Here is a 42,879-nt window from a genome sequence, read left to right as displayed (position 1 = left end):
CTGTGTGGAACCACTTCTACAACTGGCACCGCCCGCACCACGGCATCAATCTCGTGGCCCCCGTCTCGCGTCTCTCGATGTCTCGCAAGAACCTCTTGACACTTCACAACTAGCGCGGCTGCGATGGTCTGCCTGGACCGATGGCCGGCAGCACAGTCCCCCGGCTCTCGCCGAAACCGATGCGCGTAGCGCCCGGCTTCTCGCACCAGCCGCGCAGCAGCACCGCATCGCCGTCTTCCAGAAAACCGCGCTGCTCGCCATTGGCCAGCGCCACCGGGCTCTGGCCCGCGCGTGCCAGCTCGATGATCGCGCCCGCCTCCCCAGGCCCCGGGCCCGAGATCGTGCCGCTGCCGAACAGGTCGCCGGAGTTCAGCTTGCAGCCGCCCATCGTGTGGTGCGCCACCATCTGCGCCACGCTCCAGTACTGGTGCCTGAAGCTCGTGCCCGACAGGCGCGACGGCCCGCTCTTGTTCTCGCGTGCCTTGTCGCTTTCGAGCCAGACCTCCAGGCTGATGTCTATCGCGCCGCTGTCGCGGTTCGCCTGGCTTTCCAGGTAGTCGAGCGGCTGGGGCTCGTTGGCCGGCCGGGTCCAGGCCTGGCGGTAGGGCGCGAGCGCTTCCATCGTCACGATCCATGGCGAGATGGTGGTCGCGAAGTTCTTCGCAAGAAATGGCCCGAGCGGTGCCATCTCCCAGAACTGGATGTCGCGCGCCGACCAGTCGTTGAGCAGGCAGATGCCGAAGATGTGTTCCTCCGCGCGCTCCAGCGGAATCGGTTCGCCGGCCGCATTGCCTTCGCCGATCCACACGCCGAGCTCGAGCTCGTAATCGAGCCGTGCACACGCGTGGTACGTGGGCGCCTTGGCGCCTGGCGCCAGGGTCTGGCCCATCGGCCGGTGAAAGCGCTGGCCGCTGACGCCAATGGTCGACACGCGCCCGTGGTACGCCGTCGGAATCCAGCGGAAGTTCGGCGTCACGTCGCCTTCGGGGTTGAACAGTCGCGTGATGTTCAGCGCATGGTCGATCGATGTGTAGAAGTCGGTGTAGTCGCCGATGCGCGCGGGCACGGTGTATTCGACCTCGGCCTGGGACACGAGGCACTTGCGCAGGTTCTGCACCGTGGCTGCCGGCACATCGCTTTGCAGCAGCGCGAAGACTGCATGGCGCAGCGCCTGCCATGCGGAAGTGCCGAGCGCGAAGAAGTCGTTCAGCGCCGGCAGTGCGGCTGCGCGTGCCGCATCGAGTGCGAGTCCGTCGACATGCGAGCCCGCGGCCAGCGCCGCCAGGTCGAGCACCTGGTCGCCGATGGCCACGCCGCCGCGAAACGGCTCGGGGCTTCCGATGCGGCGGAACATCGCATACGGCAGGTTCTGGATCGGAAAATCGGTGCCCGCGGCGTTGGCCGTTTCGACCCAGCTGCGGGTGCTGGCGTCGTGCGTGTGATTGAGCGCGATCATGGTTTGCTTGGTCCTTGGCTGTTCGTTCAGACCGACGCCGTCAGCGCGTCGTCGAAGATCGCGACCGCGCGCGTCCAGCCCGCCGACGCACCGCGGATCTTGTGCGGAAAGCAGCTGATGAAGAACCCCGTGGGCGGCAGCACTTCGAGGTTGTGCAGCTTCTCGATGTGGCAGTAGCCGATGTCGCGGCCGGCCTTGTGGCCTTCCCAGATCAGCGAGGCGTCTTGCGTTTCGCCGTACTTCTTGGCGGTGTGCACGAAAGGCGCATCCCAGCTCCAGGCGTCGGTGCCCGTGAGGCGTACGCCGCGCTCCAGCAGGTACATGGTGGCTTCGTAGCCCATGCCGGCGCCGGCCGACACGTAGTCGTTGTTGCCGTAGCGCGAGCCGGCGCGCGTGTTGATGATCACGATCTCCAACGGGCTCAGTGTGTGACCGATGCGCTTCAGCTCGGCTTCGACGTCATCGGCCGTGACGACGTAGCCATCGGCGAAATGGCGAAAGTCCAGCTTCACGCCCGGCTGGAAGCACCATTCGAGCGGCACGTCGTGGATGGCGATGGCGGGCTTCTTCTCGCCCAGCGCCTTGTCCATGGTCGAGTGGAAGTGGTAGGGCGCATCGAGGTGCGTGCCGTTATGGGTCGACAGCTGCACCAACTCCACGGCCCAGCCTTCGCCGTCGGGCAGGTCTTCTTTTTTCAGGCCCGGAAAGAAGGGCTCGATCTGCTCGTAGGTCTGCTCGTGCGTGAAGTACTGGATCTTCGGCGCGAAGGCCGGCGGATCGGACAGCACATCGTTTTCCAGAAAGATCGAGAGGTCGACAAACTTGCGTGGCATGGCGGGGCTCCTTGTGGGATGTGTTGGTGTTGGCGTGAAGGAAAGAAAGGACAAGGCGGAGAGAGCGGGGAGGTCAGGGCTGCTGCCAGCGCAGCAGGCGTTTCTCTGCAAAGGCCAGCAGGGCATTGCTCGCGAAGCCGATGAGCCCGAGCAGCACGATGCCGGCGAAGAGATCGCTGGCGCGGAAGGCACGCGCCGCCAGAAGAATGGCTTGGCCCAGGCCGTTTTGCGAGGCGATCATTTCGCCGACCACGGCGACGATCAGCGCGATGGTCAGGGCCAGCCGCATGCCGGCCAGGATGTCGGGCATGGCATTGGGCAGGCCCATCTTCCAGATGTACGCGGCGCGCGACATCTGCAGGCAGCGTGCCACTTCCGACAGCCGCGGCTCCACGGCGGCGAAGCCGTGCACAGTGGCCAGCAGCACCGGCCACATCGCGCCGAAGGCCACCACGAACAGCACCATGCCGGGGTTCAACCCAAAGATCGAAATGGCGAGCGGCAGCAGCGCCGATGCAGGCAATGGGCGAATGAATTCGAGCGTGGGCTGTATCCACGCGCGCACTGCCGGCGACACGCCGATGGCAGCGCCCAGCACCACGCCGAACAGCGAAGCCAGCAGCCAGCCTTCGACCATGCGGCCGACCGTCGCCTGTGTGAAGGCGAGCAACTCGCCGTTGCCCGAATCGCCGGAAAGGTTGAGCCCTTCGAGCAGGCTGGCGAAAGTGGCTTGCGGCGTGGGCAGGAACACGCGGCTGACCCAGCCGGCATTGCTCGCAACCCACCAGAGCGCAATCAATGCGCACAGCACGGCGAGCGAGCCGAGCCAGTTCATGCCGGCGCGGCTGCGGTCGTTGCCGTTCATGGCATCACCCCCATGCGCCGCGAGACCACGCGCTGCAGCTGCACCATGCCCGCGTTGACCGCAAAACCGACCACGCCGATCCAGCCCAGCCACGCAAGCATCAGCGCGGGGTCGAAGCTCTGCTGCGCAATCATCATCGCGTAGCCCATGCCGTTGGGGTTGGCCGCGATCTCCACCGTGACAGCCACCACAAGCGCCACCGCCACGCCGAGCCGCAGCGCGACGAACAGACGCGGCACGATGGCCGGCAGCACGATCTTGAAGGCCCGCTCGCGCGCCGACAAACCCAGCACGCGGCTGACTTCGAGCAGCCGAGGCTCGATCTGCTGCACGGCCGACTGCACCAGCACCAGCAATGGCCAGAAGGTGGCGAAGGCGACGATGGCCAGTTCCATGCGTACGCCAAAACCGAAGCCCAGCATCGCGAGTGGAATCAGCGCGACGGAGGGCACGGGACGCAGCACTTCGATCGACATCGAGCCAAGTTGTGCCGCGCGACGCGAGAGGCCGAGCAGCAACCCCAGCGCGATGCCGAGCACCGCGCCCAGCAGCAGGCCGAGCGCCGCCGTGCCGAGCGTGAAGCCCGTCGCCTGCCACAGCGAGCCGTCCATCGCTGCACCGACGAAAGCCTTGGACGCCGCACTCGGCGGTGCAATCGCATCGCTGCCCAATGCAGCCGCGCGCCGCGCGTACCACTCGAAGGCGCCGACCAGCAGGGCCGGGAACACCCATGGCCGCAGCCAGCGCATGAGGCGGCGCTCAGTCATGGCCCTGCTCGATGAAAGCAAACAGCTCACGCCGCAACTGCAGGTATTCCGGATGCTCCTTAGTCGTGAGCTGGTCGCGCGGGCGCGGGATCTTCACGTCGATCATTCGCGCCAGGCTGGGTCGGCCGGGGCCGGGGTTGGCCTGCAGCGTGATCACGCGGTCGCCGAGGTAGATGGCTTCTTCCAGGTCATGCGTGACGAACAGCACCGTGAGCCCGGTCTCGTGCACCAGCCGGGCCAGTTCGTCCTGCAGGCTCTGGCGCGTGAGCGCATCGAGCGCGCCGAAGGGTTCGTCCATCATCATCAGTTCGGGCTGTTGCGCGAGGCAGCGGGCGATCTGCACACGCTGCTGCATGCCGCCGGACAGCTGCACCGGAAACTTCTGCGCATGTTTGGCAAGGCCGACCTTGCCGAGCACAGCGGCGATGCGCGGCGCGCGTTCTGCCGCAGGCACGCCGGCGGCTTCGAGCGCCAGGCTCACATTGCCTTCCACCGTGCGCCAGGGCAGCAGTGCACGGCCGTAGTCCTGGAACACGAAGGCCACTTCGCGCGAGGGCTCGGTCATCTTCACGCCGTTGCGCCGCACCTCGCCCGCGCTGGCCGTGACGAGGCCGCTGGCCGCGCGCAGCAGCGTGGTCTTGCCACAGCCGCTGGGGCCGACGATGCAGACGAACTCGCCGCGCGCCACGTCGAAGGAAGTGGGCGACAGAATCTCGCGACCGCCCAGGCGGATGGTCACGCCGTCGAAGCGCAGGAAGGGTGTGGCTTGCATCGTGGGACTTGTCGGCGAACGTGCAGCGCTCGCGGAAAGCGCGGCGCGCGCGGTGATCGGGGCGGGTAAGGAAATCACTTGGCGATCAACTTCGCGACGTCGATGTTCGTCTTGAGCATGTCCTGCTCCTTCATCAGCCCGGTCCAGTAGCCGAGCTGCTTTTCGCTGACCGTGGGACCGGGCGGCGAGATCTGCACCTTCGCCAGCACCTCGGGCGGCAGCTTGATGTATTTGCCGATGCTTGCGCGCACCTTCGCGTCGTTCTTCGGCTGCTGCATGAAGGCAGCCGATTCGACCAGCGACTCGCGGAAGGCGCGCGCCGTCGCCGGGTTCTTCGCCACCCATTCGCGTTTGGCCGCGTGCACGATGGTCTGGTTGTGCTCGGGCAGGAAGGTTGAGTAGTACGAAGCCACGTAGCCCGCGCCGCTCTCAGTGATGCGGCTCATGAACGGGTCGGCGGACACCACCGCGTCGACCGAGCCACCTCGCAGCAGGTCGGCATGTTGCGGGAACGCAGCTTCGACGAAGTTGACCTTGCGGTAGTCCACGCCGCTGTCCTTGAGCCATGCGCGGAAGGTCACGTGCAGGAAGGCGCCCAGGCCCGGCACGCCGATCTTCTTGCCGATGCAATCCTGCGGGCCCTTGATGCCCGAGCCCGCGCGCGCCACCAGGCCGAAGCCGGTGATCGTCTTTGAAGTGAGTCCGCCGCCGGCCACCAGCACCAGGTCGAGGCCGCCATCCACCGCCTGCAGGAAGACCGAAGGCGTGGGCCCGCCGATCTGCAGCGAGTCGGATTGCAGCGCCGCCGGGATCGTGGAGTTGAGCGGAATGAACTTGAGCTCGACGTCGAGGTTGCGCTTCTTGAAATAGCCCTCTTCGGCCGCCACGAAGACTGAGGCGAAGTCCGTCACCGCCGTGTAGCCGAACACGATCTTCGGGTTCGACTGTTGCGCGTGCGAAGGCAGCGCGGCGGTAGCCGATGCCGCTGCCAGCGCAGACAGCAGGGTGCGTCGATTCATCATGGCTTTTGTCTCCTGGGGGTGGTTTTGTTCGTGCGTGGGGTCTTGGGCCGTGGCAGCGCGGCGCGCAGGCCGCCGACGATGAAGTTCACCAGCATCGGTGCCACGGCGGGGTCGGCGCGCCTGTTCTCGCCGCGCGAGAGCCGTTCGATGCGGCTGTCGTTCAGGTGGTGCAGCAGCGAGCCCAGTGCGAACTGATAGCCCCAGGCGGCCTGGCCGCGCGTGGCGTGCGGCAGCGCGATGTGCAGCGCGTCGATGTACGCCTCGGCCAGCGGGTCGAAGTAGGCGCGCAGCACGCGGTCGGCTTCTTCTGTGGCGTGGTACAGCTCGCGGGCCACCAGCAGTGCGTAGTACTCGCCCTCGGAACTTGCGCGCAGAGCCAGCACGGGCGCGGTGAAGGCTTCGATGATGCGCGGCAGCGTGCGCGTGTCGTCGGGGTCGATGCTCACCGCCGCCAGCCCCGCGAGCCGCGCCTCGATGGAGTGCGCCCAGTGCTCGAAGATCGCGTGAAACAGCTCGTGCTTCTGGCCGTAGTAGTAGCCCACCAGTGCCAGCGGCACGCCAGCCTCTTCAGCGATCTGGCGGATCGTCACCACGTGGTAGCCGTGCTGCGCGAAGAGTTTCTCGGCCGCCAGCAGGATGGCCTGCTTGCGATCGGGCCGCGTGGCCTCGGCGGTGATGGCGGCAGCCCTTGGGGCGCTGCGTTTGACGGACGGAATGCGGGCGTTCATGGAAGCGTATTGAACGCTTGTACAAAAATGTTGAACACGCGTACAAACCCTGAGGTCAACCCCGATTGAGCACGGTCGTTCGCAGCGCTACGCTTGGGGCATGCCCGCTCCCAATATTCCCCAGATCCGTCTCTATCAAAACTGGCTGCGCGAGACGCGCGGCCTCTCGTTCGACAGCTACGACGCGCTGTGGCGCTGGTCCACCACCGAGCTTGATGCCTTCTGGCAGAGCATCTGGGACTACGCCGGCATGCGCTCGCCCACGCCCTACAGCGCGGTGCTGGCCGAGCACCGCATGCCCGGCGCGGTCTGGTTCCCGGGCGCGCAGGTCAACTACGCACGCGAAGTGCTGCGCCACGTCGACGCGGCCCATGCGGCCGGCATGCCCGCCATCGTGAGCGACGACGAGCGCGGCCAGGTGCGCGAGATGAGCTGGCCCGAGCTGCGGCGCCAGGTCGCCTCGACGGCGCTCAGCTTGCGCGCGCTGGGCGTGCGGCGCGGCGACCGCGTCGCGGCCTACCTGCCCAACATCCCCGAGACCATGGTCGCCTTCCTGGCCTGCACCAGCATCGGTGCGGTGTGGAGCGTGTGCGCGCCCGACATGGGCACGGCCGCGGTGGTCGACCGCTTCCGCCAGATCGAACCCACGCTGCTGATCGCGGCCGACGGCGTGCACTACGGCGGCAAGGCGCTGGACCGCAGCGCGATCGTGCAGGCGCTGCGCGGCCAGCTGCCCAGCGTGCGCAAGCTGCTGCTGCTGCGCACCCCCTTCGCGACGACGCAGATCGAGGCCGACGCCGACTGGACCGAGGCCACCGCGCGCGACGACGCCGAGGTCGCGGCCTTCGAGCCCGAGTGGCTGCCCTTCGACCATCCGATCTGGATCGTCTACTCGAGCGGCACCACCGGCCTGCCCAAGCCCATCGTGCACGGGCAGGGCGGCATCATCATGACCATGTACGCCTGCGGGCTGCACAACGACTTCGGCGCCAGCTACGGCGCCAACAACTTCGGTGAACGTTTCCACTGGTACAGCTCGACCGGCTGGGTCATGTGGAACTGCCAGCTCGCAGGCCTGGCCGCGGGCACCACCATCGTGCTCTACGACGGCAACCCGGCCGGCAGCAAGGAGAAGCCCGACTGGAGCGTGCTCTGGCGCTTCGTCGCCAGGCACCGCGTGACCTTCTTCGGCGCTGGCGCGGCCTACTTCACGCACTGCATGAAGGCCGGCGTCGAGGCCTCGGCCTGCGGCGACCTGTCGCGCGTGCGCGTGCTGGGCAGCACCGGGTCGCCGTTGTCGGAAGAGGTGCAGCGCTGGGGCAGCGCGCAGTTCCGGGACGCCGGCTCGAAGGACATCTGGTGGTGCAACATCTCGGGCGGCACCGACTTCTGCGGCGCCTTCGTCGGCGGCAACCGCGAGCTGCCCGAAGTGCCGGGCCAGATGCAGTGCCGCCAGGTCGGCCACGCGGTCGAGGCCTGGAACGAGCAGGGCCAGCCGGTGATCGGGGAGGTCGGCGAACTGGTCTGCGTGCAGCCCATCCCCTCGATGCCGCTGTACTTCTGGGGCGACGAGCCGATCGTGCAGCCCCCGGGCGGCGAAGCCGCCCACCCCCCGAGGGGGTCCGGCTCCGACTTGGGGCGGCCCGGCGTCGAGCCGGGGCCGCGCTACCTCTCGAGCTACTTCGACACCTACCCCGGCGTCTGGCGCCACGGCGACTGGCTCAAGGTGGGCGAGGACGGCGGCTGCATCATCTACGGCCGCAGCGACGCCACCATCAACCGCCAGGGCCTGCGCATGGGCACCAGCGAGATCTACAGCGCGGTCGAGGGCCTGCCCGAGGTGCTCGATTCGATGGTGGTCGACCTCGAGTACCTGGGCCGCGACAGCTACATGCCGCTGTTCGTGGTGCTGCGCCCGGGCGTCGCGCTCGACGACGCGATGCGCGCCAAGCTCAACGACGCGATCAAGACCGCGCTGTCACCGCGCTTCCTGCCCAACGACATCTTCCAGGTGGCCGAGATCCCGCGCACGCTCTCGGGCAAGAAGCAGGAGCTGCCGATCAAGAAGCTGCTGCTGGGCCAGCCGATCGAGAAGGTGGTCAACCGCGAGGCGATGGCCAACCCGGGCAGCCTGGATTGGTATGTGGCGCTGGCGGCGCAGCGGGCCGAGGCACCCTAGCTTGCGCCACGTCAAACCGCTGGGGAGCGCGCACCGATAGCCTGAGGTTTTCCGCACAAGGAGAGCCGCATGGCTGCATTGCAATGGTCCGAGTCGCTGTCGCTGGACCTGCCCCCGATGGACCAGACGCACCAGGAATTCGTCGCGCTGCTCGCGCAGGTCGAGGGTGCCGACGACGCGCAACTGGTGCCGGCCTGGCGCGCGTTGATCGATCACACGGTCGATCATTTCGGCACCGAGGACGCGTGGATGCGCAGCACCGGCTTCTCGTCGACCAACTGCCACACGGTGCAGCATCGCGTGGTGCTGGAGGTGATGCGCGAGGGCCTGGTGCAGGGCCTCAAGAACCAGACCGATGCCATCCGCCGGATGGCCCGCGAACTGGCCGTGTGGTTCGTGCAGCACGCCCAGACCATGGACGCCGCGCTGGCGCTGCACCTGCGCAGCGTGGGCTTCGACGCGGCCACGCCGCAGGTGCGCATGCCGCAGGGGCTGCCGGCGGTGCCGCTGACGGGCTGCGGCTCGGCCGCCTGCGCGACGGCCTGAGGCGCGCTACAGCCAGGTGCCGTTGCTCGGCATCTGGATGTTGGTCGCCGGGTCGCTGCCGCCGACCATCGAACCGATGGCGATGCTCAGCAGCGAGATGAAGATGCTCGCGAAGAAGGCGGTCCAGAAGCCCGAAACCTTGAAGCCGCGCACCAGGGCCGAGACGAGCAGGATCATCAGCGCGTTGATCACCAGCAGGAACAGGCCGAAGGTCAGCAGGGTCAGCGGCAGCGTGAGCACGATCAGCAGCGGCTTGACCACCGCATTGGCAAAGCCCAGCAGCAGGGCAGACACCACCAGCGCCCCGGTGCTGTCGAACTTGAGACCCCGGAACAGGTAGCTGGCGATCCACAGCGACAGGCCGGTGATGGCCCAGTGGACCAGGAAGGGGGTCAGGTTCTGCAGCATGGACTTTTTTCTCTCTTGCTTGTGGGTTTGGTGAGAAGGCGGTGCATCGATTCTCGCCCGTCGCCGGCACGCGCCGCGGGCCCGTTCGCAATGGCATGGCGCCCCGCCGGACTTCGCCTGCACTGCGCGGGGCGATCGGCTATGGTGGCCGGATGTCGCAACTCCCCGTCAACCATTTCAAGCGCGCGCTGGCCGAAGGCCGGGCGCAGATCGGGCTGTGGTGCAGCCTGCCCGACCCCTACATCGCGGAGATCGTCGCCGGTGCCGGCTACGACTGGCTGCTGTTCGACACCGAGCACGCGCCCACCGACGTGCCGCGCATGCTCCAGCAGCTGCAGGGCGCGGCCTCGGCGGTGCCGGCCGGCGAGCGCGCATCGTCGGCCGTGGTGCGCCCCGCGTGGAACGACCCGGTGCTGATCAAGCGCTACCTCGACATCGGCGCCCAGACCTTGCTGCTGCCCTTCGTGCAGAACGCCGACGAGGCCCGCGCCGCGGTGCGCGCGATGCGCTATGCGCCTGACGGCATCCGCGGCATGGGCGGCTCGATGCGGGCCTCCAACTACGGCCGCACCCAGGGCTACGCACAGCATGCGCACGAGGAGCTGTGCCTGCTGGTGCAGGTCGAGACGCGCGAGGCGCTCGACCGGCTCGAGGAGATCGCCAGCGTCGACGGGGTCGACGGCGTGTTCATCGGCCCGGCCGACCTGTCGGCCAGCATGGGCCATCCGGGCAACGCCGGCCATCCGGAAGTGCGCGCGGCCATCGACGGCGCCATCGCCCGCATCCGCGCCTGCGGCAAGGCGCCGGGCATCCTGCTGGTGGACGAGGTGCGGGCGCGCGAGTGCCTGGACCTGGGCGCGCTGTTCGTCGCGGTCGCGATGGACCTGCAGATCCTCGCGCGCGGCGCCGAGGCCATCGCCATGCGCTTCGGCGCCGGGGGCGTCGCCCCGTCGACACCAGCCGCGAAGATCAGCTACTGAGCGCGGCGGCGCGCCCGGTCGCGCCCCGCGAGACGCGCCACAGCAGCGTCGCCGCGATCGACATGTTGAGCAGGTTCCAGGCGATGCCGTTGAGGAAGGCCGCGTGGTAGCTGCCGGTCAGGTCGAACACCTTGCCCGACATCCAGCCGCCCAGCGCCATGCCCAGCAGCGTGCACATCAGCACCGTGCCGACGCGCGCGCCGGCCTCGGCGGGCGGGAAATGCTCGCGCACGATGATCGCGTACGAGGGCACGATGCCGCCCTGGAACAGGCCGAACATCGCCGACACCACGAACAGCGGCACCAGCCCGTCGAAGGGCAGGAACAGCAGCAGTGCCACGCACTGCAGGCCCGAGCCCAGCAGCAGCGTGCGCAGGCCGCCGATGCGGTCGCAGATCGCGCCCGAGATCAGCCTGCTGGCGATGCCGCAGGCCAGCATCAGCGAGAGCATCTGGGCGCCGCGCGCCGCGCCGAAGCCCAGGTCGGTGCAGTAGGCCACGATGTGCACCTGCGGCATCGCCATCGCGACGCAGCAGGCCACGCCGGCCACGCACAGCAGGCCCTGGGCGGTGCCCAGGCTCAGGCCGAAGGGGCGCATGCCGGGCACCGGCCGGCCGGCGACAGGGGCCGGTGCCGCCATCGAGAGGGCCGGCGGCCGCGCGTGCATCAGCAGCGCCAGGCCGGCCATCGCGAGGCCGCAGAACAGGCCCATGCCGAGGTAGGTCTGGCGCCAGCCCACGGTCTCGACGAAGTGCTGGGCGATCGGCGGCCAGGCGGCGCCGGCGATGTAGTTGCCGCTGGCGCACACCGCCACTGCGATGCCGCGCCGTTTCACGAACCACAGCGAGGTGTCGGCCACCAGCGGCGCGAAGGCGGCGGAACTGCCGAGCAGCCCGACCAGCACCGCCTGCGCCGCGATGAAGACCACGATGTTCGGCGCCAGGCCGCAGGCCACGTAGCCCAGCCCGAGTGCGACCGCGCCGCCCAGCAAAGGCCACATCACGCCGAAGCGGTCGGCCACCTTGCCCATCAGCATGCCGCCCACGCCGAAGCCGATCATCAGCAGCGTGTAGGGCAGCGAAGCCTGCGCGCGGTCGATGCCGAAGTCGGCCTGCACCGCGGGGATCACGACCGAGACCACGTACATGCCGCTGCTGCCCACGGTCATGATCAGCAGCGTGATCAGCAGGCGCCAGAGGGCGTAGCGCGAATCGGGCAGGTGGGGCGGGGCGGCGGCGGTCGTCGTGGTCATGCGGGCTTGTCTCGGGCTTCGCCATCTGGTGTGGCTGGGGCGGCGGTGGCCGCTGCCGGCCCCGCCTTTGGCACGCATTGTGGCCGCGTCAGGCGAAGGGCAGCGCGAGCGTGGCGGCCAGCGGCACCTCGCCGATGCGCTCGCCGCTCGCGACGATGACGGCGCGGTCGCGCTCGGCCGCGATCTCGGCCAGGGTGCGCCACAGGCAGCGCATCGAGGCGGCATCGAGCCCGCCGGTCGGCTCGTCGAGCAGCGTGAGCGGGTGCTTCGAGGCCAGGGCCGCCGCGAGCCAGACCTTGCGCTTGGAGCCCGTGGAGAGCATGTACATCGCCTTATCGATGTGGGGCGCGAGCGAGAAGCCTTCGACCAGCGCGGCCCAGCGCGCTTCGTTGAACGGCAGGTCGGCGCGGCGCAGCGACAGCGCGCAGTCGCGGCCGCTCATGGCGTCGAAGGCCTCGGTGCCGGGCTCGATGAAGAACAGGTGGCGCCGGTAGGCCGCTGCGTCGCCGGGCAGCGATGCGCCGCACAGCGTCAGCGTGCCGGCGCTAGCGGGTACCGTGCCGGCGAGCACGCGCAGCAGCGTCGACTTGCCGCTGCCGGTGTCGCCGTGCAGCAGCGTCACGCCGGGGCCGATGGCGGCGGACCAGTCGGCCACCAGCGGCGGTTCGCCGGGGTAGGCGAAGCGCAGGCGGTCGATGGCGAGGGTGGGAAGGGTGGGAAGGGGAGAAGGGGCCGATGTCATGGCCCGCACCGTACCGCAACCTGGCGCCGGTTCACGCGATCGTCTCCAGCACCCAGCCCTTGGCGTCGAAGCGCAAGCTGTGGGTCGGTCCCAGCGCCTTGATAAAACGCGCATCGTGCGAGGCCACGACCAGCGCGCCCGGATAGTTTGCGAGCGCCTGCTCCATCGCCTCGACCGACGCCAGGTCGAGGTGGTTCGTGGGCTCGTCCAGCAGCAACAGCTGCGCCGGCTCGCCGGCCCACAGCGCGCAGGCCAGCGCGGCCTTCATGCGCTCGCCGCCGCTTAGCGCGCCCGAGGGCATGCCGACCTGCGCGGGCCCGAGGCCCAGCCAGGCCAGGTGGCTGCGCAGCACGCCCTCGGGCAGCGGCGTGTGCAGCGCCTGCAGGCGTTCCAGCACCGACTGGTGGCGTGGCAGCAGGCCGTCCGCGCACTGGTCCAGCCAGGCGTGAGGCACGCCGATGCGGCAATCGCCCGAGACGGGCGCGATCTCGCCGGCCAGCATCTTCAAGAGCGTGGTCTTGCCGCAGCCGTTGGGCCCCTGCACCGCCACGCGCAGCGGGCCGGCGAGCGCCAGCGACAGTGGCGCGGCGCCGGGCGGGAAGGGCGGCACCGCGTCGTCCAGCGTCAGCACGCGCTTGCCGGCCGCCACCGTGGTGGCCGGCAGCATCAGCGCGAGCGCCGGCGCCTGCTCGGTGCGCGCGAGCGCCTGCCGGACCGCACCCGCCAGCCGGTCGACGGTGTCGCTGCGGCGTGCGTTCGCCTTGCCGGCGCTGGCCTGCGCTGCGTCCTTCATGCGGCCCAGCACCAGCGCCGGCAGGTTGCGCGTCTTCGCGTCGCGCCGTTGGCGGGCCGTGCGCTGCTGCTGGGCATCGTGCTGCGCGCGCAGTGCGCGCAGGCCGGCCTTCTTCTCGGTGCGCGCGTGCTGCAGCGCGGCCTCCGCCGCGGCCGCCTGTTGCGCACGCTGCTGCGCATAGCGCGGGAAGCTGCCGCCATGGCGCGTGAGCCCGTCCGGGCCGAGTTCCAGGATCGCGTCCACGGTCTCGAGCAGTTCGCGGTCGTGGCTCACGACCACGGCCGCGCCAGGCCATGCGGCCAGCTTCGTGCGAAGCCAGCGTCGCGCGCCGGCATCGAGATGATTGGTCGGTTCGTCGAGCACCAGCGCATCGGCGCCGGACAGGAAGGCGCCGGCCAGCGCCACGCGGGTCCGCTCGCCGCCGCTGAGCCGGTCGGCAGGGTCCGAGGGCCGCAGCGGCGGCAGCCCACCCTCGGCCAGCGCCTGGGCGAAGGTGGCGGCGATGTCCCAACGGCCCTCGAGCAGCGCGAAGTCGGCGGGGTCGAGCCCGCCGGCCTCGATGCGCGCGAGCGCGTCGAACAGCGGCGCGAGGCCGGCGACCGCTGCCACGCATGTGCCCGCCGTGGCGCCGACCTCCTGCGGCACCCAGGCCACGCTGCCGCCGCGCACGACGCGGCCCGAACCGGGCGTCAGGCGATCGACCAACAGCCGGGCCAGCACGCTCTTGCCCGCACCGTTGCGGCCGACGAGGCCGATGCGTTCGGCGTGCAGCTCGGCGTTCAGGTCGTGGAACAGCGCGCGTCCGTCGGGCAGGGTGAAGCCCAGGTGGCGCAGCGAGAAAAGGGAAGACCCGGGAAGGGCCGAGGCATCGGCCGAGGCCGGGACGCACGCCATGTGCGCATCGTCATGAAGGACAACCATGCAGGCTCCTGACAAGAAAGGGAGAGGCCGCGGTCCGGGACGCTGTGGGCGTGCGGGGGCGGTGCTTCTTGATGAGGACGACTGGCAGGGATCACATGGCGCGTGACGGGGCTGGTGGGGTGGCGGGGCCGGTCGGAGCGTGTGGCGGTGGCGAAAGTTCCTTGCGCGCGCGTTCAGGCGCCGCGCGCCTGGCCCACCAGCCACTCGGCGAACAGGCCCAGCAGCGGCCGGCCTTCGCCGCGGTCGGGCGTGACCAGGTAGTAGTTGCGCTGGCCCGAGAGCACCTGCGCGCAGGCCACGACGAGTTCGCCGCGCGCGAGTTCGTCCTCGACCAGCAGGGTCGGCATCAGCGCCACGCCCAGGCCCTGGGTGGCGGCCGCGGCCAGCATCGAGAACAGCTCGTAGCGCGGCCCGGTGCGCGCGCGCGGCGCATCGACCTGCTGCGCATCGAACCACTGGCGCCAGCCCTCGGGCCGGGTGCTCTGCTGCAGCAGCGGCATCCGCGCGATGGCGTCGGGCGTCACGGCCTGGCCGTGCGGCAGCAGCCGCGGGCTGCACAGCGGCACCACGTCTTCGCGCAGCAGCAGGGCGGTGTGCGTGCCGGCCCAGTTTGCCACCTGCGCGGGCGTGCCCGCATAGATCGCCGCGTCGAACTCGGCATCGGCGAACAGGAAGGGGCGGGTGCGGGTCTCGATGTGCACCACCACCTCGGGCTGCTGGCGCGCGAAGGCCGGCAGCCGCGGGATCAGCCAGCGCGTGGCGAAGGTGGGCACCGCCGCCAGTGCCAGCGAGCCGCCGGCGCCCTGGTCGGCCATGGCGTCGAGCGTGTCGCGTTCCATGGCCTCGAGCCGCTTGGCGGTCTGGCGCGCATAGGCGGCGCCGCTGGGCGTGAGCGCCACGCCGTGCCGCGTGCGCCGAAACAGCGTGACGCCGAGGAAGGCCTCCAGCGCGCCGATCTGGCGCGAGACCGCACTCTGCGTGAGCGCGAGCTCCTGCGCGGCGCGCGTGTAGCTCTCGTGGCGCGCAGCGGCGTCGAAGCAGACCAGGGTCTGCAGCGGCGGGATCTTCCGGCGCACTAGAGATCCCCCCCGCTGCGTCTCACCTCGCACAGGAAAGTGCGCTGCGTGTGGCGCGTGCAGAAACTCAAGGTATTCGTGCAATGCATATCTGGCTGAGTATTGCTCGTTTGCGCCGACCCGGTGCCGAGGCTAGGATCGAGCCATTCATTTCCCGTCTTTTCCCTCTTCTTCCGGAGACAGCACATGGCCGCCAAAGCGCAATTCCACTGGGACGATCCCCTCCTGCTCGATCAGCAGCTGACCGACGAAGAACGCATGATTCGCGATGCGGCCAATGCCTACTGCCAGGAGCGCCTGCTGCCCCGCGTGACCGAGGGCTTCCGCAGCGGCGAGACCGACCCCGCCATCTTCCGCGAAATGGGCGCGCTGGGCCTGCTGGGTCCGACGATTCCCGAACAGTACGGCGGCCCGGGCCTCAACTACGTGGCCTACGGCCTGATCGCGCGCGAAGTCGAGCGCGTCGATTCGGGCTACCGCTCGATGGCCAGCGTGCAGAGCTCGCTGGTGATGGTGCCGATCTTCGAATTCGGCACCGAAGCGCAGAAGCAGAAGTACCTGCCCAAGCTCGCCACCGGCGAGTTCATCGGCTGTTTCGGCCTGACCGAACCCGACCACGGCTCCGACCCCGGCAGCATGGCCACGCGTGCCAAGAAGGTGCCGGGCGGCTATTCGCTCAGCGGCGCCAAGATGTGGATCAGCAACTCGCCCATCGCCGACGTGTTCGTGGTGTGGGCCAAGGAAGTCAGCGAGTCCGGCACGGTCGGCCCGATCCGCGGCTTCGTGCTCGAGAAGGGCATGAAGGGCCTGTCGGCTCCCGCGATCCACGGCAAGGTGGGCCTGCGCGCCAGCATCACCGGCGAGATCGTGATGGACGGCGTGTTCTGCCCCGAAGAGAACGCCTTCCCCGAAGTGCAAGGCCTCAAGGGCCCGTTCACCTGCCTCAACAGCGCACGCTACGGCATCTCCTGGGGCGCACTCGGCGCCGCCGAGGACTGCATGCACCGCGCCCGCCAGTACACGCTGGACCGCAAGCAGTTCGGCCGCCCGCTCGCGGCCAACCAGCTCATCCAGAAGAAGCTGGCCGACATGCAGACCGAGATCGCGCTGGGCCTGCAGGGCAGCCTGCGGCTGGGCCGCATGAAGGACGAAGGCATCGCCTCGGTCGAGATCACCTCGATCCTCAAGCGCAACAACTGCGGCAAGGCCCTCGACATCGCCCGCCTGGCGCGCGACATGATGGGCGGCAACGGCATCAGCGACGAGTTCGGCGTGGCACGCCACCTGGTGAACCTGGAAGTCGTGAACACCTACGAAGGCACGCACGACATCCACGCGCTCATTCTGGGTCGCGCGATCACCGGCATCGCGGCTTTCGCGAACTGATGTCGGTCTGGCGGGTGCTGCGCACGTTCGCGCTGTGGGGGCCGATGCCCGCCGCACTGGCACTCGCCGTGATGATGGCGCTCGGGGCCGCGAAGGCCCTGGTGCCCGCCGTGCTGCTGACCTACTTTGTCGGGCTGGTTCCGGCCGTGCTGGCGGCATTGGTGTTTCACATGCTCCTGCCGTGGGTGCGGGGCGGCGCCCCCGCGCGAACGAAGGCCATGGGCGCGATGCTGGGCGCAGCGGCCGGCGCTGCGGTGGGTGTTATTTGTCATGTGCTGCTCGCCAGCTCGCGCGCTGATCCGAGCGCGCCGGAAGCGACCGAGGCAGTCATGTCGTTCTTGGTGCCCTTCGTGCTGCCCGGCGCGCTGGGTGGATTGATGGCCGGCGCGCGTTGCGGCTGGCTGCTGGCCGATCACGCATCGGAATTGAAAACATGAGCGCTCCTCCAAAGACCCCCGCGGCCCTCGACGGCCTCAAGGTGCTGGACCTGTCCCGCGTGCTCGCGGGTCCCTGGTGCACGCAGATCCTGGCCGACCTCGGCGCCGATGTCGTGAAGATTGAACGCCCCGGCGTCGGCGACGACACGCGCGGCTGGGGCCCGCCCTTCCTCAAGGACGCGGACGGCAACGACACCGACCAGGCCACCTACTTCACCGCCTGCAACCGCAACAAGCGCTCGGTCACGGTCGACATGGCCACGCCCGAGGGACAGGCGCTGCTGCAGCGGATGGCCGCGCAGAGCGACATCGTGGTGGAAAACTTCAAGACCGGCGGCCTGAAGCAGTACGGCCTCGACCACGAGACCCTGCGCGCGGCCAACCCGCGGCTGATCTACTGCAGCGTGACCGGCTTCGGCCACGACGGCCCGCACGCGCAGCGCGCCGGCTACGACCTGATGATCCAGGCCACCAGCGGCATGATGAGCATCACCGGCCGGCCCGACGAGGTGCCCGGCGGCGGCCCGTTGCGCGTGGGCGTGGCACTGACCGACCTGTTCACCGGCGTGTACGCCAGCACGGCCATCCTGGCCGCGCTCGAGGTGCGCCATCGCACCGGCGAGGGCCAGCACATCGACATGGCGCTGCTCGACGTGGGCATGGCGATCCTGGCCAACCAGGCCAGCGCCTTCCTCAACGCGGGCGTGGTGCCGCAGCGCCAGGGCAACAGCCATCCGAGCCTCGCGCCCTATCAGGACTTCCAGACGCAGGACGGCTCGATGCTGCTGGCCATCGGCAACAACGGCCAGTTCGCGCGCTTCTGCGAAGCGGCCGGCCATGCCGAGTGGGCCGCCGATCCACGCTTCGCGAGCAACACGCTGCGCGTCACGCACCGCGAGGTGCTGATCCCGCAGATGCAGGCGGTCACCCGCACGCGCAGCACCGCCGACTGGATCGCGCTGCTGGAAGACAAGGCCGTGCCCTGCGGCCCGATCAACAACATCGCGCAGGCCTTCGACGACGAACAGGTCAAGGCGCGCGGCCTGGCCGTGACGCTGCCGCGCGATGCGGGCGACGGCATCGCCAGCATCACCGGCGTGGCGAGCCCGCTGCGCCTGTCGGCCACGCCGCCGGTGCTGCGCCATGCGCCGCCCGCGCTGGGCCAGCACACCGACGAGGTGCTGGCCGAGTTCGGCCTCGACGCAGAAAAAATCGCGGCGCTGCGCGCCGGCGGGGTGCTCTGACGACGTCCGCCCGCCCCGTGTCCGCGGCGCCGGCGCCCGATGCGCTGACGCCCGCGGACCGCTACGCGGAGCTCTTCACCGCGGTGCAGGGCGCGCGCGTCTTCCCCGACAGCAAGACCTTCGTCGACTGTGCGCCGCGCGGCGACCCGGCGGCCATCCTCGCGGCCTACCGGGCGCAATGTGGCGCGCCGGGCTTCGACCTGCGGGCCTTCGTGGCTGCGCATTTCGAGGAGGAGCATCCGGCACCGAGCGACTACATGTCGGTGCCCGGCCAGCCGATCGCAGCCCACATCGACGACCTCTGGTCGGTGCTCACGCGCCATCCGCACCAGCTGCCGCCCGACGGCTCGCTGCTGCAGGTGCCGCATCCCTACGTGGTGCCGGGCGGCCGCTTCGGCGAGCTCTACTACTGGGATTCGTATTTCACGATGCTCGGGCTCGCGGCCAGCGGGCGGCTCGAACTGCTTGGCGACATGGTGCGCAATTTCGCGCACCTGATCGACACCTGCGGCCATGTGCCCAACGGCACGCGCACCTACTACCTGAGCCGCTCGCAGCCACCGCTGTTCGCCTTCATGGTCGAACTCGCGGGACGATTGGGCGCGACGAATGCGCTCGACCAGCTGCCGCAGCTGCGCACGGAGCACGCCTGGTGGATGCGCGGCGCCGAAGGGCTCGCGCCCGGCAGCGCGCAGGCGCGCGTGGTGCGGCTGCCCGACGGCGCGCTGCTCAACCGCTACTGGGATGCGCGCGACACGCCGCGCGAGGAGGCTTGGGCCGAAGACGTGGCGACCGCGCAGGCCAGCGGCCGCGAACCGGCCGAGGTCTACCGCCACCTGCGCGCCGCGGCCGAGTCGGGCTGGGACTTCAGCACGCGCTGGCTCGAGGAAAGCGAGGCGCCGACGCTCGCCAGCATCCGCACCACCGACATCGTGCCGGTCGACCTCAACGCCTTCCTGTTCAAGCTCGAGACCACCATCGCCGCGCTGTCCGAACAGGCCGGCGACCGCGCGAGCGCGCAGGCCTTCACGCAGCAGGCGCAGCGCCGCCGCGATGCGGTCACGCAATGGCTGTGGAACGTGGAACAGGGCGCCTTCTTCGACCACGACTGGCGCCAGGGCCGGCAACGCCGGGGCCTGACCGCGGCCTGCGTCGCGCCGCTGTTCGCGGGACTGGTCGATGCCGCGCAGGCCGACGCGCTGGCGCAGACGGTGCGGCAACGCCTGCTCGCGCCCGGCGGCCTGTCGACCACCGAGTGCTTCAGCGACCAGCAGTGGGACCAGCCCAACGGCTGGGCAGCGCTGCAGTGGATGGCGATCGACGGTTTCGCGCGCCATGGCCACCACGCGCTGGCCGGCACCATCGGCAAACGCTGGCTGGCCACCGTGGCGGCGGTCTACGAGCGCGAGGGCAAGCTGGTCGAGAAGTACGCGCTGCGCCAGCAGGAGCACCAACGCTCGGCCGGCGGGGGCGGTGGCGAGTACCCGCTGCAGGACGGCTTCGGCTGGACCAACGGCGTCACGCGCGCCCTGCTGGCGGCCCATCCGCAGCACACGGCGCATGGCTGCGTGGCGCATGCGGCGGAGCCGCTGCACCGATAACGCGCTTCAGAGCGCGCGGCCGACGATCGCGAGCGCGAACACCACGACGCCGATCGACAGGTTGACCGCCACCAGCTTGCGGATGCTGTTCAATTGCACCGCGGCCACCGGCCATTCCTTGGCCGTCACGGCGCGTTGCAGGCGCGGGTAGGGTGCGAAGCGGATGTGCAGGAACAGCGCCATCATCACCAGCCCCAGCGTGAACATGCCGTGCACGCTCCAGTGCACGCGCGCGAAGCCGCCGGCCGCCATCACCAGCGCCAGGCCGCTGACGAGCACTGTGGCCACGGCGATCGAGACACCGGCGAAGAAGCGCGACAGTGCCGCGGCCATGAAGGGCAGGCGCTGCGGCGGCTCGAGCGTGGCGACGGCCGCGGGGCGCACCGCGAAATGCATCACCGCCATGCCGCCGACCCAGAAGGCGACGGCGAGCAGGTGGAGGAAGAGAAGGAGGGAGGTCGTGAGGAACATGGCGCAGCGTAGACCATCGCGATGGCCGGCGCGTGCAATGCCCTTAGGACCGGTCGATCAAGCCAGCGCCTTTCAGGGCGGAAGGGCTGTCATGCGGGAGGATGCGGGGCAGGGCCCAGGAGCACGCGTTGGGGAACCACCGCACGACCACCTGCTCCTACGCCGAACGCGCCCCGGCCCGCCATGGCCCTGTCCTTCGTCTTTTCCTTCTTCTCTCTCCCGCTCCCATGACAGAAATCCGCAACGCCGTTGCCGATCAATTGCGCTTCCGCCGCCGCGTTTTCGTGATCGCTGGCGTCGTGCTGTTCGGCTTCGGCCTGCTCTCCTCCCGGCTCGTCTACCTGCAGGTCACGCGACACGAGGATCTGTCCCGCCAGGCCGAAAGCAACCGGACGGCCGTCGTGCCGGTGGTGCCGAACCGCGGCCTGATCATCGACCGCAACGGTATCGTCCTCGCGTCGAACGAGGCGGCCTACACGCTCGAACTGACGCCCTCCAAGGCCGGCGACGTCAACGCGGCCATCGCCGAGCTGCAGGAACTCGTGCCGCTGTCGCCGCGCGAGTTGCGCCAGTTCAGGCGCCAGCTCGGCGAGGCGCGAAGTTTCGACGCGGTGCTCCTGCGCAGCCGGCTCAGCGAAGAGGAGGTCGCCCGTTTCGCCGCGCAGCGCTACCGCTTCCCGGGCATCGAGATCAAGGCGCGCCTGCTGCGCAACTACCCGCACGGCGAGACCGGTGCGCATGTCATCGGCTACATCGGACGCATCAACCAGCGCGAGAAGGCCGCGATGGACGACTGGGACGACGAGGAAAAGGCCAACTACCGCGGCACCGACCACATCGGCAAGCTGGGCATCGAGCAGAGCTACGAGAAGGAATTGCATGGCCAGACCGGCGCCGAACTGATGGAGACGTCCGCGGGCGGCTATGCGGTGCGGCGGCTGTCGAGCCATCCGTCGGCAGCGGGGCACACCGTGATGCTGTCGCTCGACATCAAGCTGCAGAAGCTGGTGGAAGACATGTTCGGCGAACGCCGCGGTGCGCTGGTCGCGATCGACCCGGGCACGGGCGAGGTCCTGGCCTTCGTCAGCAAGCCGAGCTTCGACCCCAACCTCTTCATCGAGGGGATCGACGTCGAGAGCTGGAAGGCGCTCAACGAATCGCTCGACAAGCCGCTGCTCAACCGCGCGCTGCGCGGCACCTATCCGCCCGGCTCGACTTACAAGCCCTTCATGGCCCTGGGTGCGCTGGAAACCCGGACGCGCGCGGCCGACGTGGTCGAGAACGACCCGGGCTTCTACAACTTCGGCGGGCGCACCTTCCGCAGCCATGACGGCGGCCTGGGTGGCGTCGACATGCACCGGGCGATCCAGCGGTCCAGCAACACTTACTTCTATTCGCTGGCGAACGAGATGGGTGTCGACAGGATCCACGACTTCATGAAGCCGCTGGGCTTCGGCCAGGTGACCGGCATCGACCTCGCGGGCGAAAGCCGCGGCGTGCTGCCGAGCACCGCATGGAAACGCAACGCCTACCGGAAGGCCTCGATGAAGACCTGGTTCCCGGGCGAGACCATCTCGCTGGGCATCGGGCAGGGCTACAACAGCTTCACCATGCTGCAGCTGGCCTCGGCCAACGCCACGCTCGCCAACGGCGGCGTGAAGTACACGCCGCACCTGGTGCGCGCCATCCAGGACCCGATCACCGGCGCGGTGGTGAAGAAGAACCAGCCGCCCGGTGAGGACCTGGGCTATGCACGCGCGCATGTCGACGTGGTGCGCAACGCCATGGTGGCGGTGACCCAGGGCGGCACCGGCACCCGCGTCTTCGCCGGGGCGGCCTACGCATCGGCCGGCAAGACCGGCACCGCGCAGGCGGTGACGCTCAGCGCGGCCGCGCGCGCGAGCGGCAAGGCCCTCGACCCGCGCCAGCGCGATCATTCGCTCTACATGTCCTTCGCGCCCGCCGCCGACCCGACGATCGCGGTGGCGGTCATCGTGGAGAACGCGGGCTTCGGCGCGGCGCATGCCGCACCGATGGTGCGTCGCGTGTTCGACTACTGGATCTCGGGCCTGTACCCCAACGAGGCCGACATGGCGGCCGTCAGGATCGGCAAGGCCGGCGCGCCGATCGGGACGCCCTTGCCGGCCGGCGAGGTCTGGCCTTTCGACGAGGCCGATGCGACACCGGAAGAAGGCGCCGCCGGGTCGCTCTGAGCACGACGCGTGCCGGAAATCCCGGCCTCGACGGTTTCGCTGCGCAGCCGAGCGGCCTCCTCGCGCGGCTCAGGGGTTCCAGGGCGAGCGCTCAGCGGCCGGCCGCGCGACCACTCCTGGATCTCGCAGCGGCCGATGCCCAGGTCGTTGAGTTCGCGGTCGCTCATCCCGCGCAGCGCCAGCACGTCGCGCCGTTCGATGGCGGCGGCGCGCCGGCGCGCCACCCAGCGGCGCAGCCCGGCGAGCAGGGCGGACGAGGGGCGGGCGGCGGTCGGGCGGGTCATCGAAAGGCTCCAGGGTGGGGTGAGCCGCGATCTTCTGCTTCCAGGTGCTATTGTGGAAGTTGAGATTTCTGAGGCCATCGATCAGCTTTTCTGATCATCCGACAAGGACCGCGCCATGCGCCAACTCAACCTCGACCAGCTGCGCACGCTGATCGCCATCGCCGACCTCGGCACCTTCTCCGCGGCCGCGCAGGCGCTGCACCTCGCGCAGCCCACCGTGAGCCTGCACATCAGCGAACTCGAATCGCGGCTGGGCGCGAAGCTGGTCGCGCGCGGCAGCCGCAGCGTGAGCGTGACGCCCGCGGGGGCCGCGCTGGTCGAGCGCGGACGCCGGCTGCTGCGCGATGCGGACGAGGCCATCGAGGCCGTGCATCGCCAGGCCGAGGGCCGGCTCGGCCGCGTGCGCCTGGGCACCTCCACCGGCGTGGTGATCGACCTGCTGCCGCAGGTGCTCGAGGCGCTGCAGGCCAGCCATCCGGGCATCGACGTCGAGGTGAGCATCCTCGGTTCGTCCGAGGCGATGGAGCGGCTGGCGCAGGGCACGCTCGACATCGGCCTGGTGGCGGTGCCGCAGCCGCCGCTGCGCGAGCTGGTCGTCACGCCCTGGCGCAGCCAGCCCATGATGGCCTTCGTGCCGCCCAAGTGGAAGGCGCCGCGGCGCGTGACCCCGGCCTGGCTGGCCACGCAGCCGCTGATCTTCAACGACGCGCGCACCCACATGTACCGGCTGGCCGTGGAGTGGTTCGCGAACGCGGGCCACGCGCCGCGCGCGCGCATCGAGCTCAACTACGACGTCGCCATCCGCAGCCTGGTGGCCGCGGGCTACGGCGCCGCGATGCTGCCCCTGACGCCCAGCACCGACGAGGCCTGGCACGAGCGCGTGCAGATCCTGCCGCTGAGCCCGCCGCTCACGCGGCGGCTGGGCATCGCGCACCGCGACAAGGGCGCGATGGATGGCGCGACCGCGCGGGTGGTCGAAGTCCTGCACCAATTCAAGCAGCGTTGAACTTCTCCACCTGCGCCACCACCCAGCGCGGATCGTCCAGCGCCAGGTCGTGCCCCGCTGTCGGATGTTCGGCGAGGGGCAGCCGCCAGGCCTGCGCCAGCCGGCGCGAGCAGCCTGGGTCGACCAGGCCGTCGCCCGCGCCGACCAGCACCTGCAGCGGCACGCGGGGCGCCTCGGCCGGGGCGCGGTAGCGCGCGGCGGCGAAGAGCTGGCGCAGCGCGTTGGCGGTCGCCACCGGATGCCGTTCGCGCAGCGCGACCCAGTCGGCCACGATGCCGGGCGCGGCGGTGCCGGTGGCATGGTGCCGGCTCGTGAGCCGCAGCACCGTGGCCTCGCGCACCCGCGCATCGCGCCAGGGCCACAGCACGCCCAGCAGGGCCGCGTAGTGGCGCGGCCGCAGCCGCTGGTGCCAGGCGCTGAAGGGCCGCAGGCTGGTGTTGACCAGCACCGCGCTGTCGATCTCCTGCGGATGCCGGTGCGCCCATTCGACCGCCACCATCGCGCCCAGCGACATCGCGAGCAGGTGGCAGCGCGCGATGCCCAGCGCCCGCAGCTGCGCGCGGCAGTGTTCCATGGTGGCGCGGATCGATGCCGGGCTCGCGAGCGCATGCAGCGCGCCCGCGCCGGGCAGGTCGATGGCCAGCACGCGTGCGCCGAGCGGCAGCGCGGCGGGCAGCAGCGCGGGCAGGGCGCCCCAGTGGCCGGCCTCGCGCGTGAGGCCGCGCAGCAGCACCCAGGTGGGGGCGGTCGGCGCGGGCGTCATGCGGCGTACCAGCGCGCCAGCGCCTGCGCATGGTGGCGACGCCGCGCCTCGTCCGTCGGCACCCATTGCGCATGGCTGCTGGCCGCGCGCGTGATGAAGTCCATCCACCACATGTGACGGCGCAGCACGCGCTGCTGGCGGTGCGCGATCACCGGGTTGAAGATGCCGTGGCGCGAGAACAGCTGGCGCGGGTTCTTCTTCACCCACAGCCACGAACCCATCTCCAGCGTGAGCGGCAGGAACAGCGTGTCGGGCCGCGCGCAGGCCGCGAGGTAGAGGTGGTCCCAGAGGTCGCCGTGCGCCATGTACTGCCGACTCTGCGGCTCGAGCACGTAGGGGTGGTGCAGCAGGCTCAGGTCGATCAGCTCGCCCAGCGCATGCATCTCGGGCAGGTGCGCCATGGGCTGCGGCGTGTGGGCATAGGGAAACCACAGCCGGTCGCTCAGGCCGAAGCCCGAGTGGCAATCGAGCGCGATGCTGAAGGGGCGGCTCAGCAGCTCGCTCTCGACCAGTGCGCACAGCGCGGCGCTCTCGGCCTCCATCGCCGCGCCCTCGACGCCGCGGTACCAGGGCAGCGTGGCGCTCAGGCGCTGGCCGCCGAGCAGCCAGGGCACGCGCTCCTGCGAATCGACGGGCGCATTGCGCATCAGGTCCACGCCGCGCGGGTTGGCGCGGGTGTTGAGCCACAGGCCGCCGGGGTTCACGATCGGCAGGAAGACCAGGCGCAGCGTCTCGAGCTGCCGCTGCAGCGTGGTGTCCCACTGCAGCCGCGTCACGATGCTGCGCAGGTAGGCGATCGTGACCTGCGCGCCGATGCGCTCGAGGCCGTGCACGCCGCCGAAGATGCCGACCGCGGGCACGTCGCTGCGCGTGCTGCCCAGCAGGAAGGCCTGCACCTCGAAGCGCTCTTCGCCGACCTCGACCTCGCACAGCACGCGGCGTTCCATCGACGGCCCGGCGAGGTCGACGAGGGCCTGGAGTTCGAGCAGTTCGGGCAGGTCTGAGGGGCGCAAGATGCCTGCAGGATAGCCCCCCGCGCTGCCATCAAAGCGTCACACGAGGCCCCTAGGCTGGCACCCGGTCACCACTCTTTTCCACGAGGCTTTCCATGCGCTTTGCACCCCAGCTGCTGATGTCGACCCACGGCTTGCGCGCGATCGCGGGTGCGCTGGCCTGGGGCCTGGCCGAGTCGATCGCGCTCGCGCGTTCGCGGCGCCGGCAGCGCCACCGCTGAGCGTTCTTTTGAAGTTCAGCCCGCGTCGGCCACGGTGCGCACGATGCGGCCCAGCTTGCCGAGGGCCGCATCCATCTCTTCGTCGTAGGGCCAGCCGCAGTTCAGCCGCAGGAAGTGGTCGCTGCGCGAACCGTTGGAGAACAGGTAGCCCGGCGCCACCACGATGCCTTCCTGCTGCAGCGCCGCATCGAACACCGCGGCCGACGCGCAGCCCTTGGGCAGTTCCACCCACAGCTGGAGCCCGCCGTTCGGTAGGTTGATCCGTGTGCCCTCTGGAAAGTAGCGTGCGATGGCCTCGGCCGTGCGTTCGCGCTGCCCGCGCAGCGCGGTGCGCAGGCGCCGCAGGTGGCGGTCGTAGGCGCCCGTGCCCATGAACTGGCCTGCGCCCAGCTGCGACAGCACCTCGTTGTTGCGGCTCTGCGTGTACTTGAGCATCTCCACGCGGGCCTGCCAGCGGCCGGCGCTGATCCAGCCCAGCCGCAGGCCCGGCGCGAGGATCTTGTGCATCGACGCGCAATGGATCACGTTGCCGCTGCGGTCCCAGGACTTGATTGCGCGCGGCGGCGTGTCGACGTCGAGCAGCTCGCTGTAGGTGTCGTCCTCGATCAGCGCGATGTGCTGTTCCTCGCACAGCCGCACCAGCTGTTCCTTGTGGGCGTCGGGCATCACGCTGCCCAGCGGGTTCTGCAGGTGCGGCACCACCACCACCGCCTTGATGTCGCCATAGGTCTGGGCCGCGAGCTCGAGCGCGCCGATCGACAGGCCGGTCTGCGGGCTGGTCGGGATCTCGAGCGCGCGCAGGCCCAGGCTCTCGAGCACCTGCAGCAGGCCGTAGAAGGTGGGCGATTCGACCGCGATGGTGTCGCCCGGCTGCGCCACCGCGCGCAGCGCGAGGTTGAGCGCCTCGATGCAGCCGTTGGTGATCAGCAGCTCTTCGGGCGACAGCGCCATGCCGGCCGCGACCGCGCGCTTGGCCAGCACGCTGCGGAAGTGCGGGTCGCCCTGCAGCGGCGGCACGCCCGAGATCAGCGCGGGCTTGAGGCGCAGCGCGCGCGTCATCGCGGCGCGCAGTTCCTCGGCCGGATAGAACTGCGGCGCGGCACGCGCGATCGACAGGTTGAGCTTGACGCTGGCCGCGCGGCGCTGGGCCACGAAGGCCGACACCCGGCCGTGGATGCCGACGTAGCGCGCCGGATCGGGCGGCGCATGGGCCGAGGGCTCGTCCATCGGCGCCATGTGCAGCCGCTGCGGCCGGCGCACGAAGTAGCCCGAGCGCTCGCGCGCCTCGGCCCAGCCGTCGGATTCGAGCGTGCGGCACAGCTGCAGCGCGGTCGACAGGCTGATGTCGTGCAGCCGCATCAGGCCGCGCAGCGAGGGCATGCGCTCGCCCGGCTGCAGCGAGCCGGCCTCGATCGCGTCGCGGTAGTGCGTGGCGAGGCGGCGGTAGAGCGGCGGCGCGGCGGCCGGGGTCGTCGAGAGGGACATGGGACGATGCTGGCTTGGGTCGGAGGGCTGAAACAGATGCAGTTTCTGCCAAAACGACCATAACAGATCAGCCGCCGGCGGTGCTGTTCCGGTGGCAATGCCGGGCGCTGTGCCTGTCGCCGAAGGGCCGGCCTGGCGAACATCGAGGCTCGATCCAAGGAGCTTTCGATGACCTCTGCGACTTCCCCTTCACCGGCCCCGCGGCTGCGGCCCGGCCAGTCCCTGCAGCTGGCGCTGGACGCCGGCACCGTGCTGCAGGTGGCGGCCGGCACGCTGGTTCTTCACGAGCCGATGCGCTGGATCGGCGACACCGTGGTGCGGCCGACCCTGCGCCTGTCCGAAGGCCAGAGCCACCGGCTCGCGCAGTCCGGCTGGTGCGTGCTGGCGGCGGAAGGCGAGGCCGCCGAGTGGCGCTGCCATGCGCCGCTGCCGCCGTCGCCCTGGTGGGCGGTGTTCCTGCGGACGGCCGCACGCCCCGCGGCGGCGCTGCGCTAGGCGGTCGGCCCTCATGGAATATCCTGAGGGCGCGCGCCGGGCGTCGGACCTTGAAAGACGACCCGCGATCGCGCCAAGGAATTCCACGATGAAACGCTGTCACCTTCTGCTCGCCGCCCTCATGGCCGCGGCTGTCCTGCCTGCCACTGCGCAGGTTTCGGTCCACATCAACCTGCCTGGCGTGGTGCAGGCTGCACCGCCGCCGCCGCGGTACGAGCGCATGCCCGGTCCGCGCGCGGGCCAGGTCTGGGTGCCGGGCCACTGGCAGTGGAACGGGCGCGACTATGCCTGGCGCGGCGGCTACTGGCAGGCTGCGCGGCGCGACTACGCCTATGCGCCGGGCGCCTGGGTGCGCGTGGACGACGGCTGGCGCTGGCGTGAAGGCGATTGGCGCCGGGCCGAACGGCGCGCCGAGCGTCGCGAGGAGCGGCGCCGGGAGGAACGCCGGTACGACCGGCATGGCCACGGGCATGGGCACGATCACTGCCCGCCGGGCCAGGCCAAGAAGGGGCGCTGCTGAAGGCTCAGTGGGCGCTGCCGTTGAGGTAGGGCTCGGGGTCCACCGCCGCGCCGCCCTTGCGGATCTCGAAGCGCAGCTTCACGCGGTCGGTCCCGCTCTGGCCCATCTCCGCGATCGGCTGGCCGCGCGTCACCGTCTCGCCTTCGGCGACCAAGGCCTTGCTGACGTGGGCATAGGCGGTGATGAAGTCGTCGTCGTGCTTGAGGATCACCATCGTGCCGTAGGCCGGCAGCGCGCTGCTGACCAGCACCACGCGGCCGTCGCGGGCGGCCTGGATCGGCTCGCCCAGGCGGCCGCCGATGTCGATGCCCTTGACCGCATCGCCGTCGAAGCGGGCCAGCACCGGGCCCAGGGCGGGGCGGCCGAAGCTCGCGTTCGGGTTGGAGGCCTGCGGCGCCGGCGCGGGCACGAGCGGTGCCGGGGCCGGCCGGAGCACGGGCGCGGGCGGTGCCGACGGCTGCGACGGCGCCGAGGGCAGGGGCGGCAAGGGCGGCAGCGGCGTGGTGGTGCCGCAGGCGGCGAGGGCCGCGATGGCGGCGAGGCACAGACCCGAGCGAAGGCGCGTGGACGTCAGACGAAGAAGATGCATGTTCAGGCCCGTTCGTTGTGGGTGGAAGAATGCCTTGTGACCTCGCCGAGGCGAGGACGTTCCGGCGCTTGCGTCGAATGCATGTCGGCGGTGCTGGCGGCCGCTCAGCGCGGCCGCGGCGCGTAGCCGCTCTCGATCCAGGCTTCGGCGCTCGTGGCGCTGAGCTTGAAGTTCGGTGCCACCCGGGTTTCGCCGAGCGTCTCGCCAGTGTCGTCCTGCGCGCTCAACACGGCATAGGGATTGTCCTCATCCGGCACGATCCGCAGCGCCACGCGGATGCGATCGGCGCCATGGCCTACGCTGACCTGCTTGTTGAGCTGCGCGTGCAGCTGCTGCTCGTGGCGGCGCAGCACCTCGTTGGCGGTCTTGACCAGCGTGTGGAAGGCCGGCGTGTCGAGCGGCTTGGGGTTCTTCTTGTCGCGGCCCATGGTCCAGGGGCCGACCAGCGCGGGCTCGGGGTCGCCGTGGCGGGTCATGGCGACGGCCCAGCCGTCGTCCTCCTCGTTCTTGACGATGCGCGCGGTCCAGTTGTCGTCGCGCCAGAGGCGGGCTTCCTGCAGGGGGAGGGTGTCGGAATCTGTCGGGTCGGTCGAGTCGGTCATTCGGATGCGGGTGTTCTTGTGCGGGCCATTTTCCCCTGTGCGCCGGGTGCCGTCGTCATACCCACGTACTGTTGCAGTCCTTCGACCAGCGCATCGAAGGCCACGCGGCAGCGCGGGCTGTGGCGCAGGTCCTCGTGCATCGTGACCCAGGTGTCGAGCCGCATCGAGACGGTGCGCGGCATCAGCCGCACCAGCGCCTCGCTGCGCCGGGCCAGCCCGACCTGGCACATGCCGATGCCCGCGCCCGCGCGGATCAGCGCCAGCTGGGCCAGGTCGCTGTCGGTGCGCAGCGAGAAGGTGTCACGGTGGAAGCCCGGCAGCGCCTTGCCGGCCTGGCGGATGAAGGCCGTGGGCTGGTCGTAGCCGATGACCGCGTGGCCGGCCAGGTCCTCGGGCCGGCGCGGCGTGCCGTGGCGCGCGAGGTAGTCGCGGTGCGCATGCAGGCCCAGCAGGATGTCGCCGATGCGGCGTGCCAGCAGCTGTTCCTGCTTCGGCCGCACCATGCGCACCGCGATGTCGGCCTCGCGCCGCAGCAGATCCTGCAGCCGGTTGGTCACGACCAGCTCGACCTTGAGCAGCGGATGCGTCTCGCGCAGCCGCGCCACGATGGGCGGCAGCACCTCGACGCCGATCACTTCGCTGGCCGAGATGCGTACCACGCCGCGCGCGCCGTCGCCCTGGGCGGTGGCCGCGCGCTGCAGCGAGGCGGCCGTGCTTTCCATGGCCTCGGCATGCGTGCGCAGCGACAGCGCCACCTCGGTGGGCAGCAGCCCCACCTGCGAGCGCGTGAACAGCACCGTGCCCAGCGCGGCTTCGAGCGCCGCCACATGGCGCCCGGCCGTGGGCTGCGTGATGCCGAGCGCGCGCGCCGCGCCCGAGAGCGAGCCCTCGCGCAGCACGCCCAGGAAGGTGCGGTAGAGCTCCCAGCCGATGTTCGATGCCATACGAAAATGTATAGCTGCTGCACCCTGTCCGGCAATTCCCATGGAACCCACAGCGGCCCAGAATTCTTCCATCGACAACGCTTTCAGGAGCATTTCATGGCAAGCAACGACACGGTCCTGGTCCTGGGCGCCACCGGCGGCATCGGCGGCGAGGTGGCGCGCCAGCTGCGCGACGCGGGCTGGCAGGTGCGCGCGCTGCGGCGCGGCGCGGCCGAAGAAGAGCGCGAGGGCATCCGCTGGATCGCCGGCGACGCGATGGACGCGCAGGCCGTGCGCCGCGCCGCCGTGGGTTGTGCGGTGATCGTGCACGCGGTGAACCCGCCGGGCTATCGCGGCTGGGCGAAGCGGGTGCTGCCGATGCTCGACCACAGCATTGCCGCGGCGAAGGCCGAGGGCGCCACGCTGGTGCTGCCCGGCACGGTCTACAACTACGGCCTCGACGCCTTCCCGCTGCTGGCCGAGGATGCGCCGCAGCACCCGCGCACGCGCAAGGGCGCGATCCGCGTCGAGATGGAGCGGCGCCTCGAGGCCGCGAGCCGCGAGGGCGCGCGCGTGCTGATCGTGCGCGCCGGCGACTTCTTCGGGCCGCGCGCCGGCAACAACTGGTTCTCGCAGGGGCTGGTGAAGCCGGGCCGGCCGCTGCGCGCCGTGAGCGATCCGGGCCGCCGTGGCGTCGGCCACCAGTGGTCCTACCTGCCCGACGTGGCGCGCACCATGGTCGAACTGCTGGCGCGGCGCGACCGGCTGCCGGCCTTCGCGCGCTTCCACATGGCGGGCCACTGGGACGCCGACGGCACGCGCATGGCCGAAGCCATCCGCCGCGTCGCGGCCCGGCGCCTGGGCACCGCGGTGCGGGTGTCGGCCTTTCCGTGGTGGCTGCTCACGCTGGCCTCACCCTTCGTCACCACCTTCCGCGAGCTGCGCGAGATGCGCTACCTGTGGCGCACGCCCGTGGCCATGGACAACGCGAGGCTGCTCGCCTTCCTGGGCCACGAGCCGCACACGCCGCTCGATGCGGCGGTCGAGGCCGCGCTGGAAGGCATGGGCTGCCTGGGCGCTCAGAACACCGACAGCCCCGTCTTGGCCACGAACAGTTCCAGCGCCTTCATGCCCAGCAGCGAATTGCCCGTCGCGTCGAGCGCGGGCGACCACACGGCCAGCGTGAGCCGGTCGGGCACCACCGCGACGATGCCGCCGCCCACGCCGCTCTTGCAGGGCAGGCCGATCGAGAAGGCCACGTCGCCGGCCGCGTCGTAGGTGCCGCAGGTCAGCATCAGCGCATTGATGCGGCGCGTCTGGCGTTCCGAGGTGATCGCGGGCAGGCCGTCCTGCGGATGCGCGCCGTCGCGGCACAGGAAGGCCGCGGCGCGCGCGAGCTGCGTGCAGCTCATGCGCAGCGCGCACTGGTGGAAGTAGACGTCGAGCACCGCGTCGACCGGGTGGTCGATCTTGCCGAAGCTCTTCATGAAGTTGGCCAGCGCGATGTTGCGAAAACCGGTGGCGGCCTCCGAGGCCGCCACTTCCTCGTCGAAGGCGATCGGCTCGCCGGCCAGGCTGGTCATCAGCGCGAGGATGTCGCGCTGCGCGTCGCCGTGGCTCAACAGGCGGTCGGCCACCGCGATGGCGCCCGCATTGATGAAGGGGTTGCGCGGCTTGCCCTGTTCGTTCTCCAGCTGCACCAGCGAGTTGAAGGGGTTGCCCGAGGGCTCGCGGCCGATGCGCTGCCAGAGCGCTTCGCCCATGTGCTGCATCGCCAGCGTCAGCGTGAAGAGCTTGGACACGCTCTGGATCGAGAAGGGCACGGCCGCATCGCCCGCCGCGGCCTGTTGCCCGTCGCAGGTGCGCAGCGCGATGCCGAACTGCGCGGCCGGCACGCGCGCCAGCGCCGGGATGTAGCTGGCCACGGTGCCGGCCTGGCCCAGCAGCGGGCGGATCTCTTCGTTGATCTGGTCTAGGATGGGCTGGAATTGCATGGCGCGATTCTGCGGGAGCCGGGGCGAACGTTCAGGGCGGGTCCCGCGGTGCAATGACGGCCCTGGTCACGCCCACGCCCCGCAGCGTGCGCCAGAGCCCGAAGGGCACCAGCAGCGCGCCCGCCCCCCAGCCCACGAGCCCGCCGTCGTGCACGACGGCCCAGACCCCCAGCGCACCAATCGCGAGCCCGCCCACGATGTTCAGCAGGCCGCCGCCCAGCCACTGCAGCGTGAGCAGCGGCAGCAGCGCATCGAGCAGGCGTTCGGCGATGCGCAGGCCCAGCCGGTCGGCCAGCACGTAGAGCCCGAGCACCAGCAGCGGCGCCACGGCGAGGCCGATCAGCAGGTACGCGAGCAGGCCGACAAGCGTGTTCATCCGCCCCAGAGCCGGTGCTGGAGGTACAGCGCGCCCAGCGCGGCCGCCAGCGCCAGCGGCATCGCGAGCGCGCCCACGCGCAGGAACTGCCAGGCCGTGACGTTCTCGCCTTCGCGCCGGATCGCGACCAGCCACAGCAGCGTGGCCAGCGAACCGGTGAGCGAGAGGTTGGGCCCGAGGTCGATGCCGATCGCGACCGCGCTGCGCAGCAGCGGCGCGGCGTCGGCGCTGGCCAGCACCGAGCCGGCCATCAGCCCCGCCGGCAGGTTGTTCATCAGGTTGCACAGCACGGCCACCAGCGCGCCGCTGCCGAAGGCGGTGCCGGTGGGCGAGGCGGATGCCGCCTCGCGCAGGGCATGGCTCAGCAGCGGGATCAGGCCCGAATGCACCAGCCCCTCGACCAGCACGAACAGGCCCGCGACCAGCGCCAGCACGCTCCACGACACGCCGCGCAGCAGCGCCCAGGGCGCGCTGCGTTCGCGCAGCAGCACGCCGGCGCAGGCCAGCGCGCTGGCCGCCAGCGTGGTCGCGCCCAGCGGCCCGCCCAACGCCGAGGTCGCGACCAGCACCACCGCCACCAGTGCGATGCCGGCGCCCGCCCAGCGGCCGGCCGGCGAGAGCACGGGCTGTGCGATGTCCCGCGCGATGGGGGCGGCCAGCGCATCGCGCTGCAGCCAGCGCAGCACCACGTAGGTCACGCCGATCGAGGCCACCGAGGCCAGCGCGAACTGGCCGAACCAGGCGCCCAGCGGCGGCAGGTGCGCGCCGAAGATCACCAGGTTGGCCGGGTTCGAGATCGGCAGCACGAAGCTGGCCGCGTTGGCGATGAAGGCGCAGGCCAGCAGGTAGGGCAGGGGCCTGGCGCCGGCCTTCTTCGCGGCCGCATAGACGGCCGGCGTGAGCACCACCGCGGTGGCGTCGTTCGACATGAAGACCGTGACCACCACGCCGATCGCGTAGATGCCGAAGAACAGCCGCGGCGCCGAGCCGCGCGCATGGTGCACCGCGCGCGCCGCGAGGAAATCGAACAGGCCCTCGCGCCGCGCGAGCTCGGAGATCAGCATCATCCCGGCCAGGAACAGGTAGACGTCCAGGCCCTTGCCCACGGCCTGCAGCGCCTCGCGCCAGGGCAGCAGTTGCGCACCCACCAGCGCCAGCGCGCCGCCCACGGCCCACACCGCCTCGGGCCAGCGGCCGGGCCGCACGATCACGGCGGCGGTGGCCAGCGCCGCGATGGCCCAGGTCGCGAGATGGGCGCCCGTGATGGCCACGGGCATCACGCGACGCGCGCCTTGCGGTTGACCAGCAGGATGCCCACGCCGACCCCCAGCAGTGCCAGCACCAGCTGCACCGTCAGCGGCTCCTGCAGCAGCACCACGCCGAACACCAGCGCGAACAGCGGCGTGAGGAAGGTGAAGGAAGAGATGCGCGTGGCCGGGTAGTGCCGCAGCAGCCACATCCAGCTCAGGTAGCTGGCGAAGGCGCCGATGACGGTCTGCAGCGCGATCGAGAACCAGGCATAGCCCGAGTACGACCAGCCGCGTGTCTCGCCCAGCAGCACCGACATCAGCGGCGAGGCCGCGGCCGTGACCGCGATCTGATAGAACAGCGCCTTCTCCGCACTGGCGGTGGCCATCTTCGTGGTGCGCAGCGTGAGCGTGGTCAGGCCCCAGAGCAGGCCGGCCAGCAGCGCCAGCGCGTCGCCGCGCAGCTGCGTCGGGCTGGCGGCGTGGGTGAAGCTCTCGCTGAACGCGAACAGCACGCCCGCGAAGGCCAGCGCGAGCCCGGCCCACTGCACGCCGTGCAGCCGCTCGGCCGGCACGAAGCGCGGCAGCAGCACCGCCACCACGAAGGGCGAGCAGTAGAGGAAGACCGTGAGCCGCGAGGCCGTCGTGTACTGCAGCCCGGTGTAGATGCAGAGGAACTCGCCCGCGAACAGCGCGCCCACCAGCAGCCCGCTCCACAAGGTGCCGTCGCGCTCGAACAGCTTCACGCCGCGCGCCAGGCACCACAGCCACAGCAGCGCGACCGCGCCGCACATGCGCAAGGTGGCCTGCCACATCGGCGGCACCTCGGTGACCGTGGTCTTGATCAGGATTTGCTGCAGCCCCCAGAAGGCGCAGCAGGCCACCAGCAGGGTCGTGGCACGGGTGTCGAGGTGGCTCTTGCGATCGGTCATGGGGCTCGGGTGGTGTGGGCGGGGCTGCCAGGGATCGTAGCCGTCCGCTAGACCGCGAACCGGGCTGCCGCCAGCGGCGAGCCCGCGCCCTCGAAGCGCTTGCCGATGGCCGTGAGCTGCACCTCCAGGAATTCCAGGAACATGCCCATCGCGACGGTGGTGGTCTGGCCGCTGCGCTGGTAGAGGCAGTCGGCCGACCAGGCCGCCGCGTCCGCCAGGCCCTGCCACACCAGCGTGCCGGCCGCCACGTCCTCGGCCACGTTCTCGGGAATCAGGAAGCCGATGCCGGTGCCGCCGCGCACCAGGCGCCGCACCATCGCGACCGAACTGGTCTCGACCAGCGGCCGGGCCTTGCGGTGTTCGCGGTGGTCGATCTGGTCGACCATGGCGCGCAGCTCCGTGTCGGGCGTCATGAGGATCAGCGGATGGTCGAGGCAGTCGCGCAGCCGCGGCGCTCGGCCCAGCTGCGTGAGCGCATGGTCGGGCGGCGTGACCAGGCCCAGCTGCTGCGGAAAGCCGCGCACCTCTTCCACGCCCGGCGGCGGCTTGCGGCGCAGGCAGAAGCCGATGTCGGCCTCGCCGGTGGCCACCCACCTGAGGATGTTCTCGCCGCTGCCCGAGCGCACGCTGTAGGTCACGCCGGGGTAGCGCTGCATCGCGATCTCGATCACGTCGGGCACCAGCTGCTCGGCCGACGAATGCGACACCGCCAGGCTGACGTGGCCGCGCCGCAGCGCGCGCAGGTCTTCGATGTGGGCCAGCGCGCTGTCGAAGTCGCGCTGGCTGCGGCGCACCGCGGCGACCATGATCTCGCCCGCGTTGGTCAGCTGCATGCCGCGCGGCAGCCGCTCGAACAGCGGGGTGCCGACCTGCTCCTCGAGGTTGAGGATCTGCTGGTGCACCGCGGCGGGCGTGAGGTGCAGCGAGTCGGACGCCTTGCGGATGGAGCCGCGTCGCGCGACCTCGTCGAAACAGCGGAAGGACTGGGAAATGGCGGCCATCCGCAAACTGTACGGAATTTCCGAACGCGCTGTTCAAAAGAATCAGATTTTCCAGACGGACGCAAAGGCCTAGATTCCGCTCCAGACCCAGGCCGCAGCGCGCGGCCTGCCCCCTTCTTCAGGAGCCGCCTTGACCACCACCGTTGACCAAGTCACCCAACGCCGCCGCGGCGTCGGCCTCATCGCCCACGACCCGGCGGCTTCGGCCGGCGGCTACACGCTGATCGCGCCGCAGACGGCCGACGGCCACGTCTACCTGGTCGGCATCGACGGCGCGGTGGTCCACCACTGGAAGATGCCGCTGCGCGCCGGGCGCCATGCGGTGATCCTGCCGAACGGCAACCTGGGCTACAACGGCAACCATGCGCATTCGCCCGATCTCTACGCCGCCTGGTCGATGTGGCACGGCGGCGATTTCTCCGAGGTCACGCCCGCGGGCGAGGTGGTCTGGCACTACGAGGACCCGGCCCACCACCACGACGCCAAGTGGCTGGCCAACGGCCACCTGCTGTACGCGGCCTGCGCGCCGGTGCCCGCGGGCTTCGCCGAGCGCGTGCCCGGCGGCACGGCCCATGGCGCGGACGAAACCATGTACGGCGACGTGATCCGCGAGGTGAACCGCGCCGGTGAGCTGGTCTGGGAGTGGAAGTCGTGGGAGCACCTGCAGCCGGAGGACTTCCCGATCCACCCCGGCTTCGGCCGCTACCACTGGCCGCTGGTCAACGGGCTCGACGTCGACGCCCAGGGCCGCGTGCTGATGAGCCTGCGCACCACCGCCGGCATCATCGGCGTCGACAAGGCCAGCGGCGCGGTCGCGCTGCACATCCCGCCCAGCGTGGTGTCGCACCAGCATGCGCCGCAGGCCCTGCCCAACGGCCACATCCTGGCCTTCGACAACGGCAATTTCCGCAGCGGCGCGCATGTCGCGTTCTCGCGCGTGCTCGAGATCGACCCGACGGACAACCGCATCGTCTGGGCCTATGCCGACGAGATGGTCAACGCCTTCTACACGGCCTTCATGGGCAATGCGCAGCGGCTGTGGAACGGCAACACGCACATCACCGAGTCGGCCACCGGGCGCCTGTTCGAGGTGAATCCCGAAGGCGAAGTGGTGTGGGAATACATCCTGCCGTGGTTCGCCGAATACCCCGATGCGGCGGCCCGCAAGACCGGCCCCGGCCGCTTGAACAGCGTGTTCCAGACCTGGCGCTATTCGGCCGACCAGCTGCCCTGGCTCCGGGCCTGAACGTTCCCCGATCCTCTCTCTTTCTTTCAGGACATCCCATGACCGCCACCTTCTTCCGCCGCACCGCTCTGGCGATGGCCCTGGTCGCCACTTCGCTGGGTGCCGCGCTGACCGCCGCCGCCCAGGAAGCCAAGCCCGTGCGCATCCTCACCAACTGGTTCGCGCAGCCCGACCAGGCCGGCTACTGGCAGGCGCAGCAGGACAAGCTCGGCGCCGAGGCCGGCATCAGGATCAGCGTGCTGCAGGGCGGCCCGAAGATCCAGACGATCCCGCAGGTCGCCTCGGGCCAGGCCGAGTTCGGCATCGGCAATGCCGACGACGTGATGCTGGCCCGGCTGCGCGGCGCGCCGGTGCGCGCGGTGTTCGCGCACCTCGACCACGTGCCCTACGCCCTGGTCTACCACGCCGACCCGGCCGTGAAGGGCATCGCCGACCTGCAGGGCCGCACCTTCGCGGTCAACATCGGCAATGCCTACTGGGAGTGGACCAAGAAGCAGTACAAGCTCGCGAACACGCGCGAGATCCCGGTCAGCGGCGACCTGAGCCTGTTCCGCAACGACGCCAGGATGGTGCAGCAGGGCTACTCGCTCTACCTGCCGGCGCGCATGGAAGAAGCCGGCATCGCCGTGCAGTCGATCTCGCTCGCGTCGCTGGGCTACCGGCCCTACAACGTGCTCTTCACCACCGACGAGATGATCCAGAAGAACCCGGCGCTGGTGAAGGCAACCCTCGCCGCGGTGCAGAAGGGCTGGAGCAACTTCGTGCACAACCCTTCGGGCATCAAGCCGATGCTGTTGGAGATGAACAAGCAGATCTCGCCGGCCGTGTACGACGCGGCCAACAAGGAAATGATCGAGAAGCTGATCTCGCACGACCTCGGCAAAATCGGCTGCATGAACGACGCGCGCTGGACCGAGCTGGCGACCCAGCTGCGCAGCGTGGCCTTCCTGCCCGCCAACTTCAACGAGAAGCAGGCCTACGACCGCACGCTGGTGCCCGGCTGCGGATCATGAGCGGCGCCGCCGTCGAGCTCAGGGGCGTTTCCAAGCGCTTCGACAGCGGCCTGCAGGCGCTGGGCGCGATCGACTTCGATCTGCGGGCCGGCGAGTTCGTGTCGATCGTCGGGCCCTCGGGCTGCGGCAAGTCGACGCTGCTGCGCATCGTCGCGGGCCTGATCGCCACCAGCACCGGTGCCTGCCGGCGGCCCGCCGACACCGAGACCGCCTTCGTGTTCCAGGAAGCGGCGCTGCTGCCCTGGCGCACCGTCGAGCGCAACGCACAGCTGCTGATGGAGCTCGAAGGCCACAAGCCCGAGGACTACCGGCCGCGCGCCGCCGAAGCGCTGGCGCTGGTGGGCCTGGCCGGCTTCGAGCAGTCGTATCCGCACCAGCTCTCGGGCGGCATGCGCATGCGGCTCTCGCTGGCCCGCGCGCTGGCGCTGCGCCCCGGCCTGCTGCTGCTCGACGAGCCGCTGGCGGCGGTCGACGAACTCACGCGCGACGTCCTGCAGGAAGAACTGTCGGCGATGTGGCAGCAGGCCGGCTTCACCGGTGTGCTGGTCACGCACAACGTGCACGAGGCGGTGTATTTGTCGAACCGCGTGATCGTGATGTCGCCGCGGCCCGGCCGCATCCTCGAGGTGATCGACGTGCCCTTCGCCTTTCCGCGCGCGCCCGAGCTGCGCGCCACGCCCGAGTTCGCGCGCCTGACCGGCGAGGTCACGGCCGCGCTGCGCCGCCCGCCCACCGCCTGAAGGAAATCCCATGTCTTCCAACCTGCCCGACGCCATCCACGACACGCCTTCGCGTGTCCCCACCTGGCTGCGCGACGGCTGGCCCGTGGTGCTGGTGGCGGTGATCGCGCTCGCCGGCTGGTACCTGCTGACCGCCACCGTCTACGCCGGCAAGGGCTACCTCGTGCCTTCGCCGCAGGAGGTCGCGGCGGCCGTGGCCGAGAACGCGGGCGTGCTGCTCGTCGCCACGCTCACGACGCTCAAGGAGGCTACCTTCGGCTACCTGCTCGCGATCGTGGGCGGCATCTCGCTGGCCGCGGTGCTGAGCCAGTCGAAGCTGCTCGAGCGCAGCATCTATCCGTATGCGGTGCTGCTGCAGACCGTGCCGGTGGTGGCAGTGGCGCCGCTGATCGTGCTCTGGTTCGGCTACAACGACCTGTCGGTGGTCATCATCAGCCTGATCATGTCGCTGTTCCCGATCGTCAACAACACGCTGCTCGGCCTGCGTTCGACCTCGCGCAACCTCACCGAGCTGTTTGCGCTGCACAACAGGAGCCGCTTCACCGCCTTCTGGAAGCTGCAGCTGCCGGGCGCGCTGCCGCACATCATCGGCGGGCTGCGCATCTCGGCGGGCCTGTCGGTCATCGGTGCGATCGTGGGCGAATTCATCATCGGCTCGGGCAATGCGCAGGGCGGACTCGGCGTGCAGATCGTCTTCGCGCAGGGTCGCATGTACACGGCACTGCTCTTCGCCGAGGTGATCGCGGCCACGCTGCTGGGCTTCCTGTTCTTCATGGTGGTGAGCGCGATCGGCAACCGGCTGCTGAAGAACTGGCACGAGTCCGCGATCGGCCATTGAGCACAATGCGGGCATGAACGACATCCCGCTCATCGACATCACCGCACTGGCTTCGGGCGACGCGGCCGCACGCCGCGCCGTCGCGCGCCGCATCGGCACCGCCTGCCGCGAGGTCGGCTTCTTCGCCATCGTCGGCCATGGCGTGGCGCCGGCGCAGGTCGCCGCCACTTTCGCGCAGAGCGCGCGGCTGTTCGCGCAGCCGCCGGAAGCCAAGCGCGCGATGGCGATCGACAAGCTCGGCAGCAACCGGGGCTACGTCGGCCTGGGCGTGGAGGCGTTGGACGAGAAGACCGCGGCCGACCACAAGGAGGCCTTCAACCTGATCTGGACCGACGGCCGGACGCGGCCCGACAACGTGTGGCCGGAACTGCCGGATTTCCGCGAGACGGTGCAGGCCTACTTCGATGCGGTGCTGGCGGTGGGCCGGCGGCTGCACACCGCCTTCGCGCTCGACCTGGGCCTGGCCGAGGACTTCTTCGCCGACAAGATCGACCGCCCGCTGGCCACGCTGCGCCTGCTGCACTACCCGATGCCCTCGACCACCGAGCCGAGCGCGCAGATCGGCGCCGGCACCCACACCGACTACGGCAACGTCACGCTGCTCGCGACCGACGGCGTGGCCGGCCTGCAGGTGCGGCGCCGCGACGGCGTCTGGTTCGACGTGCCGGCGCTGCCCGGCGCCTTCGTCTGCAATGTCGGCGATTGCCTGATGCGCTGGACCGACGACGTCTACGTGTCGACGCCGCACCGCGTGGCCGCGCCGACAGCCGAACGCTATTCGATCGCGGTGTTCCTCGACCCGAACCCGGACGCGCTGGTGAGCGCGATCCCGTCCTGCGTGCCCGCGGGCCAGGCGCCGCGCTACGCGCCGATCACGGCCAACGACTACCTGCAGCAGCGCTTCGCCGCGACCTACGGGAAAAGCTAGAGCGGGTGCTCGGTGTAGAAGCGGCCGCCGTGGAACAGCAGCGGCGAGGCGCCCGGCGTGTGGCTGCAGCGCTCCACCTCGCCCACGAAGATCACGTGGTCGCCTTCGTCGTAGCGGCTGCGGTTGAAGCACTCGAAGCTGGCCGCGGCACCGGCCAGCAGCGGCGCGCCGCCGAGGCCTTCGGTGAATTCCACGCCCTGCCAGCGGTCGTCGCGCTTCTTCGCGAAGCGCTCGGCCAGTTCCTTCTGGTTCGCCGCCAGGATGTTGACCGCGTAGTGCGAGCCCGCACTCAGCGCCGGCATCGAGCCCGCGCTCAGGGCCAGGCTCCAGAGCACCAGCGGCGGCGTCAGCGACACCGAGTTGAAGGAGTTGGCCGTCAGGCCCACCAGCGAACCGTCGGCGGCGCGCGCGGTGACGATGGTGACGCCGGTGGCGAACATGCCGAGTGCCTGGCGGAATTCATCGACCGAGAAAGAGGGCGGCTGCGCCTGGACGGGAACGTTCACGAGGAAGGGAGATGGAAGGAGGCGGAAGGCTATTCTGGCCGATGCGCCGGGGCCGCACCGGCGGGCGGGCTATCCGAAGAACCAGTAGCACACGCCGATGGCCGCCGCCACGCCCGCGAACTCGGCCGCCAGCGCGCAGCCCACCGCATGCCGCGCGCGCTGGATGCCGACCGCGCCGAAGTACACGGCCAGCACGTAGAAGGTGGTTTCGGTGCTGCCCTGGATCACGGCCGCGGCCAGCGCCGGGAAGCTGTCGACGCCCTGGCTCTTCATGGTCTCGATCAGCATCGCGCGCGCCGCGCTGCCCGAGAAGGGCTTGACCAGCGCGGTCGGCAGCGCGTCGACGAAGCGGGTGTCCCAACCGCTCTTCACCACCAGCCAGCGGATGCCGTTGAGCGCGACCTCGAGCGCGCCCGAGGCCCGCAGCACGCCAATCGCGCACAGCATCGCGACCAGGTAGGGCAGCAGGTTCTTCGCCACGTCGAAGCCTTCCTTGGCGCCTTCGATGAAGCGGTCGTAGACATTCACGCGCTTCCAGGCGCCGACCGCCAGGAACAGGATCACCAGGCCGAACAGCGCGAGGTTGCCCATCAGCGAGGAGAGCGCGGCCAGCGCTGCCGACGACAGCGTGGCCAGCAGCGCCATGAAGCCGCCCAGCACCAGCGCGCCGGGCAGCAGGTAGGCCAGCACCACCGGGTCCCAGAGCCGCAGGCGCTGCACCAGCGCGACCGACAGCAGGCCCACCAGCGTCGACGCGCTGGTCGCGAGCAGGATCGGCAGGAAGACCATGGTCGGGTCGGGCGCGCCCTGCTGCGCGCGGTACATGAAGATCGTCACCGGCAGCAGCGTGAGCGAGGAGGCGTTGAGCACCAGGAACAGGATCTGGGCGTTGCTGGCCGTGTCCGGCCGCGGGTTGAGCGTCTGCAGCTCGCGCATGGCCTTCAGGCCGATCGGCGTGGCCGCGTTGTCCAGGCCCAGCGCATTGGCCGCGAAGTTCATGGTGATCAGGCCCAGCGCGGGATGGCCGGCCGGCACCTCGGGCATCAGGCGGCGGAACAGCGGCCCCAGCAGCCGGGCCAGCCAGGCCACGAGCCCGGCCGCCTCGGCGATGCGCAGCAGGCCCAGCCACAGCGTGAGCGTGCCGAACAGCAGCACCATGACCTCGACCGCCAGCCGGGCCATCGCGAACAGGCTCTCGACGATGGCGGCGAACACGGCCGGGTCGCCGCCGACGAGCCAGCGCCCCAGCGCGGCCACGGCTGCGACCATGAAAAAGCCCAGCCAGAGGCCGTTGAGCATGCGTTCTTCCCCGTGTGGTTCGTTCGGCGGATGCCGGCCGATCATAGGGGCGGCGTCAGCGCACCTCGATCAGCCGGTCGGGCCGGAAGCCTTCCTGCTCGCCCTTGGACGCGTAGCCCAGCGGGTTGGCCACGACGCGACAGCCGTCCTTCACATAGTCGAAGGC

Annotated in this window: 44 protein-coding genes and 2 pseudogenes (1 of these 46 cut by a window edge); 18 read left to right on the top strand and 28 right to left on the bottom strand. The window is 70.4% G+C overall.

The genetic code is table 11. The features are described from left to right. Positions 1-109: 109 nt before the first annotated feature. The 7 genes from fahA to K0H49_RS19235 all read right to left on the bottom strand — a co-directional run bounded on the left by fahA (position 110) and on the right by K0H49_RS19235 (position 6,443). Positions 110-1,456, bottom strand: coding sequence for a fumarylacetoacetase (fahA, locus tag K0H49_RS19265; protein ID WP_219215876.1), 1,347 nt, complete (start codon positions 1,454-1,456; stop codon positions 110-112). Between the two features lie 26 nt (positions 1,457-1,482). After that, positions 1,483-2,289, bottom strand: a complete 807-nt coding sequence (locus tag K0H49_RS19260) for a cyclase family protein (protein ID WP_219215874.1) — start codon at positions 2,287-2,289, stop codon at positions 1,483-1,485. Between the two features lie 73 nt (positions 2,290-2,362). Continuing rightward, complete coding sequence (locus K0H49_RS19255; RefSeq protein ID WP_219215872.1) at positions 2,363-3,154, bottom strand: ABC transporter permease; 792 nt, start codon at positions 3,152-3,154, stop codon at positions 2,363-2,365. After that, a complete protein-coding gene (locus K0H49_RS19250) occupies positions 3,151-3,921 on the bottom strand; it encodes an ABC transporter permease (RefSeq protein WP_219215870.1) in 771 nt (256 codons plus the stop codon). Before K0H49_RS19250 ends, K0H49_RS19255 begins: the two co-directional genes overlap by 4 nt. After that, positions 3,914-4,771 carry an ABC transporter ATP-binding protein gene (locus K0H49_RS19245; RefSeq protein WP_219215868.1) on the bottom strand — a complete coding sequence of 286 codons (858 nt, stop codon included), beginning with the start codon at positions 4,769-4,771 and terminating at the stop codon, positions 3,914-3,916. The genes K0H49_RS19250 and K0H49_RS19245 overlap by 8 nt, the downstream gene beginning before the upstream one ends. Beyond that, positions 4,768-5,715 (bottom strand): ABC transporter substrate-binding protein, encoded by a 948-nt coding sequence (locus K0H49_RS19240; protein ID WP_219215866.1) that lies wholly within the window; start codon positions 5,713-5,715, stop codon positions 4,768-4,770. Before K0H49_RS19240 ends, K0H49_RS19245 begins: the two co-directional genes overlap by 4 nt. Beyond that, the gene (locus K0H49_RS19235) at positions 5,712-6,443 is read right to left on the bottom strand and encodes a TetR/AcrR family transcriptional regulator (protein WP_219215863.1); all 732 of its coding nucleotides are present in this window, start codon (positions 6,441-6,443) and stop codon (positions 5,712-5,714) included. The genes K0H49_RS19240 and K0H49_RS19235 overlap by 4 nt, the downstream gene beginning before the upstream one ends. Before the next feature lie 100 nt (positions 6,444-6,543). Between K0H49_RS19235 and K0H49_RS19230 the strand changes: the two genes are divergently transcribed. Then, on the top strand, positions 6,544-8,622 hold the full coding sequence (locus tag K0H49_RS19230) for an acetoacetate--CoA ligase (protein WP_219215861.1): 2,079 nt from the start codon (positions 6,544-6,546) through the stop codon (positions 8,620-8,622). 69 nt (positions 8,623-8,691) lie between these two features. Continuing rightward, positions 8,692-9,168, top strand: coding sequence for a hemerythrin domain-containing protein (locus K0H49_RS19225; protein ID WP_219215859.1), 477 nt, complete (start codon positions 8,692-8,694; stop codon positions 9,166-9,168). 6 nt (positions 9,169-9,174) lie between these two features. Here K0H49_RS19225 and K0H49_RS19220 read toward each other — a convergent pair whose 3' ends face one another. Further along, a complete protein-coding gene (locus tag K0H49_RS19220) occupies positions 9,175-9,576 on the bottom strand; it encodes a phage holin family protein (protein ID WP_219215857.1) in 402 nt (133 codons plus the stop codon). Positions 9,577-9,728: 152 nt separating this feature from the next. Here K0H49_RS19220 and K0H49_RS19215 point away from each other — a divergent pair, with 152 nt between their 5' ends. Then, positions 9,729-10,556 carry an aldolase/citrate lyase family protein gene (locus tag K0H49_RS19215; protein WP_219215855.1) on the top strand — a complete coding sequence of 276 codons (828 nt, stop codon included), beginning with the start codon at positions 9,729-9,731 and terminating at the stop codon, positions 10,554-10,556. Here the strand turns inward: K0H49_RS19215 and K0H49_RS19210 are convergent. The 4 genes from K0H49_RS19210 to K0H49_RS19195 all read right to left on the bottom strand — a co-directional run bounded on the left by K0H49_RS19210 (position 10,546) and on the right by K0H49_RS19195 (position 15,340). Further along, positions 10,546-11,808 carry an MFS transporter gene (locus K0H49_RS19210; protein WP_219215853.1) on the bottom strand — a complete coding sequence of 421 codons (1,263 nt, stop codon included), beginning with the start codon at positions 11,806-11,808 and terminating at the stop codon, positions 10,546-10,548. The two genes, K0H49_RS19215 and K0H49_RS19210, sit on opposite strands and share 11 nt — an antisense overlap. An 88-nt stretch (positions 11,809-11,896) precedes the next feature. Then, positions 11,897-12,550 carry an ABC transporter ATP-binding protein gene (locus K0H49_RS19205; protein ID WP_219215851.1) on the bottom strand — a complete coding sequence of 218 codons (654 nt, stop codon included), beginning with the start codon at positions 12,548-12,550 and terminating at the stop codon, positions 11,897-11,899. Positions 12,551-12,581: 31 nt separating this feature from the next. Then, positions 12,582-14,264 carry an ABC-F family ATP-binding cassette domain-containing protein gene (locus tag K0H49_RS19200; protein WP_257625005.1) on the bottom strand — a complete coding sequence of 561 codons (1,683 nt, stop codon included), beginning with the start codon at positions 14,262-14,264 and terminating at the stop codon, positions 12,582-12,584. A 173-nt stretch (positions 14,265-14,437) separates the two neighbouring features. After that, positions 14,438-15,340, bottom strand: a complete 903-nt coding sequence (locus K0H49_RS19195; protein ID WP_219215849.1) for a LysR substrate-binding domain-containing protein — start codon at positions 15,338-15,340, stop codon at positions 14,438-14,440. A 186-nt stretch (positions 15,341-15,526) separates the two neighbouring features. Here K0H49_RS19195 and K0H49_RS19190 point away from each other — a divergent pair, with 186 nt between their 5' ends. The 4 genes from K0H49_RS19190 to treF are packed head-to-tail and all read left to right on the top strand — an operon-like array spanning position 15,527 to position 20,008. Beyond that, on the top strand, positions 15,527-16,726 hold the full coding sequence (locus K0H49_RS19190; RefSeq protein WP_219215847.1) for an acyl-CoA dehydrogenase: 1,200 nt from the start codon (positions 15,527-15,529) through the stop codon (positions 16,724-16,726). Continuing rightward, positions 16,726-17,163 carry a hypothetical protein gene (locus tag K0H49_RS19185; RefSeq protein WP_219215845.1) on the top strand — a complete coding sequence of 146 codons (438 nt, stop codon included), beginning with the start codon at positions 16,726-16,728 and terminating at the stop codon, positions 17,161-17,163. The genes K0H49_RS19190 and K0H49_RS19185 overlap by 1 nt, the downstream gene beginning before the upstream one ends. Next, positions 17,160-18,407: a CaiB/BaiF CoA transferase family protein gene (locus tag K0H49_RS30690; protein ID WP_257625004.1), complete on the top strand. Its 1,248-nt coding sequence runs from the start codon at positions 17,160-17,162 to the stop codon at positions 18,405-18,407. The genes K0H49_RS19185 and K0H49_RS30690 overlap by 4 nt, the downstream gene beginning before the upstream one ends. A gap of 17 nt (positions 18,408-18,424) precedes the next feature. Next, positions 18,425-20,008, top strand: coding sequence for an alpha,alpha-trehalase TreF (gene treF / locus K0H49_RS19180; protein ID WP_374122381.1), 1,584 nt, complete (start codon positions 18,425-18,427; stop codon positions 20,006-20,008). A 6-nt stretch (positions 20,009-20,014) separates the two neighbouring features. On the opposite strand, the gene K0H49_RS19175 is transcribed toward treF, so the two are convergent. Beyond that, a complete protein-coding gene (locus tag K0H49_RS19175; protein ID WP_219215843.1) occupies positions 20,015-20,479 on the bottom strand; it encodes a CopD family protein in 465 nt (154 codons plus the stop codon). 227 nt (positions 20,480-20,706) lie between these two features. On the opposite strand from K0H49_RS19175, the gene mrdA reads away from it, so the two are divergent. After that, the gene (mrdA, locus tag K0H49_RS19170; protein ID WP_219215841.1) at positions 20,707-22,692 is read left to right on the top strand and encodes a penicillin-binding protein 2; all 1,986 of its coding nucleotides are present in this window, start codon (positions 20,707-20,709) and stop codon (positions 22,690-22,692) included. Between the two features lie 128 nt (positions 22,693-22,820). On the opposite strand, the pseudogene K0H49_RS19165 reads toward mrdA, so the two are convergent. Further along, positions 22,821-22,976: pseudogene (locus K0H49_RS19165) on the bottom strand (hypothetical protein); the annotation flags it as partial. Between the two features lie 115 nt (positions 22,977-23,091). Here K0H49_RS19165 and K0H49_RS19160 point away from each other — a divergent pair. After that, the gene (locus K0H49_RS19160; protein WP_219215839.1) at positions 23,092-23,982 is read left to right on the top strand and encodes a LysR family transcriptional regulator; all 891 of its coding nucleotides are present in this window, start codon (positions 23,092-23,094) and stop codon (positions 23,980-23,982) included. Here K0H49_RS19160 and K0H49_RS19155 read toward each other — a convergent pair. Both K0H49_RS19155 and K0H49_RS19150 read right to left on the bottom strand, forming a co-directional pair. Further along, positions 23,969-24,745 carry an alpha/beta fold hydrolase gene (locus tag K0H49_RS19155; RefSeq protein WP_219215837.1) on the bottom strand — a complete coding sequence of 259 codons (777 nt, stop codon included), beginning with the start codon at positions 24,743-24,745 and terminating at the stop codon, positions 23,969-23,971. The two genes, K0H49_RS19160 and K0H49_RS19155, sit on opposite strands and share 14 nt — an antisense overlap. Further along, positions 24,742-25,758, bottom strand: coding sequence for a M14 family zinc carboxypeptidase (locus K0H49_RS19150; RefSeq protein ID WP_257625003.1), 1,017 nt, complete (start codon positions 25,756-25,758; stop codon positions 24,742-24,744). Before K0H49_RS19150 ends, K0H49_RS19155 begins: the two co-directional genes overlap by 4 nt. Positions 25,759-25,853: 95 nt before the next feature. On the opposite strand from K0H49_RS19150, the gene K0H49_RS30685 reads away from it, so the two are divergent. Further along, positions 25,854-25,979: a hypothetical protein gene (locus K0H49_RS30685; protein ID WP_257625002.1), complete on the top strand. Its 126-nt coding sequence runs from the start codon at positions 25,854-25,856 to the stop codon at positions 25,977-25,979. Positions 25,980-25,994: 15 nt separating this feature from the next. Here K0H49_RS30685 and K0H49_RS19145 read toward each other — a convergent pair whose 3' ends face one another. Beyond that, complete coding sequence (locus tag K0H49_RS19145; protein WP_219215835.1) at positions 25,995-27,464, bottom strand: aminotransferase-like domain-containing protein; 1,470 nt, start codon at positions 27,462-27,464, stop codon at positions 25,995-25,997. A 168-nt stretch (positions 27,465-27,632) separates the two neighbouring features. Here K0H49_RS19145 and K0H49_RS19140 point away from each other — a divergent pair, with 168 nt between their 5' ends. Together K0H49_RS19140 and K0H49_RS19135 are read left to right on the top strand one after the other, a co-directional pair. Next, positions 27,633-27,959, top strand: coding sequence for a hypothetical protein (locus K0H49_RS19140; protein ID WP_219215833.1), 327 nt, complete (start codon positions 27,633-27,635; stop codon positions 27,957-27,959). 88 nt (positions 27,960-28,047) lie between these two features. Beyond that, positions 28,048-28,479 carry a YXWGXW repeat-containing protein gene (locus K0H49_RS19135; RefSeq protein ID WP_219215831.1) on the top strand — a complete coding sequence of 144 codons (432 nt, stop codon included), beginning with the start codon at positions 28,048-28,050 and terminating at the stop codon, positions 28,477-28,479. A 4-nt stretch (positions 28,480-28,483) separates the two neighbouring features. Here the strand turns inward: K0H49_RS19135 and K0H49_RS19130 are convergent, their stop codons facing one another. From K0H49_RS19130 to K0H49_RS19120, 3 genes are all read right to left on the bottom strand, one after another. Then, positions 28,484-29,068 carry a murein hydrolase activator EnvC family protein gene (locus K0H49_RS19130; protein ID WP_219215829.1) on the bottom strand — a complete coding sequence of 195 codons (585 nt, stop codon included), beginning with the start codon at positions 29,066-29,068 and terminating at the stop codon, positions 28,484-28,486. 104 nt (positions 29,069-29,172) lie between these two features. Beyond that, positions 29,173-29,670, bottom strand: a complete 498-nt coding sequence (locus K0H49_RS19125) for a hypothetical protein (protein ID WP_183028429.1) — start codon at positions 29,668-29,670, stop codon at positions 29,173-29,175. Next, the gene (locus tag K0H49_RS19120; RefSeq protein WP_219215827.1) at positions 29,667-30,614 is read right to left on the bottom strand and encodes a LysR family transcriptional regulator; all 948 of its coding nucleotides are present in this window, start codon (positions 30,612-30,614) and stop codon (positions 29,667-29,669) included. The genes K0H49_RS19125 and K0H49_RS19120 overlap by 4 nt, the downstream gene beginning before the upstream one ends. 96 nt (positions 30,615-30,710) lie before the next feature. Here K0H49_RS19120 and K0H49_RS19115 point away from each other — a divergent pair. Next, a pseudogene (locus K0H49_RS19115) lies at positions 30,711-31,667 on the top strand (NAD-dependent epimerase/dehydratase family protein); the annotation flags it as partial. A gap of 5 nt (positions 31,668-31,672) precedes the next feature. Here K0H49_RS19115 and K0H49_RS19110 read toward each other — a convergent pair. From K0H49_RS19110 to K0H49_RS19090, 5 genes are read right to left on the bottom strand one after another with little or no spacing between them, the layout of a single operon-like run. Continuing rightward, positions 31,673-32,587 carry a glutaminase gene (locus tag K0H49_RS19110; RefSeq protein WP_219215825.1) on the bottom strand — a complete coding sequence of 305 codons (915 nt, stop codon included), beginning with the start codon at positions 32,585-32,587 and terminating at the stop codon, positions 31,673-31,675. 31 nt (positions 32,588-32,618) lie between these two features. Beyond that, positions 32,619-32,963, bottom strand: coding sequence for a hypothetical protein (locus K0H49_RS19105; protein ID WP_219215823.1), 345 nt, complete (start codon positions 32,961-32,963; stop codon positions 32,619-32,621). Continuing rightward, positions 32,960-34,240: an arsenic transporter gene (locus K0H49_RS19100; protein ID WP_219215899.1), complete on the bottom strand. Its 1,281-nt coding sequence runs from the start codon at positions 34,238-34,240 to the stop codon at positions 32,960-32,962. The genes K0H49_RS19105 and K0H49_RS19100 overlap by 4 nt, the downstream gene beginning before the upstream one ends. Next, positions 34,240-35,142, bottom strand: a complete 903-nt coding sequence (locus tag K0H49_RS19095) for a DMT family transporter (RefSeq protein ID WP_219215821.1) — start codon at positions 35,140-35,142, stop codon at positions 34,240-34,242. The genes K0H49_RS19100 and K0H49_RS19095 overlap by 1 nt, the downstream gene beginning before the upstream one ends. Before the next feature lie 47 nt (positions 35,143-35,189). Continuing rightward, complete coding sequence (locus K0H49_RS19090) at positions 35,190-36,143, bottom strand: LysR family transcriptional regulator (RefSeq protein ID WP_219215819.1); 954 nt, start codon at positions 36,141-36,143, stop codon at positions 35,190-35,192. 130 nt (positions 36,144-36,273) lie between these two features. On the opposite strand from K0H49_RS19090, the gene K0H49_RS19085 reads away from it, so the two are divergent. From K0H49_RS19085 to K0H49_RS19065, 5 genes are read left to right on the top strand one after another with little or no spacing between them, the layout of a single operon-like run. Continuing rightward, on the top strand, positions 36,274-37,389 hold the full coding sequence (locus K0H49_RS19085) for an aryl-sulfate sulfotransferase (RefSeq protein WP_219215817.1): 1,116 nt from the start codon (positions 36,274-36,276) through the stop codon (positions 37,387-37,389). Positions 37,390-37,427: 38 nt separating this feature from the next. Beyond that, positions 37,428-38,402 carry an ABC transporter substrate-binding protein gene (locus tag K0H49_RS19080; RefSeq protein WP_219215815.1) on the top strand — a complete coding sequence of 325 codons (975 nt, stop codon included), beginning with the start codon at positions 37,428-37,430 and terminating at the stop codon, positions 38,400-38,402. After that, positions 38,399-39,142: an ABC transporter ATP-binding protein gene (locus K0H49_RS19075; protein ID WP_219215813.1), complete on the top strand. Its 744-nt coding sequence runs from the start codon at positions 38,399-38,401 to the stop codon at positions 39,140-39,142. The genes K0H49_RS19080 and K0H49_RS19075 overlap by 4 nt, the downstream gene beginning before the upstream one ends. Before the next feature lie 10 nt (positions 39,143-39,152). Next, complete coding sequence (locus K0H49_RS19070) at positions 39,153-39,980, top strand: ABC transporter permease (protein ID WP_257625001.1); 828 nt, start codon at positions 39,153-39,155, stop codon at positions 39,978-39,980. 13 nt (positions 39,981-39,993) lie between these two features. After that, on the top strand, positions 39,994-40,908 hold the full coding sequence (locus tag K0H49_RS19065; protein WP_219215812.1) for an isopenicillin N synthase family dioxygenase: 915 nt from the start codon (positions 39,994-39,996) through the stop codon (positions 40,906-40,908). On the opposite strand, the gene K0H49_RS19060 is transcribed toward K0H49_RS19065, so the two are convergent. The 3 genes from K0H49_RS19060 to K0H49_RS19050 form a co-directional block, all read right to left on the bottom strand. Continuing rightward, positions 40,905-41,414: a flavin reductase family protein gene (locus K0H49_RS19060; protein WP_310936224.1), complete on the bottom strand. Its 510-nt coding sequence runs from the start codon at positions 41,412-41,414 to the stop codon at positions 40,905-40,907. The two genes, K0H49_RS19065 and K0H49_RS19060, sit on opposite strands and share 4 nt — an antisense overlap. 69 nt (positions 41,415-41,483) lie before the next feature. Next, the gene (locus K0H49_RS19055; protein WP_219215809.1) at positions 41,484-42,713 is read right to left on the bottom strand and encodes a nucleoside recognition domain-containing protein; all 1,230 of its coding nucleotides are present in this window, start codon (positions 42,711-42,713) and stop codon (positions 41,484-41,486) included. Between the two features lie 55 nt (positions 42,714-42,768). Continuing rightward, on the bottom strand, positions 42,769-42,879 hold the 3' portion of the coding sequence (locus tag K0H49_RS19050) for a metallophosphoesterase (protein ID WP_219215808.1). Its footprint extends 696 nt past the window's final position; 111 of the gene's 807 nt are visible here — the last part of the coding sequence; its start codon lies beyond the right edge, outside the window — the gene reads right to left on this strand; it ends in the stop codon at positions 42,769-42,771.

The sequence above is a fragment of the Variovorax boronicumulans genome (genome assembly GCF_019352895.1).
GTDB lineage: Bacteria > Pseudomonadota > Gammaproteobacteria > Burkholderiales > Burkholderiaceae_C > Variovorax > Variovorax boronicumulans_A.
This window is presented reverse-complemented; position numbering and strand designations above follow the sequence as displayed.

Bases quoted from the DNA above. Each gene is read 5' to 3' on its own strand.
- K0H49_RS19225 (WP_219215859.1), top strand. From the start codon at position 8,692: ATGGCTGCATTGCAATGGTCCGAGTCGCTGTCGCTGGACCTGCCCCCG.
- K0H49_RS19230 (WP_219215861.1), top strand. From the start codon at position 6,544: ATGCCCGCTCCCAATATTCCCCAGATCCGTCTCTATCAAAACTGGCTG.
- K0H49_RS19100 (WP_219215899.1), bottom strand. From the start codon at position 34,240: ATGCCCGTGGCCATCACGGGCGCCCATCTCGCGACCTGGGCCATCGCG.
- K0H49_RS19090 (WP_219215819.1), bottom strand. From the start codon at position 36,143: ATGGCCGCCATTTCCCAGTCCTTCCGCTGTTTCGACGAGGTCGCGCGA.
- K0H49_RS19095 (WP_219215821.1), bottom strand. From the start codon at position 35,142: ATGACCGATCGCAAGAGCCACCTCGACACCCGTGCCACGACCCTGCTG.
- K0H49_RS19235 (WP_219215863.1), bottom strand. From the start codon at position 6,443: ATGAACGCCCGCATTCCGTCCGTCAAACGCAGCGCCCCAAGGGCTGCC.
- fahA (WP_219215876.1), bottom strand. From the start codon at position 1,456: ATGATCGCGCTCAATCACACGCACGACGCCAGCACCCGCAGCTGGGTC.
- K0H49_RS19110 (WP_219215825.1), bottom strand. From the start codon at position 32,587: ATGCAATTCCAGCCCATCCTAGACCAGATCAACGAAGAGATCCGCCCG.
- K0H49_RS19075 (WP_219215813.1), top strand. From the start codon at position 38,399: ATGAGCGGCGCCGCCGTCGAGCTCAGGGGCGTTTCCAAGCGCTTCGAC.
- K0H49_RS19215 (WP_219215855.1), top strand. From the start codon at position 9,729: ATGTCGCAACTCCCCGTCAACCATTTCAAGCGCGCGCTGGCCGAAGGC.
- K0H49_RS19155 (WP_219215837.1), bottom strand. From the start codon at position 24,745: ATGACGCCCGCGCCGACCGCCCCCACCTGGGTGCTGCTGCGCGGCCTC.
- K0H49_RS19065 (WP_219215812.1), top strand. From the start codon at position 39,994: ATGAACGACATCCCGCTCATCGACATCACCGCACTGGCTTCGGGCGAC.
- K0H49_RS19260 (WP_219215874.1), bottom strand. From the start codon at position 2,289: ATGCCACGCAAGTTTGTCGACCTCTCGATCTTTCTGGAAAACGATGTG.
- K0H49_RS19145 (WP_219215835.1), bottom strand. From the start codon at position 27,464: ATGTCCCTCTCGACGACCCCGGCCGCCGCGCCGCCGCTCTACCGCCGC.
- K0H49_RS19135 (WP_219215831.1), top strand. From the start codon at position 28,048: ATGAAACGCTGTCACCTTCTGCTCGCCGCCCTCATGGCCGCGGCTGTC.
- K0H49_RS19185 (WP_219215845.1), top strand. From the start codon at position 16,726: ATGTCGGTCTGGCGGGTGCTGCGCACGTTCGCGCTGTGGGGGCCGATG.
- K0H49_RS19200 (WP_257625005.1), bottom strand. From the start codon at position 14,264: ATGGTTGTCCTTCATGACGATGCGCACATGGCGTGCGTCCCGGCCTCG.
- K0H49_RS19220 (WP_219215857.1), bottom strand. From the start codon at position 9,576: ATGCTGCAGAACCTGACCCCCTTCCTGGTCCACTGGGCCATCACCGGC.
- K0H49_RS19175 (WP_219215843.1), bottom strand. From the start codon at position 20,479: ATGTTCCTCACGACCTCCCTCCTTCTCTTCCTCCACCTGCTCGCCGTC.
- K0H49_RS19140 (WP_219215833.1), top strand. From the start codon at position 27,633: ATGACCTCTGCGACTTCCCCTTCACCGGCCCCGCGGCTGCGGCCCGGC.
- K0H49_RS19190 (WP_219215847.1), top strand. From the start codon at position 15,527: ATGGCCGCCAAAGCGCAATTCCACTGGGACGATCCCCTCCTGCTCGAT.
- K0H49_RS19080 (WP_219215815.1), top strand. From the start codon at position 37,428: ATGACCGCCACCTTCTTCCGCCGCACCGCTCTGGCGATGGCCCTGGTC.
- K0H49_RS30690 (WP_257625004.1), top strand. From the start codon at position 17,160: ATGAGCGCTCCTCCAAAGACCCCCGCGGCCCTCGACGGCCTCAAGGTG.
- K0H49_RS19130 (WP_219215829.1), bottom strand. From the start codon at position 29,068: ATGCATCTTCTTCGTCTGACGTCCACGCGCCTTCGCTCGGGTCTGTGC.
- K0H49_RS19210 (WP_219215853.1), bottom strand. From the start codon at position 11,808: ATGACCACGACGACCGCCGCCGCCCCGCCCCACCTGCCCGATTCGCGC.
- K0H49_RS19160 (WP_219215839.1), top strand. From the start codon at position 23,092: ATGCGCCAACTCAACCTCGACCAGCTGCGCACGCTGATCGCCATCGCC.
- K0H49_RS19105 (WP_219215823.1), bottom strand. From the start codon at position 32,963: ATGAACACGCTTGTCGGCCTGCTCGCGTACCTGCTGATCGGCCTCGCC.
- K0H49_RS19255 (WP_219215872.1), bottom strand. From the start codon at position 3,154: ATGAACGGCAACGACCGCAGCCGCGCCGGCATGAACTGGCTCGGCTCG.
- mrdA (WP_219215841.1), top strand. From the start codon at position 20,707: ATGACAGAAATCCGCAACGCCGTTGCCGATCAATTGCGCTTCCGCCGC.
- K0H49_RS19240 (WP_219215866.1), bottom strand. From the start codon at position 5,715: ATGATGAATCGACGCACCCTGCTGTCTGCGCTGGCAGCGGCATCGGCT.
- K0H49_RS19055 (WP_219215809.1), bottom strand. From the start codon at position 42,713: ATGCTCAACGGCCTCTGGCTGGGCTTTTTCATGGTCGCAGCCGTGGCC.
- K0H49_RS19120 (WP_219215827.1), bottom strand. From the start codon at position 30,614: ATGGCATCGAACATCGGCTGGGAGCTCTACCGCACCTTCCTGGGCGTG.
- K0H49_RS19125 (WP_183028429.1), bottom strand. From the start codon at position 29,670: ATGACCGACTCGACCGACCCGACAGATTCCGACACCCTCCCCCTGCAG.
- K0H49_RS30685 (WP_257625002.1), top strand. From the start codon at position 25,854: ATGCGCTTTGCACCCCAGCTGCTGATGTCGACCCACGGCTTGCGCGCG.
- K0H49_RS19250 (WP_219215870.1), bottom strand. From the start codon at position 3,921: ATGACTGAGCGCCGCCTCATGCGCTGGCTGCGGCCATGGGTGTTCCCG.
- K0H49_RS19070 (WP_257625001.1), top strand. From the start codon at position 39,153: ATGTCTTCCAACCTGCCCGACGCCATCCACGACACGCCTTCGCGTGTC.
- K0H49_RS19205 (WP_219215851.1), bottom strand. From the start codon at position 12,550: ATGACATCGGCCCCTTCTCCCCTTCCCACCCTTCCCACCCTCGCCATC.